The 57,671-nt window shown below is 67.6% G+C and carries 46 protein-coding genes and 1 riboswitch (2 of these 47 running past the window's edge); of the genes, 21 read left to right on the plus strand and 25 right to left on the minus strand.

Translation table 11 applies throughout. The features are described 5' to 3' along the window. On the plus strand, positions 1-686 hold the 3' portion of the coding sequence (locus BMY22_RS06160) for a DUF3298 and DUF4163 domain-containing protein (protein WP_090620488.1). It extends 46 nt beyond the left edge of the window; 686 of the gene's 732 nt are visible here — the last part of the coding sequence; the start codon falls outside the window, past its left edge; its stop codon occupies positions 684-686. Positions 687-795: 109 nt separating this feature from the next. Here BMY22_RS06160 and thiC read toward each other — a convergent pair whose 3' ends face one another. Then, positions 796-2,682, minus strand: coding sequence for a phosphomethylpyrimidine synthase ThiC (gene thiC, locus BMY22_RS06165; protein ID WP_090620390.1), 1,887 nt, complete (start codon positions 2,680-2,682; stop codon positions 796-798). Between the two features lie 90 nt (positions 2,683-2,772). After that, positions 2,773-2,877: riboswitch (TPP riboswitch) on the minus strand. Positions 2,878-2,942: 65 nt separating this feature from the next. After that, positions 2,943-4,217: a lipid IV(A) 3-deoxy-D-manno-octulosonic acid transferase gene (waaA, locus tag BMY22_RS06170; RefSeq protein ID WP_090620490.1), complete on the minus strand. Its 1,275-nt coding sequence runs from the start codon at positions 4,215-4,217 to the stop codon at positions 2,943-2,945. Positions 4,218-4,464: 247 nt separating this feature from the next. On the opposite strand from waaA, the gene BMY22_RS06175 reads away from it, so the two are divergent. The 3 genes from BMY22_RS06175 to BMY22_RS06185 are packed head-to-tail and all read left to right on the plus strand — an operon-like array spanning position 4,465 to position 7,430. Further along, a complete protein-coding gene (locus BMY22_RS06175; RefSeq protein WP_090620392.1) occupies positions 4,465-5,640 on the plus strand; it encodes an NAD(P)/FAD-dependent oxidoreductase in 1,176 nt (391 codons plus the stop codon). Continuing rightward, positions 5,637-6,455, plus strand: coding sequence for an aldo/keto reductase (locus BMY22_RS06180; RefSeq protein WP_090620394.1), 819 nt, complete (start codon positions 5,637-5,639; stop codon positions 6,453-6,455). Before BMY22_RS06175 ends, BMY22_RS06180 begins: the two co-directional genes overlap by 4 nt. A 45-nt stretch (positions 6,456-6,500) precedes the next feature. Continuing rightward, a complete protein-coding gene (locus tag BMY22_RS06185) occupies positions 6,501-7,430 on the plus strand; it encodes a metal ABC transporter ATPase (protein WP_090620396.1) in 930 nt (309 codons plus the stop codon). Between the two features lie 112 nt (positions 7,431-7,542). Here the strand turns inward: BMY22_RS06185 and hldE are convergent, their stop codons facing one another. From hldE to msbA, 4 genes are all read right to left on the minus strand, one after another. Then, on the minus strand, positions 7,543-8,964 hold the full coding sequence (gene hldE / locus BMY22_RS06190) for a bifunctional D-glycero-beta-D-manno-heptose-7-phosphate kinase/D-glycero-beta-D-manno-heptose 1-phosphate adenylyltransferase HldE (protein WP_090620398.1): 1,422 nt from the start codon (positions 8,962-8,964) through the stop codon (positions 7,543-7,545). A 100-nt stretch (positions 8,965-9,064) separates the two neighbouring features. Next, a complete protein-coding gene (locus BMY22_RS06195) occupies positions 9,065-10,459 on the minus strand; it encodes a PIG-L family deacetylase (RefSeq protein ID WP_090620400.1) in 1,395 nt (464 codons plus the stop codon). A gap of 4 nt (positions 10,460-10,463) precedes the next feature. After that, a complete protein-coding gene (locus BMY22_RS06200; RefSeq protein ID WP_090620402.1) occupies positions 10,464-11,360 on the minus strand; it encodes a GNAT family N-acetyltransferase in 897 nt (298 codons plus the stop codon). Continuing rightward, a complete protein-coding gene (gene msbA, locus BMY22_RS06205) occupies positions 11,360-13,150 on the minus strand; it encodes a lipid A export permease/ATP-binding protein MsbA (RefSeq protein WP_090620491.1) in 1,791 nt (596 codons plus the stop codon). The genes BMY22_RS06200 and msbA overlap by 1 nt, the downstream gene beginning before the upstream one ends. Before the next feature lie 33 nt (positions 13,151-13,183). Between msbA and BMY22_RS06210 the strand changes: the two genes are divergently transcribed. Continuing rightward, complete coding sequence (locus BMY22_RS06210; RefSeq protein WP_090620404.1) at positions 13,184-13,813, plus strand: protein kinase family protein; 630 nt, start codon at positions 13,184-13,186, stop codon at positions 13,811-13,813. Positions 13,814-13,843: 30 nt separating this feature from the next. Here the strand turns inward: BMY22_RS06210 and BMY22_RS06215 are convergent, their stop codons facing one another. From BMY22_RS06215 to glnE, 13 genes are all read right to left on the minus strand, one after another. Continuing rightward, complete coding sequence (locus BMY22_RS06215) at positions 13,844-15,082, minus strand: O-antigen ligase family protein (protein WP_244158807.1); 1,239 nt, start codon at positions 15,080-15,082, stop codon at positions 13,844-13,846. A 299-nt stretch (positions 15,083-15,381) separates the two neighbouring features. Further along, positions 15,382-16,362, minus strand: a complete 981-nt coding sequence (locus BMY22_RS06220) for a glycosyltransferase family 8 protein (RefSeq protein ID WP_244158808.1) — start codon at positions 16,360-16,362, stop codon at positions 15,382-15,384. Between the two features lie 111 nt (positions 16,363-16,473). Then, a complete protein-coding gene (locus tag BMY22_RS06225) occupies positions 16,474-17,577 on the minus strand; it encodes a capsular polysaccharide export protein, LipB/KpsS family (protein WP_090620408.1) in 1,104 nt (367 codons plus the stop codon). Between the two features lie 79 nt (positions 17,578-17,656). Further along, positions 17,657-18,943, minus strand: a complete 1,287-nt coding sequence (locus BMY22_RS06230) for a glycosyltransferase family protein (protein WP_090620409.1) — start codon at positions 18,941-18,943, stop codon at positions 17,657-17,659. Positions 18,944-18,999: 56 nt separating this feature from the next. Beyond that, positions 19,000-20,754 carry a carbamoyltransferase family protein gene (locus BMY22_RS06235; RefSeq protein ID WP_090620411.1) on the minus strand — a complete coding sequence of 585 codons (1,755 nt, stop codon included), beginning with the start codon at positions 20,752-20,754 and terminating at the stop codon, positions 19,000-19,002. Positions 20,755-20,768: 14 nt separating this feature from the next. After that, positions 20,769-22,226: a lipopolysaccharide kinase InaA family protein gene (locus tag BMY22_RS06240; RefSeq protein WP_090620413.1), complete on the minus strand. Its 1,458-nt coding sequence runs from the start codon at positions 22,224-22,226 to the stop codon at positions 20,769-20,771. 76 nt (positions 22,227-22,302) lie between these two features. Continuing rightward, complete coding sequence (locus BMY22_RS06245) at positions 22,303-23,040, minus strand: lipopolysaccharide kinase InaA family protein (RefSeq protein ID WP_090620415.1); 738 nt, start codon at positions 23,038-23,040, stop codon at positions 22,303-22,305. Next, positions 23,037-23,852, minus strand: a complete 816-nt coding sequence (gene rfaP, locus BMY22_RS06250) for a lipopolysaccharide core heptose(I) kinase RfaP (protein ID WP_090620417.1) — start codon at positions 23,850-23,852, stop codon at positions 23,037-23,039. The genes BMY22_RS06245 and rfaP overlap by 4 nt, the downstream gene beginning before the upstream one ends. 34 nt (positions 23,853-23,886) lie before the next feature. After that, complete coding sequence (locus tag BMY22_RS06255) at positions 23,887-25,011, minus strand: glycosyltransferase family 4 protein (protein ID WP_090620419.1); 1,125 nt, start codon at positions 25,009-25,011, stop codon at positions 23,887-23,889. A 73-nt stretch (positions 25,012-25,084) separates the two neighbouring features. Continuing rightward, positions 25,085-26,149: a lipopolysaccharide heptosyltransferase I gene (gene waaC, locus BMY22_RS06260; protein ID WP_090620421.1), complete on the minus strand. Its 1,065-nt coding sequence runs from the start codon at positions 26,147-26,149 to the stop codon at positions 25,085-25,087. After that, positions 26,150-27,199, minus strand: a complete 1,050-nt coding sequence (gene waaF / locus BMY22_RS06265) for a lipopolysaccharide heptosyltransferase II (protein WP_090620422.1) — start codon at positions 27,197-27,199, stop codon at positions 26,150-26,152. A gap of 167 nt (positions 27,200-27,366) precedes the next feature. After that, the gene (locus BMY22_RS06270; protein ID WP_090620423.1) at positions 27,367-28,290 is read right to left on the minus strand and encodes a branched-chain amino acid transaminase; all 924 of its coding nucleotides are present in this window, start codon (positions 28,288-28,290) and stop codon (positions 27,367-27,369) included. Positions 28,291-28,388: 98 nt separating this feature from the next. After that, positions 28,389-31,331 carry a bifunctional [glutamate--ammonia ligase]-adenylyl-L-tyrosine phosphorylase/[glutamate--ammonia-ligase] adenylyltransferase gene (gene glnE, locus BMY22_RS06275; RefSeq protein ID WP_090620425.1) on the minus strand — a complete coding sequence of 981 codons (2,943 nt, stop codon included), beginning with the start codon at positions 31,329-31,331 and terminating at the stop codon, positions 28,389-28,391. 240 nt (positions 31,332-31,571) lie between these two features. Between glnE and aceE the strand changes: the two genes are divergently transcribed. The 7 genes from aceE (at position 31,572) to msrA (ending at position 40,117) form a co-directional block, all read left to right on the plus strand. Further along, positions 31,572-34,220, plus strand: a complete 2,649-nt coding sequence (gene aceE, locus BMY22_RS06280; RefSeq protein ID WP_090620495.1) for a pyruvate dehydrogenase (acetyl-transferring), homodimeric type — start codon at positions 31,572-31,574, stop codon at positions 34,218-34,220. A gap of 11 nt (positions 34,221-34,231) precedes the next feature. Beyond that, positions 34,232-35,857, plus strand: a complete 1,626-nt coding sequence (gene aceF / locus BMY22_RS06285) for a dihydrolipoyllysine-residue acetyltransferase (RefSeq protein ID WP_090620427.1) — start codon at positions 34,232-34,234, stop codon at positions 35,855-35,857. 376 nt (positions 35,858-36,233) lie between these two features. Further along, positions 36,234-36,386: a hypothetical protein gene (locus tag BMY22_RS24630; RefSeq protein ID WP_208599236.1), complete on the plus strand. Its 153-nt coding sequence runs from the start codon at positions 36,234-36,236 to the stop codon at positions 36,384-36,386. Positions 36,387-37,011: 625 nt separating this feature from the next. Beyond that, entirely contained in the window at positions 37,012-37,539 is a 528-nt protein-coding gene (locus BMY22_RS23680; RefSeq protein WP_143068463.1) for a hypothetical protein, read from the plus strand. Between the two features lie 131 nt (positions 37,540-37,670). Then, positions 37,671-38,759: a DUF262 domain-containing protein gene (locus tag BMY22_RS06295; RefSeq protein ID WP_090620429.1), complete on the plus strand. Its 1,089-nt coding sequence runs from the start codon at positions 37,671-37,673 to the stop codon at positions 38,757-38,759. Next, a complete protein-coding gene (locus BMY22_RS23685; RefSeq protein WP_143068464.1) occupies positions 38,756-39,241 on the plus strand; it encodes a HEPN domain-containing protein in 486 nt (161 codons plus the stop codon). Before BMY22_RS06295 ends, BMY22_RS23685 begins: the two co-directional genes overlap by 4 nt. A gap of 225 nt (positions 39,242-39,466) precedes the next feature. Then, positions 39,467-40,117 carry a peptide-methionine (S)-S-oxide reductase MsrA gene (gene msrA / locus BMY22_RS06300; RefSeq protein WP_090620432.1) on the plus strand — a complete coding sequence of 217 codons (651 nt, stop codon included), beginning with the start codon at positions 39,467-39,469 and terminating at the stop codon, positions 40,115-40,117. A gap of 43 nt (positions 40,118-40,160) precedes the next feature. On the opposite strand, the gene BMY22_RS06305 is transcribed toward msrA, so the two are convergent. Further along, a complete protein-coding gene (locus BMY22_RS06305) occupies positions 40,161-41,054 on the minus strand; it encodes a 23S rRNA (adenine(2030)-N(6))-methyltransferase RlmJ (RefSeq protein ID WP_090620434.1) in 894 nt (297 codons plus the stop codon). Between the two features lie 48 nt (positions 41,055-41,102). After that, entirely contained in the window at positions 41,103-41,993 is an 891-nt protein-coding gene (locus BMY22_RS06310; protein ID WP_090620436.1) for a LysR family transcriptional regulator, read from the minus strand. A 108-nt stretch (positions 41,994-42,101) separates the two neighbouring features. Between BMY22_RS06310 and BMY22_RS06315 the strand changes: the two genes are divergently transcribed. From BMY22_RS06315 to selO, 5 genes are all read left to right on the plus strand, one after another. Next, a complete protein-coding gene (locus BMY22_RS06315; protein ID WP_090620438.1) occupies positions 42,102-43,307 on the plus strand; it encodes a YbfB/YjiJ family MFS transporter in 1,206 nt (401 codons plus the stop codon). After that, entirely contained in the window at positions 43,295-43,510 is a 216-nt protein-coding gene (locus tag BMY22_RS06320) for a 2-hydroxymuconate tautomerase family protein (protein WP_090620440.1), read from the plus strand. Before BMY22_RS06315 ends, BMY22_RS06320 begins: the two co-directional genes overlap by 13 nt. 189 nt (positions 43,511-43,699) lie before the next feature. After that, entirely contained in the window at positions 43,700-45,448 is a 1,749-nt protein-coding gene (locus tag BMY22_RS06325) for a potassium/proton antiporter (protein WP_090620441.1), read from the plus strand. Positions 45,449-45,528: 80 nt separating this feature from the next. Continuing rightward, complete coding sequence (gene mscK / locus BMY22_RS06330; protein ID WP_090620443.1) at positions 45,529-48,885, plus strand: mechanosensitive channel MscK; 3,357 nt, start codon at positions 45,529-45,531, stop codon at positions 48,883-48,885. A 59-nt stretch (positions 48,886-48,944) separates the two neighbouring features. Next, positions 48,945-50,408, plus strand: coding sequence for a protein adenylyltransferase SelO (selO, locus tag BMY22_RS06335; RefSeq protein WP_090620445.1), 1,464 nt, complete (start codon positions 48,945-48,947; stop codon positions 50,406-50,408). Between the two features lie 61 nt (positions 50,409-50,469). On the opposite strand, the gene BMY22_RS06340 is transcribed toward selO, so the two are convergent. Further along, positions 50,470-50,796, minus strand: a complete 327-nt coding sequence (locus tag BMY22_RS06340; protein WP_090620447.1) for a DnaJ family domain-containing protein — start codon at positions 50,794-50,796, stop codon at positions 50,470-50,472. A gap of 192 nt (positions 50,797-50,988) precedes the next feature. Here BMY22_RS06340 and BMY22_RS06345 point away from each other — a divergent pair, with 192 nt between their 5' ends. From BMY22_RS06345 to BMY22_RS06355, 3 genes are all read left to right on the plus strand, one after another. After that, positions 50,989-51,966, plus strand: coding sequence for a sulfite exporter TauE/SafE family protein (locus BMY22_RS06345; protein WP_090620449.1), 978 nt, complete (start codon positions 50,989-50,991; stop codon positions 51,964-51,966). Between the two features lie 175 nt (positions 51,967-52,141). Beyond that, entirely contained in the window at positions 52,142-52,576 is a 435-nt protein-coding gene (trxC, locus tag BMY22_RS06350) for a thioredoxin TrxC (RefSeq protein WP_090620450.1), read from the plus strand. Positions 52,577-52,678: 102 nt separating this feature from the next. Further along, positions 52,679-53,494, plus strand: a complete 816-nt coding sequence (locus tag BMY22_RS06355) for a universal stress protein (RefSeq protein ID WP_090620452.1) — start codon at positions 52,679-52,681, stop codon at positions 53,492-53,494. On the opposite strand, the gene BMY22_RS06360 is transcribed toward BMY22_RS06355, so the two are convergent. Both BMY22_RS06360 and BMY22_RS06365 read right to left on the minus strand, forming a co-directional pair. Next, positions 53,495-54,265, minus strand: a complete 771-nt coding sequence (locus BMY22_RS06360) for a ParA family protein (protein WP_090620454.1) — start codon at positions 54,263-54,265, stop codon at positions 53,495-53,497. It lies immediately after the preceding gene. Between the two features lie 68 nt (positions 54,266-54,333). Next, positions 54,334-55,260 (minus strand): LysR family transcriptional regulator, encoded by a 927-nt coding sequence (locus BMY22_RS06365; RefSeq protein ID WP_090620456.1) that lies wholly within the window; start codon positions 55,258-55,260, stop codon positions 54,334-54,336. 131 nt (positions 55,261-55,391) lie between these two features. Between BMY22_RS06365 and BMY22_RS06370 the strand changes: the two genes are divergently transcribed. After that, the gene (locus BMY22_RS06370; protein WP_090620496.1) at positions 55,392-56,621 is read left to right on the plus strand and encodes an MFS transporter; all 1,230 of its coding nucleotides are present in this window, start codon (positions 55,392-55,394) and stop codon (positions 56,619-56,621) included. 133 nt (positions 56,622-56,754) lie between these two features. Here the strand turns inward: BMY22_RS06370 and hemE are convergent, their stop codons facing one another. Next, positions 56,755-57,671: the 3' portion of a uroporphyrinogen decarboxylase gene (gene hemE / locus BMY22_RS06375; protein ID WP_090620458.1), read on the minus strand. It continues 151 nt past the right edge of the window; 917 of the gene's 1,068 nt are visible here — the last part of the coding sequence; its start codon lies off the right edge, out of view; its stop codon occupies positions 56,755-56,757.

Here is a 57,671-nt window from a genome sequence, read left to right on the forward strand (position 1 = left end):
GCCAGAGCCTCTCGCCCTCGAGCCCGCCGGCCGTCTACCAACGTACCGCCTGGGAGCATTTGCAATCCGGATGCCAGGGGCGCGAGTGCCCGCTGGTGAACATCGACACCCTGAATTTTTCCGACGAACCCGCGCTGAACCGGCTGATCGATCGCGGCCTGCTGGAGCTGACCCGCGAGGCCGACGGCATGCCGCTGCCGGCATCGCTGGAGAGTTACGAACGGGACTTCCTGACCGGCGCCAAACCCGGCTGGAGCAGCTACCTGCAGGCCAAGGTGCGCGAGCAGAACGACGGGCGCATCCTCGTCGAGCTGTCGAGCTACCGCTTCACCGGCGGTGCCCACGGCGTGCCGGGACGGACCTTCATCGACTTCGACCGCCGCCGGCAGAAGGCCCTGGAACTGCGCGACCTGCTGCTGCCGGGTCAGGAGGAGGCCTTCTGGGCGAAGGCCAGGCAGGCCCACCAGCGCTGGCTGGTCGGCCAGGGCGTGGGCGACGACGCGGAGTTCATCGCCACCTGGCCGTTCCAGCAGACCCGCCACATCGGCCTGGCGCGGGCCGGCGTGCTGCTGATGTACGACGTCTACCGCATCGCCCCCTACACCAGCGGCCACCCGCTGCTGATGGTGCCCTACCCGCAGCTCAACGGCATCCTCAGGCCGGAATTCTTCCCGCGCAGCAAGTAGGCGCCAGCTTGCTGGCGATGCTTTTCGCGGCGGCGGATCGCCCGCAAGCTGGTTCCTGCCGGTTGAACTCCCGGCCCTCCCCCGGCGGAGGGGGAAGGCCGGGCGGGGATCACACCTGCTTGTAGATCACCGAGCCTTCTTCCTTGAAGCGCTCGGCCTGCTCCTTGAAGCCGGCCTCGACGGCCTGGCTTTCCTCGGACAGCCCGTGCTCGGCGGCGTAGTCGCGCACTTCCTGGGTGATCTTCATCGAGCAGAACTTCGGCCCGCACATCGAGCAGAAGTGCGCCACTTTGGCCGAGTCCTTGGGCAGGGTCTCGTCGTGGTAGCTGCGCGCGGTGTCCGGATCGAGGCCGAGGTTGAACTGGTCCTCCCAGCGGAACTCGAAACGCGCCTTGGACAGTGCATTGTCGCGGATCTGTGCACCGGGATGGCCCTTGGCGAGGTCGGCGGCGTGCGCGGCGATCTTGTAGGTGATGATCCCGGTCTTCACGTCGTCCTTGTTCGGCAGGCCGAGGTGCTCCTTGGGCGTCACGTAGCAGAGCATCGCGCAGCCGAACCAGCCGATCATCGCCGCACCGATGCCGGAGGTGATGTGGTCGTAGCCGGGGGCGATGTCGGTGGTCAGCGGGCCGAGGGTGTAGAACGGCGCCTCGTCGCAGCATTCGAGCTGCTTGTCCATGTTCTCCTTGATCATGTGCATCGGCACATGGCCGGGGCCTTCGATCATGGTCTGCACGTCGTGCTTCCAGGCGATCTTGGTCAGCTCGCCGAGGGTTTCCAGCTCGCCGAACTGCGCGGCGTCGTTGGCGTCGGCGATCGAGCCCGGGCGCAGGCCGTCGCCCAGCGAGAAGGCGACGTCGTAGGCCTTCATGATCTCGCAGATTTCCTCGAAGTGGGTGTAGAGGAAATTCTCCTGGTGATGCGCCAGGCACCACTTGGCCATGATCGAGCCGCCGCGGGAGACGATGCCGGTGACCCGCTTGGCGGTCAGCGGCACGTAGCGCAGCAAGACGCCGGCGTGGATGGTGAAGTAGTCCACGCCCTGCTCGGCCTGTTCGATCAGGGTGTCGCGGAACAGCTCCCAGGTCAGGTCCTCGGCGATGCCGCCGACCTTCTCCAGCGCCTGGTAGATCGGCACCGTGCCGATCGGCACCGGCGAGTTGCGGATGATCCACTCGCGGGTCTCGTGGATGTGCTTGCCGGTGGACAGGTCCATGACGGTGTCCGAGCCCCAGCGGATGCCCCAGGTCAGCTTGGCCACTTCCTCCTCGATGCTCGATCCCAGCGCCGAGTTGCCGATGTTGCCGTTGATCTTCACCAGGAAGTTGCGGCCGATGATCATCGGCTCCAGCTCGGTGTGGTTGATGTTGGCCGGGATGATCGCGCGGCCGCGGGCGATTTCCTCGCGGACGAACTCGGGGGTGATTTCCTTGGGGATGTTCGCCCCGAAGCTCTGCCCCGGATGCTGCGCCGTGAGCAGGCCGGCGGCGCGCGCCTCGGCGAGCTTCATGTTCTCGCGGATGGCGACGTATTCCATCTCGGGAGTGACGATGCCTTTCTTCGCGTAGTGCATCTGGCTGACGTTGGCGCCTGCCTTGGCGCGGCGCGGGTGGCGCACGTGGGCGAAGCGCATCTTGGTCAGCTCGGGGTCGGCCAGGCGCTCCTGGCCGAAGCGCGAGCTGAGCCCGGCGAGCAGTTCGGTGTCGCCGCGGTCGGCGATCCAGGCCGAACGCACGTCCGCCAGGCCCTTGCGCACGTCGATCTGCACGTCGGGGTCGGTGTAGGGGCCGGAGGTGTCGTAGACCAGCACCGGGGCGTTGATCTCGCCGCCGAAGGCGGTGGGGGTCACGTCCAGGCTGATCTCGCGCATCGGCACGCGGATGTCCGGGCGCGAGCCGGGGACGTAGATCTTCCGCGAACGCGGGAAGGGCTGTACGGACTGCTGGTCGACCTGGGCTGACTCGCTCAGGTTCTTCTGTTGTTCTATCACGCTCATCAAGGCACTCCACTTCGTCCGGGGCATGGATTGTCGGAGTCGATCGGGGCGGACGCGGGCATGCCGAAGCATCGAGAGGCCCCCGCCGAACGGCGAGGACGTCTTGTTCCCTACGCAGGTTTCACCCTGATCAGGTTCAACGGGATCCGGCCTGCGCCGATCTCAGCCCCCGCTGGGGCACCCCGACAAGTACCGGCTGAGTCTAAACAAGCCCGGCGAAGAACACCAACCGGCGAAGGCCTCCTCGTCGGAAAAGGCGGTCAGGGCCTAATCAGCAGCCGCTCCAGCCCTTCCAGCAGCCGCGCCAGTGCGCCCTGGTTGGCTTCGAGCACCGCCATTCCGGCCGCGCCGGCCCGGGCGGCGCCCGCCGGCTCGCTCCAGAAGGCGCCGACCGCCGCGGCCAGCGAGCCGGCATCGCTCACCTGGCGCAGGGCGCCGGCCTCGTCGAGCCGCGCGGCGATCTCGAGGAAGTTGAACAGGTGCGGCCCGCTGAGCAGCGGCTTGCCCAGCGCCGCCGGCTCCAGCAGGTTGTGCCCGCCGCTGGGGACCAGGCTGCCGCCGACGAAGGCGCAGTCGGCCAGGGCGTAGAGGAACAGCAGCTCGCCCATGGTGTCGCCGAGCAGCACCGCGGTTCCGGCCTCGACCGCCTCGCCGGCGGAGCGCCGCACGGTGGCCAAGCCCTCGCGGCGGCACAGCTCGAAGACGCCGTCGAAACGCTCCGGATGGCGCGGCACCAGGATCAAGAGCGCCTCAGGAAAATCTGCCTGCAGCCGGCGGTGGGCGGCGAGGACGATCTCGTCCTCGCCGGCATGGGTGCTGGCGGCGATCCATACCGGGCGATCCGCCGCGCCCCACTGCGCGCGTAGCGCCGCCGCCCGCTCCGGCAACTGCGGGTCGACGGCCAGGTCGAACTTGATCGAGCCGGTCACCGTCACCGCCTCGCCGCCGGCGCCCAGCGCGCGGAAACGCTCGGCCTCGGCCTCGCTCTGCACCGCCAGCCAGCGCATCTCGGCGAGCATCGGGCCGGTGAGCCGGGCAAAGCGCCCGTAGCCGCGCGCCGAACGCGCCGACAGCCGGCCGTTGGCCAGCGCCACCGGAATGCCGCGCCGCGCGCACTGGTGCACATGGTTGGGCCACAGCTCGGTTTCCATGATCACCGCCAGGCGTGGCTGCAGGCGGTCGAGAAAGCGCGCCGCCGCCCACGGCAGGTCGTAGGGCAGGTAGCAGTGCTGCACGCGGTCGCCGAACAGTGCGCGGATGCGCTCGGAACCGGTCGGCGTCATGCAGGTGACGGTGAGCGGCAGCTCCGGATGGCGCGCCTGCAGGGCGCGAATCAGCGGCGCGGCGGCGATGCTCTCACCCACCGACACCGCATGCACCCAGATGCCGCCCGGGCGCAGTGCGGGCAGGCCGAGGGCGAAACGCTCGCCGACGCGCCGCGCATAGGCCGGCGCGCGCCAGGCCCGCCAGGCCAGGCGCAGGAGGATCAGCGGGAGGGCGAGATGCAGCAGCAGGGTGTAGAGGGTCCGGTTCATGGCGGCGCAGCTTAACAAAGCGCCGACCGGCTGCAAGATTTCGTGGTTTCGCTCCGCCTGCACGACCAAGGTCGTGACCGAGTCGTCGATAAATGACTGACGAATGGCATGCTTTATGCTGACCAGGATCAATGAATCGATGCCGATTTATCTTCTATGGTCCCCGTCCGAGTACAGCGGGTTGCCGACGGACCAGGGTCCCGAGTCAGCAGTTATAATCCGACTCTTTTACTCAACGAGGCCTGCCATGTTTCCAGCCCTCAGCACCGACGTCCTGATCGTCGGCGGCGGTATCGCCGGCCTCTGGCTGAACGCCCGTCTGCGCCAGGCCGGCTACGCCACCCTGCTGGCGGAGAACGCCAGCCTCGGCGGCGGCCAGAGCGTCAAGTCGCAGGGGATCATCCACGGCGGCACCAAGTACGCCCTGCACGGCGCACTGAGCGGCGCCTCCGAGGCGATCGCCGAGATGCCGCGCCGCTGGCGCGCGGCGCTGGCCGGCGACGGCGAGCTGGACCTCTCCGGCGTGCGCCGGCTGTCCGACGCCCATTACCTGTGGTCGCCCGGCACCCTGGCCGGCAAGCTGACCAGCTTCCTCGCCAGCAAGGCGGTGCGCGCGCGGGTCGAGCCGGTGAAGGGCGAGGCCCTGCCCGCCGCGCTGCGGCACCCGGCCTTTCGCGGCAACGTCTATCGCCTCGACGAACTGGTGCTGGACGTGCCCGGCCTGATCGCCCGCCTCGCCGAGCTGGCCGGCGACGGTCTGCTCGCCGCGCGGGAGATCGCCCCGCTGCGCGAGGCGGGCGAGCTGAGCGGCCTGCGCGTCGACGGCCGGGAGATCCGCGCCCAGCGCATCGTCCTCTGCGCCGGCGCCGGCAACGCCGAACTGCTGGCAGCGCTCGGCCTGAGCCAGCCGGCCATGCAGCGGCGCCCGCTGCACATGGTCATGCTCAAGGCGCCGACCCTCGAGCCGCTCTACGCCCACTGCCTGGGCGGCGGCCCCAAGCCGCGGCTGACCGTCACCAGCCATCCGGCCGCCGACGGCCAGTGGGTCTGGTACCTGGGCGGCGACCTGGCCGAAGCCGAGGGCGTGGCCCGCGACGAGGCGCAGCAGATCGCCATGGCCCGCCGCGAGCTGAACGAGCTGCTGCCGTGGGTCGACCTGACCCCGGCGCGCTGGGCGACCCTGCGGGTGGACCGCGCCGAGCCGGCGCAGTCGGCCCTGGCCCGTCCGGACAACGCCTTCCTCGCCGAGCAGGGCCGCCTGCTGGTCGGCTGGCCGACCAAGCTGGCCCTGGCTCCGGACCTGAGCGACCGGGTCTTCGCCAGCCTCGAGCGGGACGCCGTGCGCCCGGCGGCGCATCCGCCGCTGCCCGCCCTGCCCCGCCCGCCGCGGGCGCAACCGGTCTGGGAGGAACTGCTGCCGTGAGCCTCGCGACCCTCCACGACCTGCATCGCCCGCTGGGCAGCACCGGCCTGACGGTCTCGCCGCTGGGCCTGGGCACCGTCAAGCTGGGCCGCGACCAGGGCGTGAAGTACCCGACCGGCTTTCGCATCCCGGACGATGCCGAGGCCCGTCAACTGCTCGCCCTGGCCCGCGAGCTGGGCATCAACCTGATCGACACCGCGCCGGCCTACGGGGTCAGCGAGGAGCGCCTCGGCCCCCTGCTGCGCGGCCAGCGCGACGCCTGGACGATCGTCAGCAAGGTCGGCGAAGAGTTCGAAAACGGCCAGTCGCGCTTCGATTTCTCCCCGGCGCACACCCGCTTCTCCGTCGAGCGCAGCCTCCGGCGTCTGGAGACCGACCGCATCGACCTGGTGCTGGTGCACTCGGACGGCAACGATGTCGCCATCCTGCGGGACAGCGGTGTCTACCCGACCCTCGCCGAACTCAAGCGCGAGGGCAAGATTCGCGCCTTCGGGCTCTCCGGCAAAACCGTCGAGGGCGGCCTGCTGGCCCTCGCGGAGGGCGACTGCGCCATGATCACCCTGAATCTCGACGACCAGCACGAGCTGCCGGTGGCCGACTACGCCACCGCCCACGGCAAGGGCATCCTCGTCAAGAAGGCCCTGGCCAGCGGCCATGTCTGCCTGGCGCGCGGCATCGACCCGGTGCGTGCCAGCTTCGAGCTGCTGTTCCACCATCCGGGCGTCGGCAGCGCGATCATCGGAACCATCAACCCGCAGCATCTGTCGCATAATGTCTCGGCAGCTGCAGCCGTCATTCGCCAACAAAGACAATAAATAATGGGCCGCCCCCGCGGCCGGTCCAGGACTCAAGGAGCCGCCATGTCGACCATCATTGCCAAGCGCAATCCGCGTGCCTTCAAGACCCTTCCCCTGTTCGTGGAAGCCACTCCCGAAGGACTCAGCTACCAGTCTCTCGGCCAGCCGCTGAACTTCAGCCAGATGCTCGAACGGCGCCGCCCGGTCGAGGTCGCCGACAGCCGGCGCTTCGCCCTGGAACTGGCCAACCTGGGCGTCTCGGTGCGCCTGACCCTGACCTGGCAGGGCCGCGACTACTGGCTGCTGGTGCGCCAGCAGCGCCAGGACCGCGGCGACGTGGTGCTCAAGCCGATCTCCGGCTACGTGCCGTCCCACGAACTGAACCTGCCGCTGCTCACGGCGATCCAGGAGGTCGCCGAGGAATGCCTGCTGCAGACCCCGCAGTGCTGGATGACCGGACGCTTCGGCGACACCTGGCTGCCGACCCCCTACGAGAACGTCCTGCACTACTGCGACAACACCTCCTTCCGCCTGAGCCCGCTGTCCGGCGCAGCCCGCCCGGTGTCCTGCGGCAACATGCCCCTGCTGGAGCGCCCGCGGGCCTACGTGCACCTGCCCACCGCCTCGCTGCAGCTGGTCTACGACATGCGCCTGGAACTGCCCGGCAACCTGCGCCAGCTCAGCCTGCTGCACGCCGACGAATGCCTGGAGGAAGGTACCCTGATCGCCCGCATCGACCACGACAGCCCGGATCTCTACCTGCTGCCCTTCGACCAGAACCGGCGCCCGGCGGACGAGCTCTATACCCTGCAGCAGGGCTTCCTGCGCCCGGCCGACACCCGCGACCTGTGGCTGGCCGAAAGCTTCGCCCCGCAGGACGGCTGGGTGGTACGCGACGAACGGATCAGCTGGCGCGACTGGCAGGCCCTGTGGGATACCCCGGAGCAGGCTGCCGCCAAACCGGCTCCGCAGTGCAGCGGGGCGGCGGGCTGAGAGCAGAGGCGGTCTCGGACACGAGACCGCCGAAACGTTGCCGTCGGCGCATCGGCCACCCTGCGCGATGGCCTACCCCGGCAGCTCCCCGATCCCGATCCGCTACCCGCCGCTATTTCCGGCGGATCTTCTCGACGATGGCCGTGGTGGAGCTGTTCTCCACCAACCCCAGCACCCTCACCTCGCCGCCATGGGCACGGACGAAGTCGGCGCCGACCACCTGATCGACACCGTAGTCGCCGCCCTTAACCAATACGTCCGGCCGGATCTGCTCGAGCAGCCGCTCGGGGGTGTCCTCGGCGAAACTCACCACCCAGTCCACCGCGCCGAGCCCGGCGAGCACCGCCATGCGCCGGTCCACCGCATTGATCGGCCGGCCCGGCCCCTTCAGGCGGGTAACCGAGGCATCGTCGTTGACCGCCACGATCAGCCGGTCGCCCTGGGCGCGGGCCTGCTCCAGGTAAGTCACGTGGCCGGCATGGAGAATGTCGAAGCAGCCGTTGGTGAAGACGATCCTCTCGCCGTGGGCGCGGGCGTCCTCGATGGCCAGCAGCAGCTGCTCGAGGCCCAGCACGCCGCGCTCCGAGCCCTGCTCGCGCTGCACCGCGCGGCGCAGTTCGGGAGCGCTGATCGCCGCGGTGCCGAGCTTGCCGACCACGATACCGGCCGCCAGGTTGGCCAGCGCCACCGCCTGCGGCAGCTCCTCGCCGGCGGCCAGTGCCGCGGCCAGAGTGGAGATCACGGTGTCGCCGGCGCCGGTGACGTCGAATACCTCGCGGGCCCGCGCCGGTAGGTGCAACGCCGGATGGCCGGGGCGCAGCAGGGTCATGCCGTGCTCGCCGCGGGTCACCAGCAGCGCGCCGAGTTCGAGTTCGGCCATCAGCCGGGCGCCCCGCGCCACCAGCTCGGCCTCGTCGGCGCAGCGGCCGACGATGCTCTCGAATTCGGCCAGGTTCGGGGTGATCGCACTGGCGCCGCGGTAGATGGTGAAGTCCTTGCCCTTGGGATCGGCCAGCACCGGGATGCCCCGGTCGCGCGCCGCCCGGATCAGCACCTGGTGGTTCTTGAGCGCGCCCTTGCCGTAGTCGGAGAGCACCAGCACCCGGACCCCGTCGAGCAGGCCCTCGACCTCCGCGGCCAGGGCCGCGGCATCGGTGGCGAAGGGCTGCTCGAAATCCATCCGCAAGAGCTGCTGATGGCGGCTCAAGACCCTGAGCTTGACGATGGTCGGCTGGCTGGCGATGCGCTGGAAATGCACGTCCACGCCGGCCGACGCCAGGCTCTGGGCCAGGCTGTCGGCCGCCTCGTCGGCACCGGTCACCCCGACCAGGGTGGCCGAGCCGCCCAGCGCGGCGATGTTCAGCGCGACGTTGGCCGCGCCGCCCGGACGATCCTCCATCTGTTCGACCTTGACCACCGGCACCGGCGCCTCCGGGGAGATCCGCGTGGTGCAGCCATGCCAGTAGCGGTCGAGCATGACATCGCCGACCACCAGCACGGGGGAGCGATCGAAACGGGGCATGGACAGCTTCATGGGGTCTCCACGGGCGAGTGAAAATCGGCGGCGATCATAGCATGGAGGGGAATATAGCCAGCCTGAGCGGGGCCGTGCCAGGCGCATCCCGCCCCGGCCGCTACAGGCGCCGCACCCAGAACAGCTCGTGCCGCCGTACCGCCTTGCGGAAGAACTCGTCGTCCCCGGTAGCCGGCCAGCGGCGCCCGGCGAGGGCCTGCTGGATCAGCCGGCGCAGGCGCTTCTTCAGCGGCAGCGGCGCCTGCAGATCGTGCTGCATAGCCAGCGCCATCGCCTTGTCCAGACGGGTCCCGGCGTCCAGGGTCGGGCTCCACAGGCCGTCGGCCGGCAGCGGCTCGATGGCCGGCGGCAGGGCGATGCCCTCCCCGGCCGGGCCCATCGGCCAGCGGTCGTTGTCGTGCAGGTGGTTGGCGTAGAGCAGCAGGGCTTCGGGACGCCAGGCGCTGCCGGCAAGCGCCTCGGACAGGGCGCGGGTGGCGGCCACATGGTCGGCATGTGGGTCCAGCTCGGGATGCGGCACCACCACCACCTCGGGACGGACATGCTCGAGCAGCGCGCGCAGGTCGGCGACCAGGTTGTGCCAGGTGGGCGCCCCGTCGGCATCGCCGGGCAGCGCCAGCGGATTGAGCCGGCGCACACTGCGGATGTCGGTCTCGCCGGACTCCCGCGAGCCGAACGGCCGCTGCGGCTCGCCGGCCATCGCCGGCAGCTGCAGGCAGTAGTAGCCGAGCTGCACACAGCGATTCTGCGGCACGCCGCCCCACAGCGGCACCGCCAGGCTGTCCCAGCTGCGCAGACGCCCCTTGAGGCGCGCCGCGGCGGCCGGATCGAGGCCGAGGCGCCGGTAGTGCCCGGCCTCGATCTCGCCCTGGGTCAGGGTGACGATGGCGACGTCCCGCGCCCGGCTGTAGAGCCCGAAGGCCGCCAGTTCGGCATCGTCGGCATGGGGGGCGACGACCAGCAGGCGCCGCTCGGCATAGTCCGGGTTGGCCAGCGCATGCAGGGTGGCCGTGCCGGCCAGGGTGCAGAAGCGTCCGCGAAGGCGCAGGCGCCCGGTGCGCAGCGCCTCCTGCTGACCGGAGAGGTTCAGGTAGCGCCGCCCGTCCACGCCGCGCTCGAAATCCTGGCGGTCGTCGCCGATCCACACCTGCGGATCGAGCAGCCGTCCCAGCCAGCCGGCAGTGACGCGCAGCTCGAGGATCAGGGTTTCGGCCGCGCCGATCTCGCCCTCCACCCGCAGCCGGCCCTCTTCCAGGCGCGCCGGCAGGGCCAGGGCATCCGCCGGGAAGGCGTAGCGGTAATCGTCCTGCGGGCGGTAGAACAGATGGTCGGCGAACCAGGCCTCGTGGGCGACCCAGCCCAGCAGCAGCGCCAGCGGCACCAGCCACCCGGCGACCAGCAGGCCGAGCAGGAGCAGCGCCGCCAGGGCGACCAGCAGGAAGAGGCGCTTGTGCCGGCGATGGCGTTTCAGCAACTGCTGCTTGCGGGCGGTCATGGCGTCAGACCTGATAGACCGGCACCCGGTGGCACCAGAGATCCTTGTATTCGCGGTCGGCGCGGCCGAAGGAATAGCGCAGCTGCTTGTCCTTGGCCCGCGCCTCGGCCCAGGCGTCCTGGGTATTGACGAAGGTGAGCACGCTGCCGGGGGCCAGCTTGTCGCAGTCGGGGTCGAAACCGCCGTTGATGTACTCGTAGGAGACCCACCGGGGCGACTCGACCCGGTAGAGGATCTGGATCGCGATGGGCCGCTCGCCGAGAAACACCACCGAGCCGGCCATGAACGCCTCGAGCAGTGCGAAGACCTCGGCGAGCCGCGCCTTGCCCGGCACCTCGAACTGCCAGCGGCGCTCGAACAGTTCCGCGTAGATCGCGGCGCGCTCGACCGGCGTCAGCGCGCCGATCAGCTGCAGCCGGCCGCCGGCCTCCTGCAGCAGGCGCAGGTCGCGGCGCAGGTTGTAGCGGTAGCGGCCCTTGTAGTTCTCCGGCGGGCGGGCCATGGCCAGTTGATCGGGCTGCTCGCGCAGCGCCGCGATGCGCCCGTGGTTCAGCTCGGAGACATAGCTCATCCGCTGGCGCACCGGCACGCAGGCGTTCTCGGCGATCGGCAGGATCACCTCGGCGTTGCCCAGGTCGAACAGCCGGCGCTTGCCGGACTGCTTCAGCACCTCCTTCGAGAGCGCCAGATGGCGCCCCCAGCAGGGCACGGCGGCCAGCAGCTCGCCGCCCCGCTCCCAGCCCAGGTAGCGGACGGGCATTTCCGCCAGCGCGGAGAGCCGTTCGACGAAGTGGGGATGGGTCGCCACGCTGCCGCCATGGCGGCTCCAGGCCTCGGCATAGGCCGTCCGGTCGATGACGCGCCAACCGCGCTCGCGCCAGCCACGCAACCACTGCAGCATCAGGCGTCCCCTGTCACAGAAAGCATTTCATCGGTTTCCTTGAACTGTTTGGCATGCAGGCGCGCGTAGTAGCCGCCGAGCGCGAGCAGCTCGGCATGGGTGCCGCGCTCGACGATGCGTCCCTCGTCCATCACCAGGATCAGGTCGGCCCTCTCGATGGTCGACAGCCGATGGGCGATGACCAGCGTGGTGCGGCCTTGCATGACGCGGTCCAGGGCAGCCTGGATATGCCGCTCGGACTCGGTGTCGAGCGCCGAGGTGGCCTCGTCGAGGATCAGCAGCGGCGCGTCCTTGAGCAGTGCCCGGGCGATCGCCAGGCGCTGGCGCTGGCCGCCGGAGAGGGTCGCGCCGTTCTCGCCCACCTCGGTGTCGAAGCCCTGCGGCAGCTTGTCGACGAACTCCCGGGCGTAGGCGGCTTCGGCGGCCTGCTCGATGGCCTCGCGCGGCGCCCCGGCCAGATCGCCATAGGCGATGTTGCTGGCCACGCTGTCGTTGAACAGGGTCACCTGCTGGGTCACCAGGGCGATGTGCCGGCGCAGGTTGCGCAGGCTGTACGCCTCGATCGCGACGCCGTCGAGCAGGATCTGCCCGTCGCTGTGCGAATAGAAGCGCGGAATCAGGTTGGCCAGGGTCGACTTGCCGCTGCCCGAGCGCCCGACCAGGGCGACCATCTGCCCGGGCTCGATGGCAAAATCGATGTCGTCGAGCACCGGCCGGTTGCTGCCGGGATAGCGGAAGCTCAGGTGGCGCACCTCGAGACGGCCGCCGATCCGCTCGCGCTCGATGCCGCCCCGGTCGATTTCCTGCTCCTCGTCGAGCTGGGCGAAGATGCTGTCGGCCGCCGCCAGGCCCTTCTGGATGGTGGCGCTGACCTCGGACAGCTGGCGGATCGGCTTGGGCAGCATGCCGGCCGCGGTGATGTAGGCGATCAGGTCGCCCGCCGAGGCGTCGCCGCGCAGGTAGAGCACCATGTACATCAGCACGGCCATGCCGCTGTAGACGACCAGTTGCAGCAGCGGCGTGTAGACCGCCTGGGTGCGGGTCATGCGCAGGCTGCGGTTCATGTTCAGCGCGCTGGCCTTGTGAAAGCGCCTCCGCTCGTAGGCCTCGCCGCCGAAGCTGCGCACCACCCGATAGCCCTGGATGGTTTCCGAGGCGACATGGGTGACGTCGCCCATCGCGTCCTGGATCTTCCGGCTCTGCTTTCGAAAGCGCTTGCTGGCCGCGGTCACCATCAGCGCGATGATCGGCAGCAGTACCAGCAGCAGCAGGGTCAGCCGCCAGTTGCTGATGAGCAGGTAGACGAACAGAAAGGCGACGGTGAGCCCCTCGCGGATCACCACCTTGATCGCGTCGGTCGCCGCCCCCGTCACCATGGTCACGTTGTAGGTGATCCGGGAGATCAGGTGGCCCGAGTTGTGGGTATCGAAATAGCGGTTGGGCAGGGCCAGCAGGTTGTCGAACAGGGCGCAGCGCAGGTCGTGCACCACGCCCCGGGCGACCCTCGCCAGGTAGTAGTTGCCGAGAAACGAGCCTATGCCCTGGTAGAAGGCAATGAGTACAATCAGCAGCGGCACGCCATAGAGCAGCGGCACGCCCAGCAGCGCGGCGTTGCCCGGCCCTTCCAGGCCGTCCAGGAAGTACTTGAGCATTTCCGCCAGCATCGGCTGGCTCGAGGCGAACAGCAGGAACCCGGCGATGCTGAAGGCGAAAGCCCTCGTATAAGGCAGGACGTACCTCAGCAACCGCAGATAGACTTTCAGGCTGGGTTGCTGGACAGGGTTGGCCATACGGCGGGCCTCGAACATCGATTGAGGAACAGGATGCGGATTGTATCAGCGCAGGAGCTGGAAAAATGGCTGGGCAACGGCCAGGTCCTGGAAAAGGACGGACGCGGCCCCAAGGTCGTGGCCCTGGACGACGGCCGCTTTCTGAAAATCTTCCATACCCGCCGCCATCCCCTGCTCGCCCGCCTGCAACCCGCCGCCCAGCGCTTCTCCCGCAATGCCGGGCAGCTCGGGCAGCGCGGCATCCGCACGCCCCAAATCGTCGAGACCTTCTGGCTGGACCGCGCGGCGGGCCTGAGCGCCTGCCTCTACCACCCGCTGCCGGGCATCTCGGTGGAACAGCTGTACCGCCAGGCGCCGCAGCAGATCGCCGACCTGCTGCCGGCCCTGGCGGAGTTCATCCGCCACCTGCACGAACGGGGGATCTACTTCCGCTCTCTGCATCTGGGCAACATCATCCGGATGCCCGACGGCCAGTTCGGCCTGATCGACATCCTCGATCTGCGCTGCCGGCAGGGCGCACTCAGCGCCTGGCTGGTGCGGCGCAACCTCTGCCATCTACGCCACTACCTGGAGCGGCGCCAATTGACGGACTTCCCCCTCGACACGCTGTGCGAGCTCTATCGCCGGCCGGTCTGCGCCTCCGCACCCGGCAAGGCGAAATAGCGCCCGGGCGCCGCCCGACCCTGGCGGGGTTCAGGCCGCCCCGCTCGCGGAAGGCGGGCGCTGCACGCCCAGCAGGATGCCGACCGGGAACCAGAACACCACCCAGTAGGGGCTGGGGCGATGGAAGATGGCATAAATGTCCGAAACCATCGCCACCAGGGCGAACGCCAGCAACGCCAGCCCCAGCCGCGCCAAGGGTTCCGCCCGGCAGGTCCAGCCTTTCCACAAAAGGCTCGCCAGCAGTGCGACCAGCAGCAGAATGCCCGGCAGGCCGTACTCGAACCAGAACTGCAGGTAGAGGCTGTGGGCGTGCTTGACGCTCCACTGGGCGGGCGGCGGGAAAACGAACTCGAAATCCGCTCCGGCGCCGGCTCCCCACAGCCAGAACGTGGGCAGGCGCTCGCCCCAGTTCGCCCAGATCAGCTCGCGGTGGCTCAATCCCACCTGGCGCTCGTACTGGATTTCCGGCCAGAAGATCAGCAGCGCGGCCAGCAGCAGCAGGGTGCCGCTGCCCAGCAGGGTCTTCGCCTTGAGATTGGGAAACAGCAGGAGCATCACGACCACGCCCGCCGCCGTGGCAAACCAAGCCCCGCGGGAGAAGGTGAGCAGGATGTAGGCGAGCAGCCCCAGCATGCCCAGGACCAGCAGAGCGGCCTGCCAGGCGCGGACCGGAAGAGCGACCAGCAGTCCGGTCGCCAGCACCGCGAAAACCCCGTAGTACAGGCCGGCGACGATGGGATGGTCCAGATCCGCCAGACCGTTCCAGCCCAGCTCGCTCAAGCGTCCGGTCAAACGCAGCGCCTGATAGTCCAGCGGCTTGTCCAGCACGCCGAACTGGTAATACAGCGTCAGCCAGGCAAAGACCGCCGCCACGGTCACGGCGGCGACCAACAGTCCGGCGAAGACCCGCGGCTGCCTGACCAGGCTGGCCACGGCGAACACGTACAGGAGAACCAGGAGGACGATCTTGGACCAGTGGGAAGGCCCGCTGCTGGAGCCCGGGTTCAACCAGCCGCAGAGCAGGACCCAGGCGCACAGCCCGAGCAGGATGCCTCCCGACGGCTGGCGCCAGGTTGCCGCGGACAGGCGCCGGAACAGCAACAGCAGGAGCGCGGGAACGAACAGCGACAGATAGGTCTGGGTGGCATAGCGGCTGCCGTCGTTGTTGAACAGCAGGCCGGTCAATTGCACGACCAGGCCAGTCCCCAGCACATACGGCCAGGCATTGGAAAACCGCGACAGCGGGGCCAAGCGTTGAGTAGAAATCACGGCGACTCCCTTCGAAATCTTTTTCCTGCGCAGAGCGCACCCGAATCGCGATGCCTCGATGGCCTGCACAACCGCACGGCCCAACCGCGGCATTCGACTCACGGGAGAGCCGCCTCAGGGCGGGCGCGTATGATGCTACAAGGCCATCATCCTGTCATAACGGCAACCGCGGACTCTCGGGGCAATGGCTCGACGGCCCCCGGACAACGCGGGCTCTTTGCCGGCGCGCAGCGCCCAAGAGCCCGGCAAGAGGCTTATAGAATACATCCCCTCCCCCGGCAATTCGGCCGCCGGCCGCCTCACTCCGCGAGATATTTCCTGCGCAGGAACTTCCCGTACCAGACAAGCCCCTGCAGCCAGCGCCGCTGCCTGAACATGAGCCGGTACATGAATTTCGAATAAACGTAGAACTCCCTGGGCGTAAACCCGTCGTCCAGGTTGATTCCCGCCCAGGGCGAGCGCTTCTGATACTTGAGGAACAGCGACTTGGACTCGTGGGGATTCCAGGTGCGCCAGGGCTTCATCGGACCGATGAAATGGACGAACTTCGTATTCGACGGGACATCCATGGCGTCCTTGACCTTCTTCAGCCTGCCGGTCAGGCCGTACTGGTAGTTCCAGGTCCGGTCGATGAAGCGCACGCTGCCGTCGAGCACGATATTCAACGCGTCCTGGTCGAAATAGCCGAGATTCAGCACCGGGTCGGCGATCTTCTCCAGCGTCCGCTCGGATACCCCGGTGGCAATCCAGCGGGGAATGTTGATGTATAAAACGCCGGAATTGAAATAATCCCCCAGGGCCAGCCCCTTTTCCGCGAGCCTGGAGCACATGGCCGGCGCGTTGATATCGCGGATCACCGCCGCGGCGGTGTCGCCGACATCCATCTCCAGCAGCCTGGCCACATTGCCGACGCACAGAATGTCCGCATCGAGATAAAGCACGCGGTCGGTCACGCCCTGCAGGGCTTCCGGAATCAGCAAGCGGGTATAGGCGGCCTTCGAGATATAGGCGTGGCTCTTGCTGACATTCTGCTCGCGGATCTCGGCCAGATCCTCGATCGGATGGATATCGATGGGCCTTCTGAAATGGATTTCCAACTGCTCGAGGCGTTCGCGGTTGGCCTGCGAAATCTCGGCAATGAAGACATGGAAGACCAGATCCAGACCGGGATTGTTCTCGACGATCGAGGTGATGGTAACGCCCATCGGGTGCACGTAGTTCTCGTCCACGCCAAAGGCGATATGCAGGGTATCCCGGTCTTTCCCGACGGCACCGGACAATCCCTCTCTGGCCGCTTCGCCTCGAGAGGATCGCAGCCCCAGGGAAGGCCTGCTCGGGAGGGTCGCCCCCAAGAAAGGCATCGCTATTTTTCTAGACAAGATGAACAGCCCTCACGCCTGCATTCTGCGCGCAACTTCCTGCAAGTGCTCAGCACCGGCATCCTGCCAGCGTCCCGCTACACAGTACTCATTTTTCAGGTAATGCAGGAAGCTCCTGCGCAAGGCATCGTCGAGGGGCCAGTCGGGGAACTGTCGGGCGAGGCGCACCAGCTCGTCGGCCGAGTCCGCCTGCATGGTCACCCCTTCGATGCTGAAGAAGGCCTGGCCCAGGGTGACCACCGGCTTGCCCAGCAGGATGCTCTCCAGGCCCACGGTCGAGTTCAGGGTGACGACGAACTGGCTGCCCTCGATCAGCGCCTGGGTGCTGTTGCCGTTGGCGAACAGCAGACGTTCGTGGGTGCGCTGGTGCAGTTCGGGATAGGCGTCGCGACTGGACGGATGCTCCTTGAACACCACGGTCAGGCCCGTTTCGGCGACCAGCCGCTCGCCCAGGGCGAACAGCTGGCGCATGTCGCCGACCCAGGGCGAGAACAGGCGCACCTGGGAGTCCCGGTCCTCCTGGAAAGGGACGAACACGTAGCGCTCGGGCAGCACGACGGGCTCCAGCCCCGTATGGCGCGGCTTGCGCGGCACCAAGGTGACCGCACTGTGCGCCTCGTCCGGCCGGTCGGCCGCATAGCGCCGGTAGAAGGCGGCATCGCGCGGTACGGAATTGCGGAAATTGACCCCCTTCGGATCGAGGGTGGTGGTATTGGGCAGCAGGCCGTTCTCGAAGAAGAAGGTGCGGCATCCCGCCGGCAGCAGGGCCTGCAGCAACTGGCAGTAGCGGTGGGAACCGTTCCACATGACCACGGCCGTCGGCCGCTCGCGCTCCAGCAGCGCCTGGACGCTCAAGGCCATCCAGAGCAGCTCCAGACGCAGCAGCAGGCGATAGAGGAGCCCCTGATACTTGCGCTTGACGCGGCGCTCCTGGCACTTCTCCTCGACCAGGGTCGTCCAGTCGATGCGACCGGCGATCCTCGGCAGGTCCCAGGGCCGTGGCCAGGGAAGATCGCCCGGAACCGCCAGCCTACCCCGGAGGTCGGTCGCCTCCAGCAGGCGCTGGAAATAAATGCTCTGGTGCTTGGCCAGAGCCAGGAATAGAAAATGGCTCATGGTTAATCCGGCGCATCCTGCCCGGCCGGGCTGCCGGCGCAGGCGAACTGAAGAAAAAAGCGGCTGAAAGAAGGTTTTTCTAGTGCGTTCCCGGCAAGCGGCATTGCTCGACCCCCTCGGGCAGTTGCGCATCGGCCAGCAGCGCCTCGAGCAGGCGCCGGGTCGTCGCCAGGCCCTCCACCCCATGCACCAGATGATGCTGGATAAAGGCACGGGTCCTCTCGACGTACCGGGCATAATCCTGCTCGATGTCCAGCAAGCGCTGCCGAAGCCCTTCCTGACTGGTCACCCCCTCGCCGAAGAAGCGCTCCTGGCTAAAGATATCCTGCTCGCTGCCGAGGTTGCAGTAGACGATGGGCCGCTGCGCCAGGGCCGCCTCGATCACCGCATTGGACATGATGTTGACCGCCACGCTGGCCCGGCCGAGGGCTTCGGCCAGGCTGCTGCCGGCCGGCAGCACCTCGATGTTGGCATGCCGCCCGGCCGCCTCCCGCCAGAACGGCATCCTGCTGCGCGGGTGCGTCTTGACCAGCACCCGGTACTCCGGATGACTCGCGGCCCAGTCCCGCAGCAGCGCATAGGTGTGCAGGTAGCCGGCCTCCTTTTCCCGGTCGGGGCCGACGCCGAGAATCAGCAGGGTCCGTACGGCGCCGTCGGCCGGCGGCAGATCGTAGGCGCGGTCGATCAGGTGGGAGCCGGACAGCACCGCCTGGGTATCGCCGAAACGCAGCCGCCTGGCGCGCAAGGCGTCCAGCGAACTTCGGCCGAACAGGAAATAGTAGTCGTAGTCGGTCATGCTCAGGCGCCGGGAGTCCTCCAGCGTCGTGGCGTGGGCCAGCTGCACCAGCAGACGCCTGCGGCGAGCGAGCGAAAGGCGCAGGAACGGGCTGTACAGGCTGCCGTTCCGGTCGTTGAGCAGCACCTGCGGATCGTGCTGGGCGACCAGCCATTCGGCGTAGGCGGCATAGCCGAAATAGCGCAACGGCACCGGCTGCGGCGGCCGGGCCAGCAGGCGTCCGGCGATGACCGCCCGCGAATCCACCAGGGCGGTCTCCACCAGGCGGTGACCGGCGCCGCACAGGGCCTCGATCAGGGGCTTCTTGCGCTGCAGCGGGATCATCTTGGGTCCGCTGTGCAGCAGCAAGAAGGCGCAGGACTCGCCGCCCGGCGGGCGGGCCTTGGGAAGATACAGGTGCGCGCGGATGCCGAAGATCAGGTCCAGCAGCGCATCCCGACAGAAGCGCAGCGCCGCCCCCGGCCACGCATGACGCTCGCGCAGCAGTCGCCAGCGATAGCGGTCCAGCCTCCGGGCCTTGTGCAGCCATGCACCCTCGGGCGGCGGAACGCTCCGGACGCCCTCAGACATGCCCATCGCTCCGCCGCCAAGAGGCGACCATCGGCAGCGCCCGCCCGCACGGCCCGTCAGAGCGGGTCATACCCGTCCATCCCGTCCTTGACCACCAGGATGTCTTCCATGATCAGGTAGCGCAGGTCCGAGCCGTAGAACATGTTCAGCGCATCGGTCGGCGAGCAGACCATCGGCTCGCCACGACGGTTCAGCGAGGTATTGAGCGACACGCCGTTGCCGGTGAGGTTTTCCAGCTCCAGCATCAGGTCGTACCAGCGCGGGTTGTGGCGACGCTCGAGCACCTGGGCGCGCGAAGTGCCGTCCTCGTGGACCACTTCCGGCACGCGACCCTTCCACTCCTCGTTGACCTCGAAGGTGAAGGTCATGAACGGCGAAGGGTGGTCGACCTTGAGCATCTGCGGGGCGACGGTATCGAGCATCGACGGGCAGAACGGCCGCCAGCGCTCGCGGAACTTGATCTGCTCGTTGATCCGGTCGGCCACGCCGGCCGCGCTCGGGCAGCCGATGATCGAGCGCCCGCCGAGGGCGCGCGGGCCGAACTCCATGCGGCCCTGGAACCAGGCCACCGGATGGCCGTCGACCATGATCCGGGCGATGCGCCGCTCGACGTCGTCGATCCGCTTCCAGACGGGTTTCTGCGGGTGCCTGGCGCAGGCGGCGATGACGTCCTCGTTGCTGTAGCTCGGTCCGAGGTAGACGTGCTCCATCTTCTCCACCGGCACGCCGCGCCGGACCGAGACGTAGGCCGCGGCGCCCACCGCAGTGCCGGCGTCGCCGGAGGCCGGCTGGACGAACAGCTCCTTGACCTCCGGGCGGGCGATGATCTTCTGGTTGAGCTTGACGTTCAGCGCGCAGCCGCCGGAGAAGGCGATCCGCCCGGTCTCGCGGATGATGTCGCCGAGGTAGTGATCCATCATCTGCAGCGCCAGCTTCTCGAACAGCGCCTGCATGCTGGCAGCGTAGTGGATGTAGGGCTCGTCGGCGACGTCGCCCTCGCGCCTGGGTCCCAGCCACTCGACCAGCTTGGGCGAGAAGTAGTAGCCCTTGCCCTTGTCCTTGTAGCGACGGAAACCGATGACGTTGGCGTAGTCGGTGTTGATGGTCAGCTCGCCGTTCTCGAAGCGGGCCAGCCGCGAGAAGTCGTAGCGGGCGGCGTCGCCGTAGGGCGCCATGCCCATCACCTTGAACTCGCCGTCGAGCATCTCGAAACCGAGATACTCGGTGATCGCGCCGTACAGACCGCCGAGCGAATCCGGGTCGTAGAACTCCTTGATCTTGTGGATCTGCCCGCTCTCGCCCCAGCCGAAGAAGGTGGTGGCGTACTCGCCCTTGCCGTCGATGCCGAGGATCGCGGTCTTTTCCTGGAAGCCCGCGCAGTGGTAGGCGCTGGAGGCGTGGGCCAGGTGGTGCTCGACCGCCTCGATCCTGACCTTCTTCAGGTCGAAGCCGAGCTGCTGCAGGCACCACTGGATGCGCGTGCGGTAGCGCTGGTAGCGGCGATTGCCCGTCAGGATCGCGTCCAGCGCCCGGTCCGGGGCGTACCAGTAGCGCCTGGCGTAGTGCCAGCGGGCCTTGTCGAACAGGCTGATCGGCGCGAAGGGAATGGCCACCACGTCGACGTCGGAAGGCTTGATGCCGGCGAATTCCAGGCAGAACTTGGCCGACTCGTAGGGCATGCGGTTCTTCGCGTGCTTGTCGCGCACGAAGCGCTCTTCTTCGGCGGCCGCGACCAGCTTGCCGTCGATGTACAGGGCGGCGGAAGGATCGTGACTGAGGGCGCCGGACAGGCCGAGAATCGTCAGTGCCACAGGGTCTAGCCTCTTTACTCTTCAGTGGTGCGGGCATCCGCTGCCCGCGGTAAGCGTTGGTCGAGCAGCCGGTGCAACGCCGAGTCGGCCGGCCAGTTGCGCAAGAAGCGCGCACGGTCCTCGGCGAAGGCGCGCTCGAAGCGGGCGCCGCCGCGATGCTGCTCGAGCGCATCGAGGTCGATCAGCAGCCAGTGGCCATCCTGCCAGAGCAGGTTGTTGCCCTTGAGGTCGCCATGACTGATCCGCTCGCGCAGCAGGACGGCGAACAGCCGATCCAGCGCCAGCAGCTCTTCCTCCGGCGGCGCGCCGTCCAGGTACGGCTGGAAGCGCGCGAGTATATCCTGCCCGCCGCAGTACTCGGTAATCAGGTAGGCGCGCCCGCGCAACCCGCAGCAGCGTTGTTCGAGCACCGCCAGCGGGCGCGGCGTGGGGATGCCGAGAAAGGCCAGGCGGTTGCCCGCGACCCAGCTGTGCCAGCCGCGGCTGGGTCGCCAGAAGCGCCTGAGCCAGTGGCCGAACCCCTTGATGTTGTAGCGCTTGACGACCAGGGCCCGGCCGCACAGCGCGACCCGCGCCACGGTGGCGGCCCCACCGGTCTTGTAGATATGTCCCTGTCCGATGAACGTATCCGGGATGGCCAGGAGCGGGCGCAACAAGGCCTCGCTGTCGCGACGCAGCGCACACAGCCCCATGGCTCCGCGCTGCACGCTGAACAGCGTGCAGTCGCGGCCGAGCTTGGCGAGAAAGTCGCGCAGCCGCCAGCGGCGCACCCTGGCCACCTCCTCAAGCAGCGCCTCCAGCGGCAGGGCGTGCTCGCCGTTGGCCAGCAGGTAGTGCACCAGCAGCTCCTCGATGAAGGGCTCGAGCTGCGCCGGGAACTGGGCGAAGAAGGCCCCGAGGTTCTCCAGCGCCCGCTCGCGGGACAGCGGCTGGCCGGGCGTCTCCGCCTGCACCGCGCCGCCGTCGACCACCTGCAGCCGCCCGCCGTGGCGCAACAGGTTGTCCAGGTGCAGGTCGGCCTGCCACAGTCCCCTGGCATGCAGGCCGGCAATCGCGGCCAGGGCCTCGCCGAGCACCGCCTGCTGGCCGTCCGAGAGCAGCGGCTCGTGCTCCACGCGCTGCCAGGCGTCGGCCAGGCTGTGCGCGCCGTCCAGATAGTCGAACAGCAGCCAGCCGCCTTCGCCCTCGACCAGGCCCTCGGCGAGCAGCCGCGGGGTGGCCTGCTGCTGGCCGGCGAGCAGGTGCACGCCCTTCAGCTCGCGCTGGAAGTGCCGTGCCGCCTTGTCGCCGACCAGGAGCTTGGCCAGCACCCGCTGCCCGCGCCACTCGCCGCGGCCGACGTAGCGCTGCCCCGGCAGCACGCGCAGCAGGCTGTCCAGACGCAGGGTGGCCGGCCCGGCGGCATCGGCCAGTTCGACGAGCAGCGGCAGTTCCGGCTGGCGGCCGGCCTTTTCCAGCTGGCGCAGATTCATGAAAGACGCTCCTTTCCGGGCTGTCGCGTCGACAGCCCTCCATGCCCGGTGTCCGGCGCAACGGCGATGCGCTCGCTCATTCGCGCCCCTCGAAATACTTCAGGATCTGCCGGATGCGCACCTTGTCGCTGGCGTTCAGCCTGCTGCGCCGGCGGTACTGCAGGTAGAAACGCAGCCGCTGGGTGCGCGACAGCTGGTACTTGGCCACCTTGTCCAGACAGGCGAGGTCCTTGACGATCCGCCGGCGCAGCCAGTGCCCCCACCAGAAGCCACCCAGCGGGCAGTCGATGAAGAACAACCGGCCCTCCCCGTCGACCAGCAGGTTGCGCCACTTCAGGTCGTTGTGGACGAAGTGGTGGTCGTGCATGAGCCGGGTCGCCCGGGCCAACTGGCGGCTAACCCCGTCCACCCAGCGCGGATCGGCCAGGCACGGAGCGTTGTCCTTGGCCAGCCGGGCGAGATCCTGGGTGCCGGACAGCTCGCGGGTGATCAGCGCACCGCGCAGGAAGGCCCCGCCGCTGCGCTCCAGCCCCCAGGCCGCCAGGGGCGCAGTGGCAATGCCCCACGTGGCGAAGCGCCTGAGATTCTGCCACTCGGCCTTGACCCGCGGCCGCCCCAGGTAGCGGCGCAGCCCCTTGCCCGCCGAGCGGTAGCGCTTGACATAGTAGCGCTCGCCGGCGATCTCGACGCGGATCACGTCGGACAGCGGACTGCGGGACACCCGCTCGCCCTCCAGGGCGAAGACCGCGTCCAGGCTGGCAAAAGCCCGCGCCGCCGAGGGCTCTAGGTCGACGGCCAGTCGCCAGACGCTCATAGCGGATTGCCCTCCGCCGCCTTGCGCCGGAAGCGCGCCAGCAGGCGCCCGGCCTGGGCCTCCAGACGGGCGATCAGCCGGGCCTCCTCGCGCAGTATCCGGCGCAGCGGCTGGCGGAAATAGCCGCGCAGGAAACGCAGCTTGTCGCGGCGAGTCAGGCCGATGTCCAGCGCCGAGAAGTACAGCGCGGCCAGGTCCTTGTCGCGCCAGCGCCGCGGCGTGCGCACCCGGGTCTGCGCGCGGTGCAGGTCGATCAGCGACAGGCGCAGGCTGTCGGGCTCGATCGGCCGATCGGTGTGCAGCAGGAAGTGGCAGAGGTAGCAGTCGCGATGGTTCACCCCGGCACCATGCATGCCGGCGGTCAGCCGCGCCACCTCGGCGATCAGCGCGTGCTTCAGACGCGGCGCCGGCGGCCGGCTCGGCCAGTCGAGGCAGAAGTCCTCGAGGCTGACGGTCGGCGCCAGCTCCTCGGTGATCAGGAAGGAGTGCTGGCGCGCCGGGTTGTCGCCGCGCTCGCCGAAAGCCACCGCCCGCATGGTCGGCACCCCCGCCTCGGCGAGGCGCTCAAGCGCCGTCCACTCCTGGGCGGCGCCGAGCACCGGCGCCTTGGCGGTCAGCAGGTTCTTGAGGATCTCGCCCCAACCGATGCCGCGGTGGATCTTGACGAAATAGCCGCGCCCGTCCACCTCGGTACGCAGGGTGCGCCGGGCCTCCAGCTCGCGGTAGACCTGCCCCTGCAGGCGCTCGACCTCGGCGAAGGCGTCGTGCCCGGCCCAGAGGGACTTGAAGGGCTCGGAGAGAATCAGTCGCATCGATATACATCCCTGCAGGAGCCAGGCAAACCGCTCACGCGACCGGCTCCGCCAGGATCAGGTCGGCCGCCCGCTGCGGCATGGAGTAGAGGTCGGCGGTTTCGGCATAGGACAGGCCATTGCGCCGGCAGAGGGCGCGCCGGTCGTCGGCGGCGAGCAGGTCGGCGAGCATCCGGTTGAAGTGCTCCTGCTCGAAGGGGCTGGGCACCACCTGTCCGCAGCCCGCCTCGGCGACGTAGTGAGCATAGCCACAGACATCGGTGACCAGCACCGGCAGCCCGGCGACCAGCGCCTCGAGCAGCACGGTGCCGGTGTTCTCGTTGTAGGCCGGATGGATCAAGAGGTCGGCGCCGAGCAGAAAGCGCGGGATGTCGCTGCGCCCCTTGAAGATCTCGACCTGCCCGGACAGGCCGAGCGCCTTGACCTGCAGCAGGAAGGGCCGCGGGTCGTCCTGGCCGATGGCGATCAGCCGGGTGCGCGACCTCAGCGCGCCGGGCAGCGCGGCGAGCGCCTTGAGGCTGCGATCCAGGCCCTTGGTCTTGAAGCCGGAGCCGATCTGTACCAGCAGCAGCTCGTCGTCGGCCAGGCCGAACTCGCGGCGAAAGTCGGCGCGGATCTCGTCGGCGTTGGCCGGTGCGCGGCGGTCGGCGGCAATCCCCGGCGGCAGCAGGTGGAAGCGCCCGGCCGGAGTGCCGTAGTGCTTGACGAACAGCGGCTGCTGCACCTCGGAAATCATCAAAACCTGGGTCTTCGACTGCGGCGCGAACACCGCACGCTCGTAGTCGGCAAAGTGCCTGTAACGCCCCCACAGGCGGTAGAGCGGGTTGCGCAGGGTCTGCGCCTTGTCCTCGTAGCAGGGGTCGGCGGCGTAGTAGACGTCCAGCCCGGGCATCTTGTTGAAGCCGACCACCCGCTCCACCGGGCGGCGCGCCAGGTCGGCCTGCACCCAGGCGGTGAACTTCTCGTTGCGGCGATGGTTGAACAGCGCCTTGACCGGGGCGATCAGGATCTCGAAGCCCGCCGGAATCTCGCCCTCCCAGGACAGGCTGTAGACCCGGATGGCATGCCCGCGCTGCTGGCACTCCAGGGCGATGCGCAGGAAATCGCGCTGCAGCCCGCCGAAGGGAAAGTACTTATAAAGGATGAAAGCCAGCTGCATCAGGAAATCCTGTCGGCGAAAGCAGGGATCGGCGCCGGTCGCACGGACGCGACGGACGAAAGGGCCGGCCCGGTCAGCATCGGCCCGTCGCCTCGCTGAGCAGCGCCTGCAGCTCGCCGGCCACCCGCCGCGGGTCGAGGCGGCTGAAGCACACCGGCTGCTCGCGGCTCAGGTCCAGCCGGCGACGATCCTCCTCGGTCGGCCGGTAGCCGCAGGTCTCCTGCAGGCAGGGCACGCAGGCCGGGTAGTCGCTGCTCAGATGGCGCTGGCCGCGGCCATAGGCGCCGGTCAGGCGCGGATCGGTCGGGCCGTAGAGGGAAACGGTCGGCACGTCCAGCGCCGCCGCCAGGTGGCCGAGGCCAGTGTCCACCGCCACGCAGGCGCCGGCCCCAGCGAGAATCCCGGCGAGGCCGGCGAGGTTGGTCCTGGGCAGCACCTCGACCGCCGCCAGCCCCGCGGCGATGCGCTCGGCGCGGGCCTGCTCCGCCGCATTGCCCCAGGGCAGGCGCACCGCCCAGCCCTCGCCGGCCATGCGTTCGGCCAGCGCGCGCCAGTAGCTTTCCGGCCAGTGCTTGCTGGCCCAGGTGGTGCCGTGGAGGAACAGCAGGTAGGGCGCACCCGCCGGCGCGGCCAGGCGCTGGCGATCCAGGCCGTAGTCGCCGACCGTCGCCGGCAGCGGGTAGCCCAGCGCCTGGGCGAACAGCTGGCGCACCCGCTCCACCGCGTGCTGACCCCAAGGCACGGGATAGCGACGACCATAAAAGAGACTGGCCAGCGGCTCGCGCGCCGAGCGGCGGTCCAGCCCGGCCACCGGTGCGCCGCCGAAGCGGGTCAGCCAGGCGCTTTTCAGCAGGCCCTGGGCGTCGATCACCAGGTCGTAGCGGCTCGCCGCCAGGCTCTGCCGGAAACGCCGCCACTCGTCGCGGGTCGCGGCCTGCCGGAGGTTGCGGCGCCAGCGGCGGATGGCCACCGGGATCACCCGCTCCACCGCCGGGTGCCAGGCGGGAATCTCGGCGAAGCCCTCCTCCACCACCCAGTCGAAGCGGATGCCGGGCAGCGCCCGCGCCGCGTCGGTCAGCGCCGGCAGGGTGTGGACGACGTCGCCCAGCGAGGAGGTCTTGATCAGCAGTACGCGCACTCAGGGCTCCTGCGGCCGCGGGTCGGGCAAGGGGTCGCCGGCGAGACGCTGCAGGGCGTCCAGCACCGCCGGCGGCGCCAGCGCGCGCAGGCAGTCGTAGTGGCCGAAGCGGCAGGTGCGCTCGAAACAGGGACTGCAGTCCAGGCCCAGGCGGACGATTTCCACCTGCTCGGCCAGCGGCGGGGTGAACTGCGGCGAGGTGGAGCCGTACACCGCCACCAGCGGGCGGCCCAGCGCGGCGGCCACGTGCATCAGCCCGGAATCGTTGGAGACCACCGCGTCGGCACAGGACAACAGGTCGAGCGCCTCGGCCAGGCTGGTTTCCCCGGCCAGGTTGGCGGTCGCCTCGCGCAGCTCGGGAGCCAGGGCGGCGCGGATCGCCTCGCCGACCGGATGGTCGTTCTTCGAGCCGAACAGCCAGACCTGCCAGCCGGCGCGCAGCTTGGCCTCGGCCACCGCGGCGTAGTGCTCGGCCGGCCAGCGCTTGGCCTCGCCGAACTCGGCGCCGGGACAGAGCGCCAGCAGCGGCCGGCCGAGGCGCAGGCCGAACTTCTGCAACGCCGCCGCGCGGCTCTGCGGCTCGATGCGCAGGGCCGGCCGCGGATAGGGCTGCGGCAGTTCGGTGTCGGGCGCATAGGCGAGCGCCATGAAGCGCTCGATCATCAGCGGGTAGCGGTTCTTGTCCAGCCGACGGATGTCGTTGAGCAGGCCGAAGCGCATCTCGCCGCGCCAGCCGGTGCGCCTGGGGATGCCGGCGAAGAGCGGCACCAGCGCCGACTTCAGCGAATTGGGCAGCAGGATCGCCTGGTCGTACTGGCCGCGCAGGCCCCGGGCGACCCGCCAGCGGGTGGCCAGGTCGAGCACCCCGTGACCGAGCGGAAGGCTCAGCGCGCGGCGCACCTCGGGCATGCGCTCGAGGATCGGCCGGCTCCACTCGGGTGCCAGCACGTCGATGGCGCAATCGGGATGGCGCTGCTTCAGGCAGACCAACAGGGTCTGCGCCATCACCATGTCGCCGACCCAGCTGGGACCGATGATCAGGATATTCATAGGGGTTCGTCTGGTCGTAGGGCGGGTTAGCTGCGTAGCAGCGTAACCCGCCATGGATGCCTCGGGCATCCGCTGGTCGATCTGCCGATTGCCGGCCCTGCGGACCGAATGGCGGGTTACGGCCTGCGGCCTAACCCGCCCTACGCCCAACCCACCCTACATCGTGCTTACTTGACCAGGGTGCGCCACTCGGGGTGGGCGTCGGTCTTGCCGGTGACCAGGTCGAAGTAGGCGCGCTGCAGCTTCTCGCTGACCGGGCCGCGGCGGCCGATGCCGATCTGCCGGCCGTCCACTTCGCGGATCGGCGTGACCTCGGCGGCGGTGCCGGTGAAGAAGGCCTCGTCGGCGATGTACACCTCGTCGCGGGTGATGCGCTTCTCGACGATCTCGATGCCCATCTCGCGCGCCAGGGTCAGCACGGTGTTGCGGGTGATGCCGTTCAGGCAGGCAGTGACTTCCGGGGTGTAGATCACGCCGTCCTTGACGATGAAGATGTTCTCCCCCGAACCCTCGGCCACGTAGCCTTCCGGATCGAGCAGCAGGGCCTCGTCGGCGCCGCCGGAGATCGCCTCCTGCAGGGCCAGCATGGAGTTGACGTAGGCGCCGCTGGACTTGGCGCGGGTCATGGTGATGTTCACGTGGTGGCGGGTGAAGGAGCTGGTGCGGATCTTGATGCCCTGCTCCAGCGCGTCCTCGCCCATGTAGGCGCCCCAGTGCCAGGCGGCGACGATCACGTGGACCTTCAGGCCGCTGGCGCGCAGGCCCATGCCTTCCGAGCCGTAGAAGGCCAGCGGGCGGATGTAGGCGCTGTCCAGCTTGTTCTCGCGCACCGCGGCGCGGGTCGCCTCGTTGATCTCGTCCTTGGTGTAGGGGATCTTCATGCCCATGATGTGCGCCGAGTCGAACAGGCGGTCGGTGTGCGCCTGCAGGCGGAAGACCGCCGTGCCCTGCGGGGTGTTGTAGGCACGCACGCCTTCGAACACGCCCATCCCGTAGTGCAGGCTGTGGGTCAGCACATGGGTGGTCGCGTCGCGCCACTGCACCAGTTCGCCGTCGTACCAGATCACACCATCACGGTCGGCCATCGACATAATTAGCCTGCTCCTCAAGAATTCGATACGTAATTCACATCCAGACCGGGCGGCGCGCTGCGCCACCCCCTTCGGCAGGCCCCCCGCAGGCGCCCCGCTCAGCTCAACCCCAGTTCCCGCCAGATCCGCATCACCGCACGACGTTCGTCCCGGAACTGATCGCCGCCCACCACGCCCGGCTGCTTCTGCAGGGCCAGGCGGTGGGCGGCGGCGCGATAGGCCTTGTAGGCTTCCTGCAGCAGGCGAACCTCGTCGCACGGCAGCAGGCCGGCCTGCGCGAGGCCGTCCAGAATCCGGATGTTGTCGGTGTAACGCAACAGCTCGGGATGCTGGTGCGACCAGGCGAGGGCCGCATATTGCACCATAAATTCGATATCGACGATACCGCCGGCGTCCTGCTTGAGGTTGAAGGGGAGCGCCGCCTCGAAGGCGTTCTCCGCCGTGCCGGCGGCCGTGCTCGCGGTGCCGAGGTTGGCGCGCATCTTCGCGCGCATCTCGCCGACCTCGCGGCGCAGGCTGTCCAGCTCGCGCGGGCGGGCCAGCACCTGGGCGCGCACCTGGGCGAAGGCGGCGGCCAGCCGCGGGCTGCCGACCAGCACCCGGGCGCGCACCAGCGCCTGGTGCTCCCAGGTCCAGGCTTCATGCTCCTGGTAGCGCTGGAAGGCGCCGAGCGAGCTGACCAAAAGCCCTGCGTTGCCGCTCGGGCGCAGGCGCATGTCCACCTCGTAGAGCTGCCCGGACGGCGTCTGCGCGGTGAGCAGGTGGACGATGCGCTGGCCCAGGCGGGTGAAGAACTGCGCGCCGTCGATCGGCTTGGCGCCGTCGGTCTCGGCCTGCGGGTCGCCGTCGTGGATGAACACCAGGTCCAGGTCCGAGCCGTGGCCCAGCTCGATGCCGCCGACCTTGCCGTAGCCGACGATGATGAAGTCCAGGTCGCAGGGGCTGCCGTCGCCGCGCCTGGGGTTGCCGTGACGGACGACCATCTGCCGCCAGGCGAGCGTGAGCACCTGGTCGAGGATCGCCTCGGCCAGCCAGGTCAGGTAGTCGCTGACCTTCATCAAGGGCAGGGTGCCGGCGATTTCCGAGGCGGCGACGCGCAACCGGTGAGCCAGCTTGAAGTGGCGCAGCGCTTCCATCTGCTGTTCCAGGTCGTCCTCGGGGATGCGCAGCAGCAGCGCGTTCAGCTCAGCGGCCAGCTCCGCCTCCTGCGGCGGGCTGTACAGGCGCTCCTCGTTGAGCAGCTGGTCGAGCAGCTGGGGAAAGCGGGCGATCTGCCCGGCGACCAGCGGACTGGCGGCGCAGAGGCTGAGCAGGCGCTGCAGGGCACCGGGATTTTCGGTGAGCAGCACCAGGTAGGCGGAACGCCGCGCCACCGCCTCGACCAGCGGCAGCACCCGCTCCAGCACCAGATCGGGGTCGTCCTGCTCCGCCGCCTGGGCCAGCAGTTGCGGAATGAAGGCATCCAGCCGCTCGCGGCCGAGGCGCTGCATGCTACGTACCTGGCTGCCGCCGCGCAGCGCCGCGAGGCGCTGGCAGACCTGTTGCGGATCGGCGAAGCCGGCCTCGGCGAGCTGCCGGCAGGCCGCGGCCTCGTCCCCGGCGCTCTCCCACAAGGGCAGCCAGCGGGTGTCGACCGGCCGCTCGTCGGGCGCCTCGTCCTCGCCGGGCGCGGCGATCACCTGGCGAAAATGCCAGTCGACCCGCTCGCGCCAGTGCGCCAGCCGCTCGAGGAACGCCTCCCAGTCGGCGCAGCCGAGCAGGCAGGCGACCCGCGCGCGGTCGAGTTCGTTGTCCGGGAGCATCTGCGTCTGGCGGTCGGCGATGGCCTGCAGGGCATGCTCGGTGTAGCGCAGGAACTCGTAGCCCTCGCGCAGCTCGGCCACCACCGCCGGCGGCAGGTAGCCCTGCCCCTCGAGGGTGGTCAGCACCGTCAGCAGCGGCCTTTGCTGCAGGCTGCGGTCACGGCCGCCGTGGATCAGCTGGAACACCTGGGCGACGAATTCCACCTCGCGGATGCCCCCGGCGCCCAGCTTGACGTTGTCCGCCATGCCCTTGCGGCGCACCTCCTGGCGGATCAGCTGCTTCATGTCGCGCAGCGCCTCGATCGCGGAGAAGTCCAGGTAGCGCCGGTAGACGAACGGCCGCAGCAGCTCCAGCAGGCGGGCTCCGGCCTCGCGGTCGCCGCCGACCACCCGCGCCTTGATCATCGCGTAGCGTTCCCAGTCGCGCCCCTGGTCCTGGTAGTACTGCTCCATGGCGCTGAAGCTGTAGACCAGCGGCCCGCTGGAGCCGTAGGGACGCAGGCGCATGTCGACACGGAAGGCCTGGCCGTCCACGGTGATGGCATCCAGCGCCTTGATCAGCTTCTGGCCGAGGCGGACGAAGAACTCCTGGTTGTCCAGGGTGCGCTTGCCCCCCGCGGTCTCGCCGCCCTCCGAGTAGGCGAAGATCAGGTCGATGTCCGAGGAGAGGTTCAGCTCGCCGGCGCCCAGCTTGCCCATGCCGAGCACCACCAGTTGCTGCGGCTGGCCGGAGCGGCGCCCGAGCGGCGTGCCGGACTGCGCGCAGAGCCGTTCGTGCAACCAGCGGCAGGCCTGGTCGATGCAGGTATCGGCGAGTTCGGAGAGGTCGCGGCAGGTCTCGACCAGATCCGCCTGGCGCGTGATGTCGCGCCAGACGATGCGCAGCTGCTGGCGATTGCGGAAACGCCGCAGCCGCCGGCCCAGCTCCTCCTCGTCCGCGCAGTCGGCGAGCAGCGCCGTCAGTTCCGCGCGCAGCTCGTCCGGCGCCAGGGAGCGCTCCAGGGTGCCGCCGTCGGCCAGCCGCAGGAGCATCGAGGGATCGCGCAGCGCCTGCTCGGCGACGAACTCGCTGTTCGCGCAGACCCGCGCGAAGGCCGCGCGGCGCGCTTCGGGCCAGCTGGAAAAGGCTTGCGCGGGGGCTTCGCCGAGCGCGCCGACGGCGTGCTCGAACGCCTCCAGGGCGCGGCTGGCCAGGGTTTCCAGCGCGGCAGGCAGGGCGACCAGCAGGGGTAGGGTCATGTATCTGTCCTGTTTCGACGGCACCCGTCCGGTGTCGGCTCCAAGCCCAGCGAAGAAGTGGATTTTACAAAATTCCTGGGAGGGGGGCTGAAAGCGCCATTGTTTTGTAGTAAAACTACAAGACAGTCGGATCACCCGCCGACCCACTAAAAACAATCCCGCTACCGCCCATAAGGCCGGCAGCGCATCCAGGCTCCCGACTCAAGGAAGCCTTCCGCTATGGAGCAAGACATGCCAGACATGCAAGACCTTGACCCCATCGAAACTCAGGAGTGGCTGGACGCCCTCGAGTCCGTCCTCGATCACGAAGGCGAAGACCGGGCCCACTATCTGCTGACCCGGATGGGCGAACTGGCCACCCGTACGGGCACCCAGCTGCCCTACGCGATCACCACGCCCTACCGCAACACCATTCCGGTGACCCACGAAGCGCCCATGCCTGGCGACCTGTTCATGGAACGCCGCATCCGCTCCCTGGTGCGCTGGAATGCTCTGGCCACTGTCATGCGGGCGAACAAGAAGGACCCGGACCTGGGCGGCCACATCTCCAGCTTCGCCTCCAGCGCCACCCTCTACGACGTCGGTTTCAACTATTTCTTCCAGGCCCCCACCGCGGAACACGGCGGCGACCTGATCTACTTCCAGGGCCACGCCTCCCCCGGCGTCTACGCCCGCGCCTTCCTCGAAGGCCGCCTGAGCGAAGATCAGCTGCAGAACTACCGGCAGGAAGTCGACGGCAACGGCCTGTCCTCCTACCCGCACCCGCACCTGATGCCGGACTTCTGGCAGTTCCCCACCGTTTCCATGGGCCTGGGTCCGATCCAGGCGATCTACCAGGCGCGCTTCATGAAGTACCTGGAAGACCGCGGCTTCATCACCCCCGGCAAGCAGAAAGTCTGGTGCTTCATGGGCGACGGCGAGTGCGACGAGCCGGAATCCCTCGGCGCCATCGCCCTGGCCGGCCGCGAGAAGCTGGACAACCTGATCTTCGTCATCAACTGCAACCTGCAGCGCCTCGACGGCCCGGTGCGCGGTAACGGCAAGATCATCCAGGAACTCGAAGGCGTGTTCCGCGGCGCCCAGTGGAACGTCAACAAGGTGGTCTGGGGCCGCTTCTGGGACCCGCTGTTCGCCAAGGACCATGCCGGCCTGCTGCAGCAGCGCATGGACGAGGTGGTCGACGGCGACTACCAGAACTACAAAGCCAAAGACGGTGCCTTCGTCCGCGAACACTTCTTCGGCGCTCGTCCCGAGCTGCGGGAGATGGTCAAGGAGATGTCCGACGAGGACATCTGGAAACTCAATCGCGGCGGCCACGACCCCTACAAGGTCTATGCCGCCTATCACCAGGCGGTCAACCACAAGGGCCAGCCGAGCGTGATCCTCGCCAAGACCATCAAGGGCTACGGTACCGGAGCCGGCGAGGCGAAGAACATCGCCCACAACGTGAAGAAGATGGATGTCGAGAGCCTCAAGCTCTTCCGCGACAAGTTCGACATCCCGCTCAAGGACGAGGAGCTGGAAACCCTGCCGTTCTACCGGCCGGACGAGAGCAGCCCGGAGATGAAGTACCTGCGCAGCCGCCGCGAGGCCCTGGGCGGCTTCGTCCCGCAGCGCCGCAGCAAGAGCATCAGCATCCCGACCCCGCCGCTGGACACCCTCAAGGCGATCCTCGACGGCACCGGCGACCGCGAAATCTCCACCACCATGGCCTTCGTGCGAATTCTCGCGCAGCTGGTCAAGGACAAGGAGCTGGGCTCGCGCATCGTGCCGATCATCCCCGACGAAGCGCGTACCTTCGGCATGGAAGGCATGTTCCGCCAGCTCGGCATCTACTCCTCGGTCGGCCAGCTCTACGAGCCGGTGGACAAGGACCAGGTGATGTTCTACCGCGAGGACAAGAAGGGCCAGATCCTCGAGGAAGGCATCAACGAGGCCGGCGCCATGTCCAGCTGGATCGCCGCGGCGACCTCGTATAGCAACCACAACCAGCCGATGCTGCCGTTCTACGTGTTCTACTCGATGTTCGGCTTCCAGCGCATCGGCGACCTGGCCTGGGCGGCCGGCGACAGCCAGGCGCGCGGCTTCCTGATCGGCGGTACCGCCGGACGCACCACGCTCAACGGCGAAGGCCTGCAGCACGAGGACGGTCACAGCCACATCATGGCCTCGACCATCCCCAACTGCCGCACCTACGATCCGACCTATGCCTACGAGATGGCGGTGATCATCCGCGACGGCATCCGCCAGATGACCGAAGAGCAGCAGAACGTCTTCTACTACATCACCGCGATGAACGAGGCCTACACCCAGCCGGCCATGCCGGCAGGCGTCGAGGAAGGCATCGTCAAGGGCATGTACCTGCTGGAAGAGGACAAGCGCGACGCCGCGCACCACGTCCAGCTGCTCGGCTGCGGCACCATCCTGCGCGAAGTGCGCGAAGCGGCGAAGATCCTCCGCGAGGACTACAACATCGCCGCCGACGTGTGGAGCGTGACCAGCTTCAACGAGCTGCGCCGCGACGGCCTGGCCGTGGAGCGCCGCAACCGCCTGCACCCGGGACAGAAGCCGGAGCAGACCTACGTCGAGCAGTGCCTGACCGGCCGCAAGGGCCCGGTGGTGGCCTCCAGCGACTACATGAAGCTGTTCGCCGACCAGATCCGCCAGTGGGTTCCGAGCAAGGAATACAAGGTGCTCGGCACCGACGGCTTCGGCCGTAGCGACAGCCGCAAGAAGCTGCGCCACTTCTTCGAGGTGGACCGCTACTGGGTGGTGCTGGCCGCGCTGGAAGCGCTGGCCGATCGCGGCGACATCGAAGCCAAGGTGGTGGCCGAAGCCATCGCCAAGTTCGGCATCGATCCCGACAAGCGCAACCCCCTGGACTGCTGAGGAGAGCTATCGTGAGCGAAATCATCCGCGTACCCGATATCGGCGGCGATGGGGAAGTCATCGAAGTGCTGGTCAAGGCCGGCGATAGCATCGCGGTCGAGCAGGGCCTGGTGGTGCTGGAATCCGCCAAGGCCAGCATGGAAGTCCCCAGTCCCAAGGCCGGGGTGGTGAAGAGCGTAACCGTCAAACTGGGCGACAAGCTCAAGGAAGGCGACGCGATCATCGAACTCGAGCTCGCTGCAGGCGCTGCCGCGCCGGCACCGGCCGCCGCACCCGCCGCACCGGCACCGGTCGCCGAGGCACCCGCCCCGGCGGCTGCGGCCCCCGCGCCGGCCGCAGCCGCCGCCACGAGCCAGGAGATTCGGGTTCCCGACATCGGCTCGGCCGGCAAGGCGAAGATCATCGAGGTGCTGGTCAAGGCCGGCGATCAGGTCCAGGCCGAGCAGTCGCTGATCGTCCTGGAGTCCGACAAGGCCAGCATGGAGATCCCCTCCCCGGCCGCCGGCCTGGTGGAGAGCGTCTCCATCGCGCTGAACGACGAAGTCGGCACCGGCGATCTGATCCTGGTCCTGCGCAGCGCCGGCGGTGCAGCGGCTCCGGCTCCGGCCGCAGCGGCGCCCGCCCCCGCGGCAGCCCCAGCCCAGCCGGCCGTCGCACCTGCCGCTCCGGCAGCTGCTGCTGCCCCGGCCGCGGCGCCGGTCGGCGCACCGACCCGCAACGGTGCCAAGGTGCATGCCGGTCCGGCCGTGCGCCAGCTGGCCCGCGAGTTCGGCGTCGAGCTGGCGGCGGTGACTGCCAGCGGCCCGCGCGGTCGCGTCCTCAAGGAGGACGTGCAGGTCTACGTCAAGGCGATGATGCAGAAGGCCAAGGAGGCGCCGGCTGCCGGTGCCACCGGCGGCGCCGGCATCCCGCCGATTCCGCCGGTCGACTTCGCCAAGTACGGCGAGGTGGAAGAGCTGCCGATGACCCGCCTGATGCAGGTCGGCGCCGCCAACCTGCACCGCAGCTGGCTGAACGTGCCGCACGTGACCCAGTTCGACTCGGCCGACATCACCGACCTGGAAGCCTTCCGCGTCGCGCAGAAGGCCGTCGCCGAGAAGGCCGGGGTCAAGCTGACCGTGCTGCCGCTGCTGCTCAAGGCCTGCGCCTACCTGCTCAGGGAGCTGCCGGAGTTCAACAGCTCCCTGGCCCCGGGCGGCCAGGCGGTGATCCGCAAGAAGTACGTGCACATCGGCTTCGCCGTGGACACCCCGGACGGCCTGCTGGTCCCGGTGATCCGCAACGTCGACCAGAAGAGCCTGCTGCAGCTGGCCGCCGAGACCGCCGAACTGGCGGAGAAGGCGCGCAGCAAGAAGCTCGGCGCCGACGCCATGCAGGGTGCCTGCTTCACCATCTCCAGCCTCGGCCACATTGGCGGCACCGGCTTCACGCCGATCGTCAATGCGCCGGAAGTGGCGATCCTCGGCGTGTCCAAGGCCACGATGCAGCCGGTGTGGGACGGCAAGGCCTTCCAGCCGCGCCTGATGCTGCCGCTGTCGCTGTCCTACGACCACCGGGTGATCAACGGCGCCGCCGCGGCGCGTTTCACCAAGCGCCTCAGCGACGTGCTGGCGGATATCCGCTCGATGCTGCTGTGAGCTTCCCTTAAAGAGCGCGCCCGTCACGCTCTTTAATCTTCGGCCCCGCCCTTGTGGCGGGGCTTTTTTATGCGTCCTTTTCGAAGGCCACAGGCATGCCCCGGACGATACCCGCCCGGTCCTACCGGAAAGCCTGCGCCACCTACCTGCAGGCAGGTCTTGCCGTAGCTAGGAAGTGCGCGGCGCAACCCAGCCGATGCAGGTACGGGAGGCATGGTGTATAACGTCCCGAAACGGTCATCTTGACCGCGAAAGCCGCGAACTAGACAGGGAGAGCGGGCATGGCAGGAATGTTATACGCCACGCCCGTTCGGGGAGTTATGCACCAGTTGGTGTCTAATAGTAGTTATACAGACATGCTAAGCAAGGTGATCACATGAAAGTCACAGCACTGACGCTTCTAATTCTGCAAATCAACAGCCTGATTGATTCAGGAAAATATAACGACATCACTATTTCTGAAGTACATGAAGCCATTGAATCTCAAGGGCTCCTGCGCTTCATCAAAAAAGATGCGTCTCGGATATAGATCTAAGCATTCACCTAGATAGTACTGCTTATGGCAATTTTGAAAAATTCTATGAAGAGCGAATCAATCAAATTTATGGCGGCTATGCCGGAGATGAGGGTCGTAAATGGGGCGTTAAAAATCTCGGTCTCTGCCTTGTTCTCGCATGGACAAACGAAATCATACAATGGGGCGAAGGCCTTGAGCTCTCTAATTGAGGTTAGTTCGTATAACAATGCGCTCAAATCGCTCACTTCGTTCGCTGGGACGGGCTAAAGCCCGCCCCTTAGCTTAATCGTTAGGTATCACATGCTAAACCGTTACCCAGACCAAACTCGCTCACGAAGAGGCTTCGCATTAGCTGGGGCCATCTTCTTTGCTTTCGGCTTGTTCATGGCGCTAGTCGGGTCTGAAATCGGAGTATTTATCGGCGCTCTTTTTGGTTTCGCATTGCTGCTACCATCCGTTTTTTTGGGAGAAGTAGGTTTTCGAAAATTTGAAAGAATTCTTTCAAAAATCGCTTTATTTGGGAGCCTGTCGTGAAACCTAACTATGCGCTCAACACCGTTCGCTTCGCTCACTGGACTCGCAAAAGCTGCGCTTTTGCTCGCCTGTTAGCTTAATTGTTATGTTTCAAGGAGGAATCATGGAGCTGCAACTAAAAAGAAATGAGTTAATTGCATGGCTTAAGACTGTTGCCGGCGCGACAGTCTTATCAATCTCCTTGGCGGGCCAGCTAGCCGAATTACAAACAAACATATCTTCGCCATACCGTTTAGCTACGGCGCTTGAGCAAAAGGTTGACTTCCTTGATGACGGGCCATATCTCGTAAAATATGAGCAAGCCCAAGACGATGATGAGCAAGCTCTTCCCTATACAACATTTGCCATGGCAATGACATTCAAGGCCGAGCTAGCAAATCACCCAGGTAAGTTTGTAGGGGGCTACGACGCTTTAATTGCCGCAGCATCCGGATATGAATACTTAGCAAAAGTAAGCAAGGAATCATACGGCCTTGTAGGCCACCTGCTAATCTCACTTCCTCAAGCCCCTGACGAGCTAGCGGCACTCAAAGAGGTGCTAGCAGCAACCAGCGTCGTGTACGCATTCCCTGATGGCACCGGCACACTCAATTTGGGGAATGTAAAAATGGGCAACGGAATATACAGTTGAAACATAACAAGTCGCTCAACACCGTTCGCTTCGCTCACTGGACTCGCAAAAGCTGTGCTTTTGCTCGCCTGTTAGCTTAATCGTTAACTGGCTTAATCAACTCCACAGTTAAAATTGCATAAAGAGACTAAATGATGGCAACGGATTACAACGAAGGTTTAGAAGAACTTGAAAGCGAAGAGCTTGATTTGGAGTCAACACCTGCCACATACGAGGTAATTACATACCCGGCTGACTTTACATTAGAAGGATTGGTGTCTAAGTATCGCAAAGGTTCGATGACAGTTCCCGGCTTTCAAAGAAATTATGTATGGAACATTAAGCAAGCGAGCCGGTTAATTGAATCATTCCTTCTTGGTTTGCCTGTTCCCGCAATATTTTTGTTTACTGACGAGGTCAATAACGAGCAACTCGTCATTGACGGCCAGCAACGACTAATGTCTGTTGTTTATTTCTTTGATGGTTACTTTGGAGAAGCAGACAAAGGCGGCCGTAAAAAAGTATTCAGGCTAACAGGATTGAATGAAAACAGTCCATACCATAATAAAACGTATGCTGAACTTGAAGATTCCAATCAAGCTGCATTTAACAAGTTGAATGATAGTGTTCTGCGTGCGTTTGTAGTCAAGCAAATAACCCCAAATGGCAATACAAGTGTTTATCATATTTTTGAGAGGTTAAACACAGGGGGGACACAGCTAGTAGGCCAAGAAATACGAAATTGTGTTTATCATGGAGAGTTCAACGATTTGCTCTGCGATTTAAATAAGTATGAAAATTGGCGGAGGATATTTGGCAATAGTTATCCGCACAAGAGGCAGAAGGACGTCGAGTTAATACTTAGATTCTTTGCTTTCTACGAGAATGGCGATAACTATGAGAGGCCAATTAAAGACTTCATGTCAAATTTTATGCGAGAGAATCAGCATATGGATATAGAAAAGCAGGAGAGATTCAAATTGCTTTTCAAGAGCACCTGTGACCAAGTAGTAGCGCTCCTTGGGGAAAAGCCCTTTCATATATGGTCAGGCCTGAATGTTGCTGTGTTTGACTCTACCTTGACAGCTTTAGCAAAGAATGGATTCCCAGATGATCTAAAAGCCAGGTTTGACAAGCTCAAGAAAGACGACGCCTTTGTGAAAGGTGTTCGCGGAGCAACGGCAGACGAGTCGATCGTTGAGCTAAGAATGAGCCTTGCAAGGCAGTACTTAATCCGATGAGCTTTTATCAAAGAATCGACAATGCCATTGAAACATGCAGGCAGCATGTGAGCCACCTTGACCCTACCAATTTAAAAGACAAGGAATTGGAGACATATTTGGTGGCTGGGCTGGTAGTGCTGATAGTCTCTGAGTATGAAGAATACTTAGAGTCTGTCTTCTCAAAAAGGGCAGATCTTTGTGGTGACGAGCATGCAGCTAATTACATAAAGAAAACCTTGTCTCAGAAATTCAGAAGCCCAGATCTATCGAAGATAAACGAAACACTGAGCAGATTTGATGGGACCTACAAAGTTTCCTTCTTAAATAACATAGAAAATTCTCCAGAACATGCGGCGTGGGACTCGTTAATGAAGGCACGTCACGCAGTTGTTCATAAAAAGGGGAGTCTTAACCTGACTTTTGGTGAGCTGTGTCAGAAATACCCGTTAACTAAAGCTGTAATATCCAATATAGAGAGTGTGCTGGGTGTCGCCAGTTAACAAGGCATTGCAGCGGATAAGCCGCTGAATGCGACGTTAGGCGGTATTGTTTTTTTGAGTTTTTGATCGTGCCCACGCTCCTGCGTGGGCACGTTGCAGGGGACGCTTCGGCGCCTCTGGGGCGCAGGTTATGTTTTCCCGACGCCAGTCCGGTGCTAAAACTGGGCCGGCGTCAAAAGCCCCCACGACCACCGCGACGCCCGTCGCCCTCCCAGGAGAACCCCCATGGTGCTGCGCTCGCAGATTCTCGCCCACAAGCTGGCCTTGCCCGACCCCGCCCAGGCGCTGCCCGGACGCGCCGAGGCCATGCCGGTGCCGGCGGCCCACCACGTCAACGGCCACCCCCTGAAACCGCCCTTCCCGGCCGGACTGCAGCAGGCGCTGTTCGGTCTCGGCTGCTTCTGGGGTGCCGAACGGCGCTTCTGGCAGCAACCCGGGGTATGGAGCACCGCGGTGGGCTATGCCGGCGGCCTCACGCCGAACCCGACCTACGAGGAAGTCTGCTCCGGCCTGACCGGGCACACCGAGGTGGTGCTGGTGGTGTTCGATCCGCAGGAGACCGATTACCCGGCGCTGCTGAAGGTCTTCTGGGAAATCCACGACCCGACCCAGGGCATGCGCCAGGGCGGCGACATCGGCACCCAGTACCGTTCGGCGATCTACTGCTTCGACGCCGCCCAGCGCGCCGCCGCCGAAGCCAGCCGGGAGCGCTTCCAGGCGGAACTGGCGAAGGCCGGCTACGGCCCGGTCACCACCGAGATCGCCGACGCCCCGCCGTTCTACTACGCCGAGGCCTATCACCAGCAGTACCTGGCGAAGAACCCCGACGGCTACTGCGGGCTGGGCGGCACCGGGGTGTGCCTGCCGCCGGCCTGAAACCGGCAGCTGCAGACCAACGGCACGGCGAGTTGCACCCGCCCTACGGCTTGCGGCGCTTGCGTCCGGCCGCCGGAGTGGCCGGTTTGGCGGCGAACGGCTGCTCCTCGACCAGCCAGTCCAGCCGCCAGCCGCCCTGGCTCTGCGCCAGATGCTCGGCCAGCCAGGGCAGCAGCTGGCGCAGCTCCTCCTCGAGCCCCCACGGCGGGTTGGCGATTGCCAGGCCCGAACCGTTCAGGCGCTGCGCCTCATCGGCCGGGTGCACGTAGAGTTCGGCACGCAGCAGCGTGGGCGCGCCGCTTTTCTGCAGATCCTGATAGAAGCGCCGGAGCTGGTGCAGGTCCTTGATCGGGTACCAGATCGCCACCACCGTCTGGCGCATCCGACCGATGGCCTCCTGCAGCGCCAGGGCGCAACGCTCCGGCTCGTCGGCCTGCTCGAAGGGCGGGTCGATCAGCAGCAGGGCGCGCTTCTCCGCCACCGGCAGCAGGGCCCGCGGGACATGCCAGCCCTCGCCCAAGTGCACCGCGACGCGCCGGTCGCCGGCCATGTTCTCCTTGAGCAGGCGGCCGTCCTCGGGGTGCTTCTCGTTGAGCAGCAGGCGGTCCTGCGGGCGGGTCAGGCGGCGCGCCAGTTCGGGCGAGCCGGGATAGTGGCGCAACCTGCCGCCGGCGTTCATCTCGCGTACTACGTTCAGGTAGTCGACGGCCGGCGCGGGCAGGTCCGCCGCGTCCCACAGGCGGGCGATGCCCTCCAGCCACTCGCCGGTGCGGCTGGCCGCATTGCCCTGCAGGTCGTAGAGGCCGACGCCGGCGTGGCTGTCGAGGTAGGCGAAGGGGGCCTCCTTGCGCGCCAGCAGGGCGATCAGGCGGGCCAGGGTCAGGTGTTTCAGGACGTCGGCGTGGTTGCCGGCATGGAAGGCGTGGCGGTAGTTCATGGCAAAGGGGCTCCTCGGGCCGCACAGTTTACCCGCTTGCTGACCGCCTCACGCAGTCGCCGGCACCGGCTCGGCGCGCAGCAGTTCGAGCAGGCGCTCCAGCGCGGCATGCACGGGCGCGTCGCGGCGGCGCACCAGCAGGGTCGGCGCCGCCGCCAGGTCGGCCTCGATCGGCCGCCAGCGCACCAACCGGCCACGGGGATGCAGCTCCAGCAGGCTGCGCGGCAGCAGGCCGACGCCCATCCCGGCGGCGGCGGCGCCGAGGATCGCGTCGATCGAGCCATAGCTCTGCCGCGCGCCGACCTGCAGGCGGTGGCGCTCGCTCCAGCGCTCCAGGCGCTCGCGGTAGTGGCAGCCGCTGGGAAAGCCGAGCAGGGTCACCGGCGCCTGCGTCAGGGACTCGGGAGCCAGCCCTTCCGGCAGCACCAGCACCAGTTCCTCGTGCCAGATCGCCTCGCCGTGCAGCCGCGGGTCCTCGTGGGGACCGCCGATCAGCGCGGCGTCCAGCCGGCCGGCGAGCACCTCGCCGAGCAGGTGGCCGCTGGTGCCGGTCACCAGGCTCAGGTCGAGCCGCGGCGCCTCGCGGTGGAGGGCGGCCAGCACCTCCGGCAGGCGCACCGCGGCGGTGGACTCCATCGAGCCCAGGCGCAACTCGCCGGCCCACAGGTCTTCCTGGACGCTGCTCCAGGCCGCCCGGCAGAGCTGCTCCAGTTGCTCGGCATGGGGCAGCAGGCGGGTTCCCGCCGGGGTCAGGCGCAGGCGCTGCGCCTGGCGCTGGAACAGCGCGACGCCGAGCTGGGCCTCCAGCTGGCGCAGCCGCGCGGAAACGTTCGACGGCACGCAGTGCAGCTCCTGGGCCGCAGCGATCAGCGAGCCGCAACGACTGACCGCGAGGAAATGGCGCAGCAGCTGGGGATTGAGTCGTTCCCAGGAGGACATGGGCACCTCGACAGCATCAAAAGTGAAAACCGGCTTCAGTATTTTTCACTGGCAGTATTTCCGGGGCAATCGCTAAGGTAGATGAAAAACCACAAGAGAGCCTTGCCCATGACTGCACCGCCCCGTCAGATCGTCCTCGCCCTGCTCGGCGGCAGCGCCGCGCTGGTGGTGGTGCACGCCCTCGGCCGCTTCGCCTTCACCCCGCTGCTGCCGCACTTTCTCGCCGACGGCCTGCTCGATCTGCAGCAGGCCTCGCAGCTGGCGACCTGGAACTACGTCGGCTACCTGCTCGGCGCCCTGCTCGCCTTGGTCCTCCACGCCCCGTCGCGGCTGCGCCCGGGCCTGTTCCTGGCCCTGCTGCTGAACGCCCTGCTGACCCTGGCGCAGTGCTTCGCCGGCGACTACGCGCTGCTGCTGGTCCTGCGCCTGGCCAACGGCATCAGCAACGGCGTGGTGTTCGTCCTCGCCCCGGCACTGGTCCTCGAATGGCTGGCCAGCCGGCAGCGCGCCGGGCTGAGCGGTCTGGTCTATCTCGGCTTCGCCGCCGGCCTGCTGCTCTCCAACGGCCTGGCCAACTGGCCGGCCGACTCGCTTTCCGGTGCGCAGCGCTGGCTGCCGATGGCCGCCCTGGCCGTGCCGCTGGCCCTGCTCGGCGTCTGGCTGCTGGCCCGCCTGCAACTGCCGCCCCGCCCGGCGAGCGGCACGGGAAAAGGCACCGCGCCCGCCACGGCGCTGTTCGACCGGGCCAGCACGCCGCTGTTTCTCGCCTACGCCGGCGCCGGCCTCGGCTACATCCTGCCGATGACTTTCCTGCCGACCCTGGCCCGCGAGCAACTGCCGGCCGGCGATCCGCTGCTCGAAGGCGCCTGGCGCTGGACCGCGCTCGCCTGCCTGCTGTCGATCCCGCTGTGGAACCACCTGGGCACGCGCCTCGGCGATCGCCGCGCGCTGCTCGCCAGCTACGCCCTGCAGGCCCTCGGCGCCGCCGCGCCGCTGCTCTGGCCGGGGGCGAACGGCGTGCTGCTCTGTGCCCTGCTGGTGGGCGGGACCTTCGTCGGCAGCGTGCTGCTGACCCAGCGCCTGGCGCGCAGCCTGCAGCCGCACCAGGGGCCGCGCCTGTCCGCCGCGCTGATCGCCCTCTACGGCGGCGCCCAGCTCGCCGGCCCCTGGCTGGCCGGGCTGTGGATCGGTCAGGGCGGCAGCCTGACCCAGAGCTTCGCCCTCGGCGCCGGCGCCCTGCTCTGGGCGCTCGCCTGGACCTGGCTGATTCCCCTCCACCCCCTGCACAAGGAAATCCAGCAATGCCCTACGTGAACATCAAGATCACCCGCGAAGGCGCGACCGCCGAACAGAAACGCCAGCTCATCGAAGGTGCCACCCGGCTGCTGGTCGAAGTGCTGGGCAAGAACCCGGCGACCACCGTGGTGGTGATCGACGAGGTGGACACCGACAACTGGGGCATCGGCGGCGTCCCGGTCACCGAGCGCCGGCGTGGCGAAGGCCAGCCGCCGCAATAACCCCGAAAACGCGCCGGCCGGCCCTACCGACGGGCCGCCGGCTTCTTCCAGCCTATCCCCCGCCGGGGGCGGCAAAGTGCCGCACATAGTCTTTGACAGCCGGCCAAGGCAGCGGTTTTAATCCGTTGGCACGTCCAATGCATATTGCATGGGTCCTTCTGCCAGCCAGCCGCCTTGGAGACCCCCGTTTTGCATGCCGAAACCATCAACACCCTGTTCCTGATCGGCGCGCTGCTGGTAGGTTCCAGCATCCTGCTCAGCTCCCTGTCCACCCGGCTCGGCATCCCGATCCTGGTGATCTTCCTCGCCGTGGGCATGCTCGCCGGGGTCGACGGCATCGGCGGCATCGTCTTCGACGACTATTCCCTGGCCTTCCTGGTCAGCAACCTGGCCCTGGCGATCATCCTCCTCGACGGCGGCATGCGTACCCGCGTGACCACCTTCCGCGTGGCGCTCTGGCCGGCGATGTCGCTGGCCACCGTGGGGGTGGCGGTCACCTCCGGCCTGACCGGGCTGGCCGCCGCCTGGCTGTTCGACCTCAGCCTGCTGCAAGGGCTGCTGATCGGCGCCATCGTCGGCTCCACGGATGCCGCGGTGGTGTTCAACCTGCTCAACGGCAAGGGCATCAACGAGCGGGTCGGCGCCACCCTGGAAATCGAGTCGGGCAGCAACGACCCGATGGCGGTGTTCCTCACCGTCACCCTGATCGACATGCTCGCCTCCGGGCAGGTCGGCTCCGGCTGGAGCGTGCTGCTCAGCCTGCTGGAACAGTTCGGCATCGGCATCGCCCTCGGGCTCGCCGGCGGCTGGCTGCTACTGCAACTGATCAACCGTCTGACCGTGGCCGACGGCCTCTATCCGCTCCTGGCGGTCAGCGGCGGCATCATGATCTACGCCCTCGCCGGAGCGATCGGCGGCAGCGGCATCCTCGCCGTCTACGTCTGCGGCCTGTTGATGGGCAACCGGCCGATCCGCAACCGCCACGGCGTCCTGCACATGTTCGACGGCCTGGCCTGGATCAGCCAGATCGGCATGTTCCTGGTCCTCGGCCTGCTGCTCACCCCCAGCGCGCTGCTGCCCATCGCCCTGCCGGCACTGGGCCTGTCGCTGTGGATGATCCTCGTCGCCCGCCCGCTGTCGGTGTTCCTCGGCCTGCTGCCGTTTCGCAACTTCCACCTGCGCGAGCGCCTGTTCATCTCCTGGGTCGGCCTGCGCGGCGCGGTGCCGGTGATCCTCGCGGTCTTTCCGCTGATGGCCGGGCTGCCCCAGGCGAACCTCTACTTCAACGTGGCCTTCTTCATCGTGCTGGTCTCGCTGCTCCTGCAGGGCACCACCCTCGGCTGGGCGGCGCACAAGGCCAGGGTCGAGGTGCCGCCCTCGCCGACGCCGATCTCGCGGACCGGCCTGCAGATCCACCCCACCAGCCAGTGGGAGCTGTTCATCTACCGCCTGAGCGCCAGCAAATGGTGCGTCGGCGCCGCCCTGCGCGACCTGAAGATGCCCGACGGCACCCGCATCGCCGCGCTGTTCCGCGGCCGGCAGTTGCTCCACCCGTCCGGCAGCACCCGCCTGGAGGTCGGCGACCTGCTCTGCGTGATCGGCCACGAGGAGGACCTGCCGAGCCTCGGCAAGCTGTTCAGCCAGCCGCCGCAACGCGGCCAGGACCTGCGCTTCTTCGGCGACTTCGTGCTCGAGGGCGAGGCCGAACTGGCCGCCCTGGCGGCGCTCTACGGCCTCAAACTCGACGGCATCGACGGCCACCAGTCGCTCGGTCGCTTCATCGCCGGGCTGATCGGCGGCCACCCGGTGGTCGGCGACCATGCGGAGTGGAACGGCCTGACCTGGACCGTGGCGGCCACCGACGGCGACCGGGTGTGCAAGGTCGGCCTGAAATTCCCCGAGGACGACAACCGCCCGGGGCCGGGCCTGTCCCTCTGAGACAAGTTCGTCGGACGGGGGTGCGAAAAAGGGCCCGTTTGTTACACTGGGGCCTTTTTCAGCCGAAAGACCCAGACGCCATGACTGTTTCGCGTTCCCTGTTCAGCGTTCTTCTTCTCGCGCTCTGCCTCCAGATTTCCGGCCTCCAGGCCGCCGAACCGCCTCCCCGCAAGGCCGTGCAGGCCAGCCTCGACAGCCTGGCCGAACGCAAGCTGCCGGAGGCCGAGCAGGCGGCCGTCAAGCAGCAGCTCGAGCAGACCCTGGCCCAGCTCGATCTCCTCCAGGAGAGCGCGCAGGCGATGAGCGAACTCAAGCGCCAGCTGGCCGCCGCGCCGCAGCAGACCAAGGCCGCCCAGCGCGAGCTGGCCGCCCTCAAGGAAACGCCCCAGAAGCCCGCCGCCCCGCAGAACGGCCATACCCCGCTGCCGCGGCTGATGGACCTGCTGAGCACCCGCAACGCCCAGTTGAGCGAATGGCAGCAGGCCCTGAACGACGCCAACAGCCTGCTGGTCAGCTCGCAGACCCGCCCGGAGCGGGCGCAGACGGAAATCGCCGCGAACCAGGCGCGCATCCTGGAGATCAACACCCTGCTCAAAAGCGGCAAGCAGGGCGGCAAGACCCTTGGCGCGGAAGGCCGCGGCCTGCTGGAGGCCGAACTGGCCGCCCTCGAAGCCAAGACCGCGCTGCGCCGCCAGGAACTCGCCGGCAACAGCCAGTTGCTGGAGCTGGGTGCCAGCCAGCGCGACCTGCTGCAGGAGCGCATCCAGCGCCAGGCCCAGGAAATCGCCGCCCTGCAGGCGCTGGTCAACGAAAAGCGCATGGCGATGTCCGAGGAAACCTTCGCCGAACTCTCCCGCGACGCCAGCGCGGCCGGCTCCGACAGCCTGCTGGCCAAGGAAACCGCCACCAACCTGAAACTGTCCGACGCCCTGCTGCGCACCACCGACCGCCTCAACGCGCTGACCCGGCAGAACCTGGACACCAAGCACACCCTGGACAACCTCGTCCAGAACGAACAGGCCCTGGAGGAGCAGATCGAGGTCCTGCGCGGCAGCCTGCTGCTGGCCAAGATCCTCTTCCAGCAGAAGCTCGCCCTGCCCCACGTGCAGATCGACAAGCGCCTGACCGACGAGATCGGCGACATCCGTCTCTACCAGTTCGAACTCGGCCAGCAGCGCAGCGCGATCAGCGACCCGGACGCCTACGTCGAGCGTCTGCTGGCCAAGCAGGCCGAGGAGGAGGAAACCCCGGTCGACCCGGCGTTGCGCAGCAGCCTGCTGGAGCTGGCAAACAGCCGCAGCGGGCTGATCGAACGCCTCGACCGCGAACTCAACGCCCTGCTCAACGAAGCGATCACCCTGCAGCTGAACCAGAAGCAGTTGCTCGACACCGCCGGGAAGGTCGGCGCCACCCTCGAAGAGCAGCTGTTCTGGATTCCCAGCAACAAGCCGCTCGGGCTGGAGTGGCTGAAGGCCGCGCCGCAGCGCCTCCAGGAGCAGATCGCCAGCATTTCCTGGGGGCCCCTGGTCAAGGACCTGGGCGCCGGACTGATCCAGCGACCGCTGATCTTCCTGCCCCTGCTGCTGCTGATCGGCGTACTGGTCTGGCAGCGCGGCGCGATCAGCCACAAGCTCGACGCGCTGCATGCGGACATCGGCCACTACCGCCGCGACAGCCAGCGGCATACTCCCAAGGCCCTGCTCCTCAACCTGCTGCTGGCCCTGCCCGGCACCCTGTTCCTCGCCCTCGGCGGCTACACCCTGCAGATGGACGCCCGCGGCCAGAACCCCTATCTGGGCGCCGCGCTGAACGACATGGCGCTGGCCTGGCTGGTGCTCTACGGCACCTACAAGCTGCTCGCCGAGGGCGGCGTCGCCGAGCTGCACTTCGGCTGGCCACGCCCGCAGGTCGCCTTCCTGCGCCGGCAGATCCGCCACTTCACCCTGGTCGTGCTGGCCCTGGTCGGGGTGATCGGCTTCGCCCGCAACCAGCCGGGCGCCCTGGACAACGACGTGCTCGGCGTCCTCGTGCTGCTCTCCGGCTACGCGCTGCTGGCCTGGCTGCTCGGCAAGCTCCTGCTGCGCCACCCGACCCAGGAGAATGCCTCGCCGCTCAACCTGCTGGTCGGCATCCTCTTCACCCTGTTGCCGATCGGCCTGATCGTCGGCCTGGCGCTCGGCTACTACTACACCGCCCTGCGCCTCGGCGATCGCCTGATCGAAAGCCTCTACGCCCTGCTGGTCTGGGTCGTCGCGGAAGCCACCCTGGTCCGCGGCCTGTCGGTGGCGGCACGCCGCCTGGCCTACCAGCGCGCCCTGGCCAAGCGGCAGAGCGCCGCGGCGGACGGCGGCGAGAACGGCGAGGTGGTGGAAGAGCCGAACCTCGACATCGAGCAGGTCAACCAGCAATCGCTGCGGCTGATCCGCCTGACCCTGTTCGGCCTGCTGCTCGGCGCCCTGTACTGGGTCTGGGCCGACCTGATCACGGTGGTCGACTACCTGGACAACGTCACCCTCTACGAATTCACCAGCGGAAGCGGCGCGACCGCCAGCCTGGTGCCGATCAGCCTGCGCGATCTGCTCGCCGCCCTGCTGATCGCCGCCCTCACCGTGGTCCTCGCGCGCAACCTGCCGGGCCTGCTGGAAATGCTCATCCTGTCGCGGCTGAACCTCGGCCAGGGCAGCGCCTACGCCACCACCACCCTGCTCAACTACGTAATCTTCGGCTTCGGCATCGTCAGCGCCCTGTCCACCCTCGGGGTCAGCTGGGACAAGCTGCAGTGGCTGGTCGCCGCCCTCTCGGTGGGCATCGGCTTCGGCATGCAGGAGATCATCGCCAACTTCATCTCCGGCCTGATCATCCTCTTCGAGCGCCCGGTGCGCATCGGCGACCAGGTCACCGTCGGCGGCGTCAGCGGCTCGGTGAGCAAGATCCGCATCCGCGCCACCCACATCATCGACGCCGACCGCAAGGTGGTGATCGTCCCGAACAAGACCTTCATCACCAGCCAGCTGACCAACTGGACCCTGGCCGACACCGTCACCCGCCTGGTGCTCAAGGTCGGCGTCGGCTACGGCTCGAACCTGGATCGGGTGCGCGAACTGCTCTACCAGGCCGCCAACGAGAACCCGCGGGTCCTGCGCGAACCGCCGCCGCTGGTGCTGTTCCAGACCTTCGGCGAGAGCACCCTGGACCACGACCTGATCCTCCACGTGCGCGAACTGGCCGACCGCGGCCGCGCTACCGACGAGATCAACCGGCGCATCGACGAGCTGTTCCGCGAGAACCACATCGACATCGCCTTCCGCCAGGTCGAGGTGTTCGTCAAGAACGCCAAGGGCCAGGAGCAACTGCTCGAGAACGACGAGGTCCAGGCCGCCCTCGGCGCCGTGGCCGTCAAGCCCGGCACTCCGCCGGAGGCGGGCAAGAAGGCCTGACGCCGACGGCAGGCGGGCATGTTATGGTGGGTTCTCCCAGGTAGCCCCGGAAGAACAGCGTGAAACGCCTGAGCGAACTCACCCTCGACAACCGCTTCGCCCGCCTCGGCGACACCTTCTCCACCGCCGTGGCGCCGCTGCCCATCGCGGCGCCGCGGCTGGTGGTGGCAAGCCCCGCGGCGCTGGCGCTGCTCGACCTCGAGCCGGCCGCCGCCGACGACCCGCAACTCGTCGCGTTCTGCGCCGGACAGCAGCCATGGCCCGGCGCCGAGCCGCGCGCCATGGTCTATTCCGGCCACCAGTTCGGCTTCTACAACCCCCAGCTCGGCGACGGCCGCGGCCTCTTGCTCGGCGAGGCGGTCAACGCCGCCGGCGAGCGCTGGGAGCTGCATCTGAAGGGCGCCGGCAAGACCCCCTACTCGCGGATGGGCGACGGCCGCGCGGTGCTGCGCAGCTCGATCCGCGAATTCCTCGCCAGCGAACACCTGCACGCCCTCGGCGTCCCCAGCTCGCGGGCGCTCTGCGTGATCTCCTCGGACACCCCGGTCTGGCGGGAAACCGAGGAGCGCGCCGCGACCTTGCTGCGCCTGGCCCCCAGCCACGTGCGCTTCGGCCATTTCGAGTTCTTCTACTACAGCCGCCAGCCCGAGGCGCTGCGTCAGCTGCTGGACCACGTCATCGCCGAGCACTTCGCCGACTGCCTCGCCCAGCCCGACCCCTACCGTGCCTTCTTCGACCGGGTGCTGGAGCGTACCGCCGCGCTGCTCGCCCGCTGGCAGGCCTACGGCTTCTGCCACGGGGTGATGAACACCGACAACATGTCGATCCTCGGCATCACCTTCGACTTCGGTCCCTACGCCTTCCTCGACGATTTCGACCCGGGCTTCGTCTGCAACCACTCCGACGACACCGGGCGCTACGCCTTCGACAACCAGGTGCCGATCGCCCACTGGAACCTCTCCGCGCTGGCCCAGGCGCTGACGCCGTTCGTCGACAAGGACAGCCTGCTGGACAGCCTCAAGCGCTTCCTGCCGCTGTTTCGCGGCAGCTGGCTGGAGCTGATGCGCCGTCGCCTCGGTCTCGTCACCGCGGAAGCGGAGGACCGCGAGCGGGTTCAGCGCCTGCTGCAGCTAATGCAAGGCAGCGCGGTGGACTACAGCCGCTTCTTCCGCGAACTGGGCGACAGCCCGGCGCCGGCCGCCCTGCAGCGCCTGCGCGAGGACTTCCTCGACCTGGCCGGCTTCGACGCCTGGGCCGAGGACCACCTGGCGCGCCTGGCCCGCGACGGCGAGCCGGACGAGGCCGCGCGGCGCGCGCGCATGCAGGCGGTCAACCCGAAGTACATCCTGCGCAACTACCTGGCCCAAGAGGCCATCGAGGCGGCGGAACGGGGCGACTACGGCCCGGTCCGCGAACTCCACGCGGTGCTCTCCCGCCCCTTCGACGAGCAGCCGGGGATGGAGCGCTACGCCGAACGCCCGCCGGAATGGGGCAAGCACCTGGAGATCAGCTGTTCGTCCTGAGCGGCGCCCTTACGGTCGAAGTGTCCCATCGACATCGAAAACCCGCCCGAACGCCCGGGCCTCAGCCCTGCCCCAACTTGCGCAGTGCCTCCAGACGGAAGGCGATGTCCTGCTCCAGCTCGGCCAGCTGGCGCTGCAGGCGCAGGCGGGTGGCCTCGTCTTCGGCAGCCGCCAGGCTGGCGCGCAAGCTGGCACGCCAGCGGAACAGCTCCACTTCCGCAGGCGGCACCCCGGCGCTCTTCATGATCTGGAAGGCCATGCGCAACCCCGGCGGGGTCTGCAGCCAAGCCTCATCAACCACCGTCGGCTTGCCCGCTCCGGCGCGCAGCTGGCCGGCGGCCATCGCCCGGGCCAGCTGGCGACCGATTTCGTCATCCAGTGCTTTCATGACGCCTCCTGCCAGTCGTGACGCGAAACTCTAGGATGCCGCACGCCGGACAAGGCAGGCAATCAGCCTGCCTTTAATCCCTTTTGGCATATAAACCTTCTCAAACATTCTTAGACTCTCTAAAAAAAGCCGCTTATCTTTGCCGCGGCTTCGCTTTTGCCTGTTCTACCACCCACTGTCAGGCGCAACTGCATGAAAATCCGCGATCTCGATCTCAGCCCAAGTCTGCTCAACGCGGAGCACCAGGCACTGGGATTACCCCCTGTAGAAGACTTCGTCTCGCACCCGGACAACCACCCGGTCCTGCGCGCCGCCATGTGGACGGCCGTGCTGATCCTCGCCGGGCTGCTGCTGTTCCTCGCCTGGCGCCTGTTCTTCGGCGACAACGGCGGCAGCACTGGGCTTGAGATCATCGAGCGGACCCTGGCCAGCCCGACCTTCTGGAGCGCCGTCACCGTCGGCTTCTTCGCACAGATGATCGATGGCGCGCTGGGCATGGCCTACGGCATCACCGCCACCACCTTCCTGCTCGGTGCCGGCGCCTCGCCGGCCGCCGCCAGCGCCAGCGTGCACATCGCCGAGGTGTTCACCACCGGCCTGTCGGGGATTTCCCACGTCAAGCTGGGCAACGTCAACAAGTCGCTGTTCCTGCGCCTGCTGCTGCCGGGAATCATCGGTGCGGTACTCGGCGCCGTGCTGGTCACCCAGTTCGATGGCAAGGCGCTCAAGCCGTTCATTTCCACCTACCTGCTGCTGATGGGCCTGTACATCCTGAGCAAGGCCTACCGCCACATGGTCCAACGCCAGGAGCCCAAGCATGTGGCCAAACTGGCCCTGTTCGGCGGTTTCGTCGATGCCGCCGGCGGCGGCGGCTGGGGGCCGGTGGTCACCAGCAGCCTGCTCAGCTCCGGCAGCGATCCGCGCACCACGATCGGCTCGGTCAACTTCGCCGAGTTCTTCCTGACCATTTCCAGCGCCACCTCGTTCATCCTGCTGGCCGGGCAACCGGACACCTGGATGCTGGTCGCCGGCCTGGTGTTCGGCGGCCTGTTCGCCTCCCCGTTCGCCGCCCTGCTGTGCAAGAAACTGTCGGCCAGAACCCTGCTGACCATCGTTGGCTGCCTGATTACCCTGATCAGCGCCTACAACATCTATATCGGCCTGGCCTGAAGCACCCGGGCCTCAAGGCGAGCGGCACCGGTACCCGCTACCAGCCGCCAGTTCAATGAGAAGGAGCTGGCGGCGGCCAGGGGCTGAAGCATCCCCTCGCCCACCGGGCCCGGTCCTTCCCTTGATTTCCCCGCCGACGGCTCCAGATAGGGAACGAATGCCCCTGGAGCCCGCCATGACCGACGCCCTGCTGATCCCCTGCCCACATTGCCACGGCCTCAACCGCATCCCCGCCGCACGCCTGGGCGATGCGCCGCGTTGCGGGCGCTGCAAGAACCCCGTGCTGCCCGGCCGGCCCTTCGCCGTCGACGCCGCCGGCTTCGCCGCCCAGCTCAAGGGCGACCTGCCGCTGCTGCTCGACGTCTGGGCCGACTGGTGCGGGCCGTGCAAGGCCTTCGCGCCGATCTTCGAGCAGGCCGCGCGGGAGCTGGGCGGGCGATTGCGCCTGGCCAAGCTGGACAGCGAGGCCGAGCCGCAGCTGGCCGGGCAGTTGGGCATCCGCTCGATTCCCAGCCTGATCCTGTTCAGAGACGGCCGCGAAGTCGCCCGCCAGAGCGGCGCCCTGCCGCTGCCGCAGCTGCTCGCCTGGCTGCGCCAGCAGGGCGTCTGAGGTCGCGCCACCGCAAACCGGCGGCTGCGGCGGGTTTTGTCGCAGGTCAAGGCCCCTCCCCGGCCTTGCCGCCAGACTGGGCCCCCCTCAGGAGGAAACGCCATGGCCAAGCATATTCTGATCGCCCACGATCTCAGTCCGGAAGCCGACATCGCCCTGCGTCGCGCCATCCAGTTGGCCGGCCAGTTGCGGGCACGCCTGACGCTGCTGCACGTGGCCTCCAGCCAGCCCTCTCCGGCGCTGCTGGCCAGGCTGCGCAGCGCCGAGGAACAGACCCTGGCCAGCCATCTGCAGGGCCACCCGGTGCAGGATGTGCAACTGCGCCTGGAGGTGGGCCCCCATCCCGCCGAACTCATCCTGCAGTACATCAGCCTCGGCAACTGCGACCTGCTGGTGCTCGGCAGCCACCATCGGCAGCCGTCGCCGGGCTTCGCCGGCAGCGTCCAGGAGCGCCTCCTCGAGGCCTGCCCGATTCCCGTGCTGGTGGCGGTCGACCCGGCCGCCCCGCCCTACGAGCGCGCCCTCGTCGCCATCGACTTCTCCCCCTGCGCCAGCCGCGCCCTGCGCGCGGCCTGGCCGCTGCTCCCGCCCGGCGCGCAGCTGCATGCCCTGCACGTCCAGGAGGTCGCCGGCATTCGCGCCGAGGACAACCCGGACGAGCGCGCCTTCCAGCAGTCGCTCTTCGAACGCTTCATCGGCAGCGAATTCACCGCACTGCCGCCGCGCGCCGTGCAGTTCAGCCACGGCTTCCAGAGCGGCGAGCGCCACGACTGCCTGGAGGCGGCGCTGGCCAGCCGGCGCCCGCAACTGCTCGCCCTCGGCGGGCACAGCCGCGATGCCCTGAACGAGCGGCTGCTCGGCAGCCTGACCCGCCACTACCTGGACAATCCGCCCTGCGACCTGCTGGTGATGCGCTGATCAGCCGGCCGCTTCCAGCAGGTCGTGCAGCTCGACGAACTGGCGGGTCAGCTTGTGCCGCGGGTCGAGGTGGATCAGCGGCATGCAGAGCTGATGCGACTCGCGCATCCTCACCGAACTGCCGAGGTACACCGGCAGTACCGGCAGCTTTTCGGCGACCAGCTCCTCCAGCATCCGCTGCGGCAGCGCCGCGTGCGGCAGGAACTGGTTGACCACGATGCCCTCGACCTCCAGATCCTCGTTGTGGTCCGCGCGCAGCTCGTCGATCTCGGCGAGCAGGCCGTACAGCGCCTGGCGCGAGAAGCTGTCGCAGTCGAAGGGAATCAACACGCGGTCGGCGGCGATCAGCGCCGAAACCGTATAGAAATTCAGGGCCGGCGGGGTATCCAGGTAGATTCGCTCGTAATCCTCGGCCAGCTCGCCGAGCAGTTTGCGCAGCCGGGTGATCTTGTGCTTAGCCTCCAGCTTGGGCTGCAGGTCGGCCAGCTCGGCCGAGGCGGTGACCAGATCGAGGTTGGCGAAGGGCGTCGCGGTCACCTTGACCTGCGGCCGCTTGCCCACGCTGCCGGCGAGAACCTGCTTGAAGAAATCGGCGATCCCCAGCGGAATGGCCTCGCCACAGAGGCCGCTGAGGTAGTGGGTGGAGTTGGCCTGGCTGTCGAGGTCGACCAGCAGGGTGCGATAGCCCTGCGCGGCGCTCACCGCGGCCAGATTGCAGGCGATGCTCGACTTGCCGACGCCGCCCTTCTGATTGAACACCACGCGCCGCATGCCGCCGCCTCCTTTCATCCGGTTCGCTGTATGCCTGCATTTAACCCCATTTCTGCACGGCCGTGCGCCTATCCCTTGGTGGTTTCCCGGAGCGCCTGCGCCTCCCGCGCCTCTCGCTCGATCAGCTCGGCGAAACGCCGAACCAGCGGCGAGGCTTCGTCCCGCCGGCGCACCAGCCACACCGCGGTGCTGGCGCCGGGATCGAGCAGGGTGCGGCAGACCACGCCGTCGATGCGCATGCGGCTGAACGAGGCCGGCAGCACGGTGACGCCCAGGCCGGTGGCGACCAGCCCGATCAGGGTCATGGCCTCGCTGGCCTCCTGGACGATTCGCGGGCTGAAGCCGGCGGCCCGCGCCAGACCGAGCAACTGGTCGTAGAGCCCGGTACCGAAGGTGCGCGGGAAGAACACGAAGGGCTCCTCGCCCAGCACGGCCAGGCGCACCCCCACCTCGCGACCACCCGCCAGCGGATGGTCGACCGGCAGAACCGCCACCAACGGCTCGGCGAACAGCTCCAGCACCACCAGCTCCTCCGGCAAGGGTGCCAGCGGGCGCAGCATGCCGACCTGCAGCCGGCCCTCGTGGACTGCCTCGGCGACGCCGCGGCTGCTCAGCTCGCGCAGATCCAGGTGTACGTCCGGGCAGGCCTGCCGGAAGGCCCGGATCGCCCGCGGGATGGTCGAGGTGAAAGGCGCCGAGGCGGTGAAGCCGACCTTCAGCTCGCCCAGCTCGCCGCACTGGGCGCGCCGGGCGACATCCACCGCCTGCTCCAGCTGGGCCAGCACCTGGCGCGCCTCGGGCAGGAACAGCCGGCCGACCGCACTGAGCGCGACCCGGCGGTTGGTGCGCTCGAACAGGCGCGCACCGAGCTCCTCCTCCAGCGCCTGGATCTGCTGGCTCAGGGGCGGCTGGGAAATGCCCAGTTGTTCGGCGGCACGACCGAAGTGCAGCTCTTCGGCGACGGCAATGAAATAACGCAGGTGACGGAGTTCCACGGCGGGTCCATTGATTCGCAATACATATCAAACCAGTCGAATAATATATTGGAACCCAGAAGATCGCCTCACCTATGCTGGCCGACATCCCGCCGGACAACCGACCGGCCATCGCCCCCGCCGAGGTCGAGATGAACACCCTTGTCGCCCATCCTGCGCCAGCCGCGCCCCTGACCGAGAGGGGCACGGCGCAATTCCGCCGCACCAACTGGGCGCTGTTCGCCGGCGGCTTCGCCACCTTCGCCCTGCTCTACTGCGTGCAACCGATGCTCCCGGTGTTCTCTGCCGCCTTCGCCCTGAGCGCGGCGCAGAGCAGCCTGGTACTGTCGATCTCGACCATGACCCTGGCCGTCGGCCTGCTGCTCACCGGCCCGCTGTCCGACGCCGTCGGCCGCAAGCCGGTGATGGTCGCGGCGCTGTGTGCGGCGGCGCTGTGTACCCTGCTCACCCCGCTGATGCCCAGCTGGCACGCCCTGCTGCTGATGCGCGCGCTCATCGGGCTGGCCTTGAGCGGTCTGGTGGCGGTGGCGATGTCCTACCTCAGCGAGGAAGTCGATCCCCGCCATCTGGGCCTGGCCATGGGCCTGTACATCTCCGGCAACTCCCTGGGCGGCATGGGGGGACGCCTGATCAGCGGCGTGCTGGTGGATTTTGTCTCCTGGCAGGCGGCGGTGGCGGTCCTCGGCGGCCTGGCGCTGCTCGCGGCGCTGGTGTTCTGGCGCCTGTTGCCGGACTCGCGGCACTTTCGCCCGACGCCGCTGAGCCTCGCCAACCTGGCCGGCGGGCTGCGCCTGCACCTCTCCGACCGCGGCCTGCCCTGGCTGTTTCTCGAAGCGTTCCTCGTGATGGGCAGCTTCGTCGCCCTGTTCAACTACATCGGCTACCGCCTGCTCGAGCCGCCCTACGACCTGAGCATGAGCCTGGTCGGCACGCTCTCGGTGGTCTACCTGTCAGGCACCTACAGCTCGACCCAGGCCGGCGCGCTGGCCGACCGCCTGGGCCGCCACCGGGTGTTCTGGCCGTCAATCCTGCTGATGCTGGCAGGGCTGCTGCTGACCCTGTTCAGCGCGCTGGGGCTGATTCTCGCGGGCATGCTGCTATTCGCCTTCGGCTTCTTCGCCGCCCACTCGCTGGCCAGCAGCTGGGTCGGCCGCCGCGCCCTGCAGGCCCGCGGCCAGGCCTCGTCGCTGTATCTGTTCAGCTACTACGTCGGTTCCAGCGTGGCCGGCACGGCGGGCGGTTTCTTCTGGCAGCACGGCGGCTGGAACGGCGTCGGCCTGTTCATCGCCGCCCTGCTCGCCCTCGCCCTGGGGGTGGCCCTGCACCTCTCGCGGCTGCCGCCGAAGCAGCCGGTCGCCTGAAAGAGGCCCTGCCCGGCAGCGCACAGCCGGGCCGGCCCGAGTAGGGTGGAAAACGCGCGCAGCGCTTTTCCACCTGAGGGTACCGATGGGTGGGAAAGGCCTGCGGCCGTTTCCCAGCCGACGGAAAGATGGCTCAGCGGTGATACTGCGCCGACAACTCGTGCACCGCCTCGAAGAAGGCGCCGGCATGGGCCGGGTCGACCTCGGGGGTGATGCCGTGGCCGAGGTTGAACACGTGCCCCGTGCCCTCGCCGTAGCGGGCGAGAATGCGCGCCACCTCGGTGCGGATCGCTGCCGGATTGGCATACAGCACGCTCGGGTCCATGTTGCCCTGCAGGGCGACCCGGTCGCCGACCCGGGCCCGGGCGCTGCCGATGTCGCAGGTCCAGTCCAGGCCCAGCGCCTCGGCGCCGCTCTCGGCCATGGCCTCCAGCCACAGGCCGCCGCCCTTGGTGAAGAGGATCACCGGCACGCGCCGCCCTTCGTGCTCGCGGATCAGGCCGTCGACGATCTTCCGCATATAGGCCAGGGAGAATTCCAGGTAGGCCGCCGACGACAGGCTGCCGCCCCAAGAGTCGAAGATCTGCACGGCCTGGGCGCCGGCGCGGATCTGTCCGTTGAGATAGCTGGTGACCGCCTGCGCCAGCTTGTCGAGCAGGAGGTGCATGGCCTGAGGGTTGTCGTAGAGCATCGCCTTGGACTTGCGAAAATCCTTGGACGAGCCGCCTTCGACCATGTAGGTGGCCAGGGTCCAGGGGCTGCCGGAGAAACCGATCAGCGGCACCCGGCCGTTCAGCTCGCGGCGGATGGTGCGCACCGCCTCCATCACATAGCCCAGATCCTGCTCGGGATCGGGCACCGGCAGGGCCTCGACGTCCGCCAGGCTGGAAACCACCTTGCGAAAGCGCGGCCCCTCGCCGCTCTCGAAGTACAGGCCCTGGCCCATGGCGTCGGGGACGGTGAGGATGTCGGAGAAGAGAATCGCCGCATCCAGCTGCGGATAGCGGTCCAGCGGCTGCAGGGTCACCTCGCAGGCCAGCGTGGGGTTCA

The organism is Azotobacter beijerinckii, from assembly GCF_900110885.1.
GTDB classification, from domain to species: Bacteria; Pseudomonadota; Gammaproteobacteria; order Pseudomonadales; family Pseudomonadaceae; genus Azotobacter; species Azotobacter beijerinckii.

Excerpts from the sequence above, each read along its gene's own strand:
- thiC (WP_090620390.1), bottom strand. The coding sequence starts at position 2,682 with ATGAGCGTGATAGAACAACAGAAGAACCTGAGCGAGTCAGCCCAGGTC.
- waaA (WP_090620490.1), bottom strand. The coding sequence starts at position 4,217 with ATGAACCGGACCCTCTACACCCTGCTGCTGCATCTCGCCCTCCCGCTG.
- BMY22_RS06175 (WP_090620392.1), top strand. The coding sequence starts at position 4,465 with ATGTTTCCAGCCCTCAGCACCGACGTCCTGATCGTCGGCGGCGGTATC.
- BMY22_RS06185 (WP_090620396.1), top strand. The coding sequence starts at position 6,501 with ATGTCGACCATCATTGCCAAGCGCAATCCGCGTGCCTTCAAGACCCTT.
- hldE (WP_090620398.1), bottom strand. The coding sequence starts at position 8,964 with ATGAAGCTGTCCATGCCCCGTTTCGATCGCTCCCCCGTGCTGGTGGTC.
- BMY22_RS06195 (WP_090620400.1), bottom strand. The coding sequence starts at position 10,459 with ATGACCGCCCGCAAGCAGCAGTTGCTGAAACGCCATCGCCGGCACAAG.
- BMY22_RS06200 (WP_090620402.1), bottom strand. The coding sequence starts at position 11,360 with ATGCTGCAGTGGTTGCGTGGCTGGCGCGAGCGCGGTTGGCGCGTCATC.
- msbA (WP_090620491.1), bottom strand. The coding sequence starts at position 13,150 with ATGGCCAACCCTGTCCAGCAACCCAGCCTGAAAGTCTATCTGCGGTTG.
- BMY22_RS06210 (WP_090620404.1), top strand. The coding sequence starts at position 13,184 with ATGCGGATTGTATCAGCGCAGGAGCTGGAAAAATGGCTGGGCAACGGC.
- BMY22_RS06225 (WP_090620408.1), bottom strand. The coding sequence starts at position 17,577 with ATGAGCCATTTTCTATTCCTGGCTCTGGCCAAGCACCAGAGCATTTAT.
- BMY22_RS06230 (WP_090620409.1), bottom strand. The coding sequence starts at position 18,943 with ATGTCTGAGGGCGTCCGGAGCGTTCCGCCGCCCGAGGGTGCATGGCTG.
- BMY22_RS06240 (WP_090620413.1), bottom strand. The coding sequence starts at position 22,226 with ATGAATCTGCGCCAGCTGGAAAAGGCCGGCCGCCAGCCGGAACTGCCG.
- BMY22_RS06245 (WP_090620415.1), bottom strand. The coding sequence starts at position 23,040 with ATGAGCGTCTGGCGACTGGCCGTCGACCTAGAGCCCTCGGCGGCGCGG.
- rfaP (WP_090620417.1), bottom strand. The coding sequence starts at position 23,852 with ATGCGACTGATTCTCTCCGAGCCCTTCAAGTCCCTCTGGGCCGGGCAC.
- BMY22_RS06255 (WP_090620419.1), bottom strand. The coding sequence starts at position 25,011 with ATGCAGCTGGCTTTCATCCTTTATAAGTACTTTCCCTTCGGCGGGCTG.
- waaF (WP_090620422.1), bottom strand. The coding sequence starts at position 27,199 with ATGAATATCCTGATCATCGGTCCCAGCTGGGTCGGCGACATGGTGATG.
- BMY22_RS06270 (WP_090620423.1), bottom strand. The coding sequence starts at position 28,290 with ATGTCGATGGCCGACCGTGATGGTGTGATCTGGTACGACGGCGAACTG.
- glnE (WP_090620425.1), bottom strand. The coding sequence starts at position 31,331 with ATGACCCTACCCCTGCTGGTCGCCCTGCCTGCCGCGCTGGAAACCCTG.
- aceE (WP_090620495.1), top strand. The coding sequence starts at position 31,572 with ATGCAAGACCTTGACCCCATCGAAACTCAGGAGTGGCTGGACGCCCTC.
- BMY22_RS24630 (WP_208599236.1), top strand. The coding sequence starts at position 36,234 with ATGAAAGTCACAGCACTGACGCTTCTAATTCTGCAAATCAACAGCCTG.
- BMY22_RS23680 (WP_143068463.1), top strand. The coding sequence starts at position 37,012 with ATGGAGCTGCAACTAAAAAGAAATGAGTTAATTGCATGGCTTAAGACT.
- BMY22_RS06295 (WP_090620429.1), top strand. The coding sequence starts at position 37,671 with ATGATGGCAACGGATTACAACGAAGGTTTAGAAGAACTTGAAAGCGAA.
- BMY22_RS23685 (WP_143068464.1), top strand. The coding sequence starts at position 38,756 with ATGAGCTTTTATCAAAGAATCGACAATGCCATTGAAACATGCAGGCAG.
- msrA (WP_090620432.1), top strand. The coding sequence starts at position 39,467 with ATGGTGCTGCGCTCGCAGATTCTCGCCCACAAGCTGGCCTTGCCCGAC.
- BMY22_RS06305 (WP_090620434.1), bottom strand. The coding sequence starts at position 41,054 with ATGAACTACCGCCACGCCTTCCATGCCGGCAACCACGCCGACGTCCTG.
- BMY22_RS06310 (WP_090620436.1), bottom strand. The coding sequence starts at position 41,993 with ATGTCCTCCTGGGAACGACTCAATCCCCAGCTGCTGCGCCATTTCCTC.
- BMY22_RS06315 (WP_090620438.1), top strand. The coding sequence starts at position 42,102 with ATGACTGCACCGCCCCGTCAGATCGTCCTCGCCCTGCTCGGCGGCAGC.
- BMY22_RS06320 (WP_090620440.1), top strand. The coding sequence starts at position 43,295 with ATGCCCTACGTGAACATCAAGATCACCCGCGAAGGCGCGACCGCCGAA.
- mscK (WP_090620443.1), top strand. The coding sequence starts at position 45,529 with ATGACTGTTTCGCGTTCCCTGTTCAGCGTTCTTCTTCTCGCGCTCTGC.
- BMY22_RS06340 (WP_090620447.1), bottom strand. The coding sequence starts at position 50,796 with ATGAAAGCACTGGATGACGAAATCGGTCGCCAGCTGGCCCGGGCGATG.
- BMY22_RS06345 (WP_090620449.1), top strand. The coding sequence starts at position 50,989 with ATGAAAATCCGCGATCTCGATCTCAGCCCAAGTCTGCTCAACGCGGAG.
- trxC (WP_090620450.1), top strand. The coding sequence starts at position 52,142 with ATGACCGACGCCCTGCTGATCCCCTGCCCACATTGCCACGGCCTCAAC.
- BMY22_RS06355 (WP_090620452.1), top strand. The coding sequence starts at position 52,679 with ATGGCCAAGCATATTCTGATCGCCCACGATCTCAGTCCGGAAGCCGAC.
- BMY22_RS06360 (WP_090620454.1), bottom strand. The coding sequence starts at position 54,265 with ATGCGGCGCGTGGTGTTCAATCAGAAGGGCGGCGTCGGCAAGTCGAGC.
- BMY22_RS06370 (WP_090620496.1), top strand. The coding sequence starts at position 55,392 with ATGAACACCCTTGTCGCCCATCCTGCGCCAGCCGCGCCCCTGACCGAG.